Source organism: Streptomyces sp. TE5632, assembly GCF_054061295.1.
Map to the genome: position 1 here is coordinate 2,418,751 of NZ_JBSSEA010000003.1, position 56,692 is coordinate 2,475,442.

Genomic DNA, 56,692 nt, shown 5'->3' on the forward strand with positions numbered 1-56,692 from the left:
CAGTCGCCGAGACGGGTGGGCAGGGCGAGGTGGAGCGCGTCCAGGGTGCGTACCGCCTGCCGTACGTTCCCGAACTGGGCCAGGACGGCGGTGCGGGTCTTGGCGGGGTCGTAGGAGCGGGTGCGCTTCTTGGCCGGGGGCATGGGGGCAGCCTAGGAGGTGCGCTGCGAGGTCGCGGCGGGCACCTCGAACACCTCGCCGCCCCGGGGGACGCCGATGCCGCGCCAGGTGAACGGGACACCGCGCGCGGTGTCCGGGTCGGGGCCGTCCATCAGCTGGAAGTGCAGGTGCGGCTCCGAGGAGTTGCCCGAGTTGCCGCAGCGGGCGAGCACCTGTCCGGCCCGCACCCGGTCGCCCTCGCGGACGGCGAACGAACCGCGCCGCCCGTGCGCGTAGGCGGCGAAGGTGCCGTCCCCGAGGTCCAGCACGAGATGGTTGCCCAGGATGCGGTGGACTCCGGCCATCTCGCGCACCGAGCCCTCGACGAGCATCAGGTACAGCAGCCCGGGCAGCGAGGCACGGCTGAGGTGGTCGCGCTGCCCGTCGGACACGCGGACGACCGTGGCGTCGGCGACCGCGCGCAGGGGAGCGCCGAACGCGGGGAAGGCGCCGGGACGTCGGGCGAGCGGCCACAGCGGGGAGAAGGCGGGACGGGCGCCCGGCGCGGGTTCGGCGACGATGTCGATGGCGAACGTCTGACCGTAGGCGTGGGTGCCGTGGCTCGGGGTGCGGTCGGCGGGGCTGTTCAGCGCGGACCAGCGGCCGGTCACGGGCGGGTCGACCTCGACCGGTTCACGCGCGAGGCGCGGGTGGTCCGGGGCGCCGCCGCCCCACCGGTTGACCACGGTGATCAGGACGTAGGCCAGGGCCAGCGGCAGCAGGTTCCACAGGATCGGGTAGTCCCAGCCGAGGCAGATGTGGGCGGTCACCAGGGTGATGAAGCCCAGTTGCAGCCCTCGGAAGGTGATCATGGCGAGCTTGCGTGCGGACATGGTTCCCCCTGGTCGTCTCGGGTGCGGCACAGGCCCGGTCAGGGCCGCGCCGCGGACAGCAGCACCAGCAGCGGTACGACCCGGCCCGCCGGTACCTCGTGGCGGCCCCGGCCTGCGGTGTGGAGCCAGCCGGCGCCGGTGAGCTGGCGCAGGTGGTGGTAGATCTGACCGGTCGTGCCGACCCCGTCCAGCTCGGCGAGTTCGGCGGCGGTGCGGCGGCCGCCGAGGATCTCGCGGAGCAGCCGCAGCCGTACCGGGTGACCGAGGGCGGCGAGCGACTCGGCGGCGGCGGGCCAGTCGTCGTTCAGCAGTCCCTCGGTGAGCGCGCCGTGCTGCCACTCGTACTGCTCGCCGGTCGGCAGCCGGACCGCGCCGGTGAACAGCACGCCTCCGTCGGCCGCCGTCAGCTCGGCCAGCTGGTTCTTCAGGCCGTCCAGGGCCCAGAAGTCGCCCTCGCCCAGACGGGGAGCGCCGCGGCGCTCCGCCTCCAGTTCCGTCAGCCGGCGTTCGAGGTCGGCGACGCGCTCTTCGAGTTCCACGGCTTTGAGATTACGTAACTACGTAATTCCGTGCAAGCCCCGGTCGGCCTCCGCGAACGACGAAGCCCCCGACCGGTGGACCGGGCGGGGGCTTCGTACGGGAGACCCGAAGGCGAAGGCCGAAGATCAGGCCAGCAGGGCCGGGATCGTCTCCTCGTGGACCGTGCGCAGTTCCTCGAGGGTGAGCGCGAACTCGCCCTGGAGGTCCACCGTGTCCCCGTCGACGACTCCGATGCGGGTCGCCGGGAGGCCGCGTACGCCGCACATGTCGGTGAAGCGGACCTCCTCCGAACGCGGCACGGCGACGACGGCGCGGCCGGCCGACTCGGAGAACAGGAAGGTGAACGCGTCGAGCCCGTCCGGTACGACCAGACGCGCGCCCTTGCCGCCGAGCAGCGCCGACTCGACCACGGCCTGGATCAGACCGCCGTCGGACAGGTCGTGCGCGGAGTCGATCATGCCGTCGCGGGAGGCGGAGATCAGGATCTCGCCGAGCAGGCGCTCCCGGTCGAGGTCGACCTGCGGGGGCAGGCCGCCGAGGTGGTCGTGGACGACCTGGGACCAGGCCGAGCCGCCGAACTCCTCACGGGTGTCGCCGAGGAGGTAGATCAGCTGCCCCTCCTCCTGGAAGGCGACCGGCGTACGCCGCGCCACGTCGTCGATGACGCCGAGGACCGCGACCACCGGGGTCGGGTGGATGGCGGCCTCGCCGGTCTGGTTGTAGAGCGAGACGTTGCCGCCGGTCACCGGGGTGCCGAGCTGCAGACAACCGTCGGCCAGACCGCGCACGGCCTCCGCGAACTGCCACATGACCGCGGGGTCCTCCGGCGAGCCGAAGTTCAGGCAGTCGGAGACGGCGAGCGGCTTGGCACCGGTCGTCGCCACGTTGCGGTAGGCCTCCGCCAGGGCCAGCTGCGCCCCCGCGTACGGGTCGAGCTTGGCGTACCGGCCGTTGCCGTCGGTGGCGATGGCGACGCCGAGGCCGGTCTTCTCGTCGACGCGGATCATGCCGGCGTCCTCGGGCTGGGCGAGGACCGTGTTGCCCTGTACGAAGTGGTCGTACTGCCGGGTGATCCACTCCTTGGAGGCCTGGTTGGGCGAGCCCACCAGCTTCAGGACCTGGTCCTTCAGCTCGTCGGACGTCTGCGGCCGGGGCAGCTTGTTCGCGTCGTCGGCCTGGAGCGCGTCCTGCCAGTCGGGGCGGGCGTAGGGGCGCTCGTAGACCGGGCCGTCGTGGGCGACGGTGCGCGGGTCGACGTCGACGATCTTGCCGCCGTGCCAGAAGATCTCCAGCCGGTCGCCGTCGGTCACCTCACCGATGACGGTGGCGATGACGTCCCACTTCTCGCAGATCTCGAGGAAGCGGTCGACCTTCTCCGGTTCGACGACCGCGCACATGCGCTCCTGCGACTCGCTCATGAGGATCTCCTCGGGCGAGAGCGTGGAGTCGCGCAGCGGTACGTCGTCGAGGACGACGCGCATGCCGCCGGAGCCGTTGGAGGCCAGCTCGGACGTGGCACAGGACAGACCGGCCGCGCCGAGGTCCTGGATGCCGACGACCAGCTTCTCCTTGAAGGCCTCCAGGGTGCACTCGATGAGGAGCTTCTCCTGGAAGGGGTCGCCGACCTGGACGGCGGGACGCTTCGACGGCTTGGCGTCGTCGAAGGTCTCGGAGGCGAGGATCGAGGCGCCGCCGATGCCGTCGCCGCCGGTCCTGGCGCCGTACAGGATGACCTTGTTGCCGGGCCCGGAGGCCTTGGCGAGGTGGATGTCCTCGTGCCGCATGACGCCGATGGCACCGGCGTTGACCAGCGGGTTGCCCTGGTAGCAGGCGTCGAAGACGACCTCGCCGCCGATGTTGGGCAGGCCGAGGCAGTTGCCGTAGCCGCCGATGCCGGCGACGACGCCGGGCAGCACGCGCTTGGTGTCGGGGTGGTCGGCGGCGCCGAAGCGCAGCGGGTCCACGACGGCGACCGGGCGGGCGCCCATCGCGATGATGTCGCGGACGATGCCGCCCACGCCGGTGGCCGCGCCCTGGTAGGGCTCGACGTACGACGGGTGGTTGTGCGACTCGACCTTGAAGGTGACCGCGTAGCCCTGGCCGACGTCGACGACCCCGGCGTTCTCGCCGATGCCGACGAGCATCACGTCGGACTCGGGGGCCTTCTCGCCGAACTGGCGGAGGTGGACCTTGGAGGACTTGTACGAGCAGTGCTCGGACCACATCACCGAGTACATGGCGAGCTCGGCGCCGGTCGGGCGGCGGCCGAGGATCTCCACCACCCGCTCGTACTCGTCCTTCTTGAGGCCGAGTTCGGCCCAGGGCAGCTCGACGTCGGGGGTCTTCGCCGCGTGCTCGACCGTGTCCAGAGGCGTCCGGCTCATGCGTTGACCAGCTTCTTGAGGATCGAGGTGAAGAACGGGAGGCCGTCGGTGCGACCGGTGCCGATCAGTGACTCGACGGCGTGCTCGGGGTGCGGCATCAGACCGACGACGTTGCCCGCCGCGTTGGTGATGCCGGCGATGTCGTTGAGCGAGCCGTTGGGGTTGAAGTCGAGGTACCGGAAGGCGACGCGGCCCTCGGCCTCCAGCTCGTCCAGCGTGTACTGGTCGGCGACGTAGCGGCCGTCCATGTTCTTCAGCGGGATGTGGATCTCCTGGCCGGCCGTGTAGTCGGTGGTCCAGGCGGTCTCCGCGTTCTCCACCCGCAGCTTCTGGTCACGGCAGATGAAGTGCAGGTGGTCGTTGCCCAGCATGCCGCCGGGGAGCAGGTGCGCCTCGGTGAGGATCTGGAAGCCGTTGCAGATGCCGAGGACCGGCAGTCCCGCCTTCGCCTGCTCGATGACGGTGTCCATCACCGGCGAGAAACGGGCGATGGCCCCGGCGCGCAGGTAGTCGCCGTAGGAGAATCCGCCGCACAGCACGACCGCGTCGACCTGCTTGAGGTCCTTGTCCTTGTGCCAGAGCGCCACGGGTTCGGCGCCCGCGAGCCGGATCGCGCGCTGCGAGTCCCGGTCGTCGAGGCTGCCGGGGAAAGTGACGACGCCAATACGAGCGGTCACTTCACGGCCTCCGAGACTTCCTCGACCCTGACGGTGAAGTCCTCGATCACGGTGTTGGCGAGGAAGGATTCCGCAAGATCATGAATGCGGGCGAGCGCGGCCTCGTCGACCGGCCCGTCAACTTCCAGTTCGAATCGCTTTCCCTGACGGACGTCCGAGATCCCCTCGAAACCCAGCCGCGGCAGTGCGCGCTGCACCGCCTGGCCCTGGGGGTCGAGGATCTCCGGCTTGAGCATGACGTCGACTACGACGCGTGCCACTGGCACTCCCGGTGTGTGGTGCTGAGCAGGTCCCTTCAGACTACCCGCACAAAATTTCTACGCGAGTAGAGTTGGAGGAATCTACGTGACCCCGATCACGATTCGGCGTCGCGGGGAGGTGCCCGGGAAAAGATCCGGGAAAGATCCGCGATCTGTCACGTATCGCTATTGCGCACCGGACACGCGGGAAGATTTAGTCGAGCTTCACAATGCATTGCCGAGCACTGTACAAATGAATTGTCATTAGCAGATGGTTTGCCCGTTTACAGGCGGACGCCGACATCTCCGCGACACCCGGGGCGTCCTCACCGACGTCACCACAGAGGCGTCGCACGAAGGGACCGATTATTCGTGGCGCAGAAGGTCGTGGTCACTCTCTTTGACGACATCGACGGCTCGGAAGCGGCGGAAACGATCGCCTTCGGACTCGACGGCAAGTCGTACGAGATCGATCTGAACGAAGCCAACGCCGGCGACCTGCGGAAGGCGCTCGCACCCTACGTGCAGGCCGGCCGCAAGCGCTCCCGCTCGGGCCGGACGTACCGGCAGACGGAGGTCGCCCCCGCTCCGGCGGCCGTGCGCGCCTGGGCGCTGTCGAACCAGATGGACGTCCCCGCGCGCGGACGGATCCCCAAGCGGATCTACGAGGCGTTCGCCGCGGCGCAGTGAGGCGGGCACGGCGGGACGGGTGTGACGGGGCGCGCGGTGCGGCGGGGTGCGCCCCGATCATCCGGGTCCCGGCCATCCGGGTCCCGGCCATCCGGCCCCCGAGGCAGCCGACTTGCACAACACCCCCGTTGATCAGCTAGAGTCTGGAGCACACCGCGAGGCCAGGCCGAAAGGCCCAGCTCACGGAGTACATGCGGGTGTAGTTCAGTAGTAGAACATCCCCCTTCCAGGGGGAAGGCGCAGTGTGCAATTCCTGTCACCCGCTCTGCGTAGTCGTACCGATCGGCGCATTCGATCAGGTAGGCTGGTGCTCGCACCGATCGGTGAAAGCCGGTCGGGGGCAATGCGGACGTAGCTCAGCTGGTAGAGCGCAACCTTGCCAAGGTTGAGGTCGCGAGTTCGAACCTCGTCGTCCGCTCGGGAATCAGACCCCGGTCCATCGGACCGGGGTCTTTTCGTGCTGCCGTGACCCTCTCGGTGCCCGTGCGAGACGGCCCGGCGGCGTTCTGACATTTGTCACGCCCAGTGGTGACAGCCCGCACGGCCGCCTGGCCGATTGATCCTGAATGATCAAAGCATGCAAGGAAACGAACATGAACACGTGATCGAGGTCACTGACCTGCGCCGTGTGTACGGGGGCGGGTTCGAGGCCGTACGCGGGATCGACTTCTCCGTACGGCGCGGGGAGGTCTTCGCGCTGCTGGGCACCAACGGCGCGGGCAAGACCTCCACCGTCGAACTGCTGGAGGGCCTCGCGGTGCCGACCGGCGGTCAGGTCAGGATCTTCGGTCACGACCCGTACACCGACCGCGCCGTGGTGCGGCCTCGCACCGGTGTGATGCTCCAGGAAGGCGGCTTCCCCTCCGACCTGACCGTCATGGAGACCGCGCGGATGTGGGCCGGCACCGTGAGCGGGGCCCGTCCTCCGCAGGAGGTGCTGCCGCTGGTCGGACTGGCCGGGAAGGACGACGTACGGGTCAAGCAGTTGTCCGGGGGTGAGCGGCGCCGCCTCGACCTGGCCCTCGCGCTGCTCGGCGACCCCGAGGTGCTGTTCCTCGACGAGCCGACGACCGGCCTGGACGCCGAAGGGCGCCGCGACACCTGGCGTTTGGTGCGGGCCCTGCGCGACAACGGCACGACCGTGCTGCTGACCACCCACTACCTCGAGGAGGCCGAGGCACTGGCCGACCGTCTCGCGATCATGCACAAGGGGCGCATCGCCACCACCGGCACCCCCGCCGAGGTGACCGCCGCGCAGCCGTCGCGGATCACCTTCGAACTGCCCCACGGCTACTTCCCCGGTGACCTGCCGCCGCTCGACGGCCTGGGCGTGACCGGGCACGAACTGGACGGACGGATCATCCGGCTGCACACCCGTGAGCTGCAACGGGCGGCCACGGGTCTGCTGGTGTGGGCCGAGCGGACCGGTGTGGAACTGAAGGGGCTGGATGTGCGCTCGGCGTCGCTGGAGGAGGCGTTCCTGGGCATAGCCCGGGAAGCCTCCGCGCGCGAAACCCTCGAGCAGGGGGAGAGCAACACCACGGGAAAGGAGTACGCGGCATGAGCGGGACGGTCAGCACGACCAAGGAGTCGGCCAAGGAGTCGACCGGGGGGACGGCCGAGGGGGCGAGCGGCGGGAACACCGCGGTCAGCACCCCCGTGGGACGCATGCGGGCCCTCGCCCGAGCCGAGTTGGCGCTGTTCGGACGCAGCAGGGGCACGCTCTTCGCCGCGCTCTTCGTGCCGCTGGTGCTTCCGCTCAGCCTGTACTCGGCGGCCGACGGGATGGACCTCGACAAGGTGGGTCTCAGTATCGGCGCGGTGATCCTGCCCGGCGCGATCGGCTTCTCCCTGCTGTTCGCCGTCTACACGGCGCTCGTCGGCGTCTTCGTCACCCGGCGCGAGGAACTGGTGCTGAAGCGGCTGCGCACCGGGGAGCTGCGGGACGCCGAGATCCTGTGCGGGGCCTCGCTCCCGGCCGTCGTCACCGGGCTGGTGCAGTCGCTGCTGCTGGCGGTGGGCTGCGCACTGCTCCTGGACGTGGCCGCGCCGCAGGCCGTCCATCTGTCCGTACTGGGGCTGCTGCTGGGCCTGGGGCTGTGCGCGGCGCTCGCCGCCGTCACCGCGGGCTTCACCCGGACCACCGAGAGCGCGCAGGTCACCGCGATGCCGGTGACCATAGTGTCGATGCTCGGCTCCGGGATGGTGGTCCCGCTGGAGGTGCTGCCCGACCGGCTGGCCTCCTTCTGCGAACTGCTGCCCCTCACCCCCGTCATGACCCTGCTGCGCGGCGGCTTCACCGGCAACCTGTCCGGCTCCGAGACACTGTTCGCCGTGGCGACCGGCGCGGCCTGGGCGCTGCTGTCGGTGTTCGCCGTCCGCCGCTGGTTCCGCTGGGAACCGAGGCGCTGACGTGCCGGCGCCGGGAGGCGGGGACATGGGCGGGCCGGGCGGCTGGTGGGGGAGCAAGAGCACCCCGGCCAAGGTGGAGACGTACACCCGGTGGTCGTTCCACTCCTTCGCCCTGGTCGAGTTCATGGCGGCCGGCGGACCGGTGATCGGGCGGTTCGGGCACCTCGGGCCGAGGCTCGCCGCTCCCCTGCTGCTCGTGATCGCCGTGCACTGCGCGCTGTGCGCCGTGACCGCCTCGCGGGCGCTGGACTGGCTGCGCGGGCAGCGGGAGCAGCCGCTCCGGCTGCTGTGGGCGCTCGGTGTCGTCTCCGCGGTCGTCACGGTGACCGCCGTGGCGCTCGCCGAGCACGGGTCGGCGAACCGCGACGTCGCCGAAACGGTCGCCGGGGTCCTGATGCTCGTCCCGTCCTTCGGCGCCGGGATCGTCGCGCTCGGGGTGCGCAGCCGGCCGCGGGTGTTCGGCTGGGTGGTGGGCTTCGCGGTCGGCACGGGACTGGTGTCCCTGCCCTTCGGTGTGTCCGCCCCGGACGCGCTGCTCTTCGCGGTGGTGATGCTGATCGGCGGCGGGTTCATGGCCTTCACCTCGGTGATCTCGGCCTGGCTGCTCAACACCGTGTACGAACTCGACGAGGCCCGGGAGACCCGTACCCGGCTCGCCGTCGCGGAGGAGCGGCTGCGGTTCGGACGGGATCTGCACGACGTCATGGGCCGCAACCTCGCCGTGATCGCGCTGAAGAGCGAGCTGGCCGTCCAACTGGCCCAGCGGGAGCGGCCGGAGGCGGTGACGCAGATGGTCGAGGTGCAGCGGCTGGCGCACGAGGCGCAGCGGGAGGTGCGCGAGGTCGTCCGCGGCTACCGTGAGGCCGACCTGGGCAGCGAACTCGCGGGCGCCAAGGGCGTCCTGGACGCGGCCGGCATCGACTGCACGGTCACCGGTTCGACGGCCGGGCTCCCGGCACAGGTGCAGTCCGCGCTGGGCTGGGTCGTACGGGAAGCGGTGACCAATGTGCTGCGGCACGGGGACGCACGGCGGTGTGCGGTGGGGATACGGGTGCTGAAGGGGCGGACGGTACTGACGGTGGAGAACGACGGTGTGCCGGAGAACGGCGGCTCGGGCCGGGGGTCCGGGCTGGTCGGGCTGTGTGAGCGGCTGGCCGAGATCGGCGGGACCCTGCGGGCCGGCCCGACCGGGGACGGGCGGTTCCTGCTGACGGCCGAGGTCCCGTTGCCGTCGGCCGCCGGTTCTGGAACGTTCCCCTCGGGGGAGTCCACCTCGTCACCCGCGCCCCGCACGAACGTGAGCGAGGTCATGCGATGACGACACCCCGGGACGCGCGTCCCGTCCGGCTGCTGCTCGCCGACGACGAGCATCTGATCCGGGGCGCGCTCGCCGCGCTGCTGTCCCTGGAGGACGACCTCCTGGTCGTCGCCGAGGCGGCCTCCGGTCCGGAGGCACTGGCGATGGCTCGGGCGCACGCCCCCGATGTCGCCGTACTGGATCTGCAGATGCCCGGCGCCGACGGCGTGAACGTCGCCACATCGCTGCGGGCGGAACTCCCCGGCTGCCGGGTGCTGATCGTGACCAGCCACGGGCGGCCCGGACACCTGAAGCGGGCGCTCGCGGCGGGTGTGCGCGGCTTCGTCCCCAAGACCGTCAGCGCACAGCGCCTCGCGGAGATCATCCGCGCGGTGCACGCGGGAAACCGTTACGTGGATCCCGAGTTGGCCGCCGACGCGATCGCCGCGGGTGACTCACCGCTGACCGCGCGCGAGGCCGAGGTGCTGGAACTCGCGGCCGACGGGGCGCCCGTGGCGGAGATCGCGGAGCGGGCCGCGCTGTCCCAGGGGACCGTGCGCAACTATCTGTCGTCGGCCGCGTCGAAACTCGGTGCGGAGAACCGTCATGCCGCGGTACGCCTCGCCCGCGAGCGAGGTTGGGTATAGTTGGCCTCGCGCCACGGCGCAACGCGGACGTAGCTCAGCTGGTAGAGCGCAACCTTGCCAAGGTTGAGGTCGCGAGTTCGAACCTCGTCGTCCGCTCCACACCGAGGCCCCGGTCATCGACCGGGGCCTTCGCCGTTCCCTCAGCTCCAGCTCATGCCCGTCAAACGCTCGTACGCCTCCACGTACTTCGCCCGGGTCGCGTCGACGACGGGCTGCGGCAGCGCCGGCGGGGGCTGCTCGCTCGCGCGGTCCCAGCCCGACTCGGCGGAGGTCAGCCAGTCCCGCACGTACTGCTTGTCGTACGACGGCTGCGCGTGGCCCGGCTCCCACTGCTCGGCCGGCCAGAAGCGGGAGGAGTCCGGGGTGAGCACCTCGTCCGCGACGACCAGGGTGTCGCCGTCGAAGCCGAACTCGAACTTGGTGTCCGCGAGGATGATCCCCCGGTCGCGGGCGATGTCCCGGGCACGGGTGTACGCGGCGAGGGTGGCCTGCCGCAGCTGCGCCGCGACGTCGGCGCCGACCTGGCGGGCGACCTCCTCGTAGGAGACGTTCTCGTCGTGCTCGCCGACGGCGGCCTTGGTGGCCGGGGTGAAGATCGGGGCCGGCAGTTCCGATCCGTCCACCAGGCCCTCGGGCAGGGCGAGGCCGCAGACCGTGCGGGACTCCCGGTACTCGGCGAGGCCCGAACCGGTGAGGTAGCCACGGGCCACACACTCCACGGGGGCCATCCGCAGGGACTTGCAGACGAGTGTGCGGCCCGCCCAGTCGGCGGGGGCTCCCGCGGGGAGTTCGGTGCTCAGGACGTGGTGCGGGACCAGGTCGGCGAGCTGGTCGAACCACCAGAGGGAGAGCTGGGTGAGGACCCTGCCCTTGTCCGGGATCTCGGTCGGCAGCACCCAGTCGTAGGCGGAGATGCGGTCACTGGCGACCATGACGAGGTCGCCGGCCTCGTTCCGGTACAACTCGCGCACCTTTCCGGTGTGCAGATGCACCAGGCCCGGAACCTGGATCGGCTCGGGCTTCTCGACGAATCCGGACACGGTTCCTCCGCGTGGCTCGGAACAGCAGGACACCCCGCGGGGCTCGCTCCGCTCGCGCACGGTGGCGGTGGGAGACGGCGGGACAGTGACGCCAATTGTCCCGTACGAACAGCCGTCCCCGCCGCTCGGGGGCGGCCGCGGGGGCCCACGGGCCGGAGCCGGTCAGGTCAGGCGTGTTTGCAGATGCGGTCGAGGAGGTTGGCCGTGGCGCGCTGGATGCGGGGGTCGCTCCGGCCGGGGCCGTCCAGGGCCGGGGACCAGGCGAGCGTCCCCGACGCGAAGACCCACGCGCCGGAGGGCGCCCGGTAGAGGGAGGTCTCCTGGTGCCGTCCGCCGTCCGCCCGGTCGGTGTACGGGGAGTGCGCGAGCAGGACCCGCTCCTCGTGCTCGGGCAGTGGGGTGCGCGGGAAGTAACGGTCGGCCCCGACCGCGACCAGCCCCTCGATCCCGTCGCCCTCGAACGCCCCCGTCCCCTCCCACAGCCAGTGGTCGGCGTTGCGCACGATCAGCGGATGCGGTGCGGGGACCTGACCGGCGTACTGGATGCCGAGCAGCTGCTGCTCGGCGCGGTCCGTCTCCCGCCACAGCGACGGTCTGCCCGGAGTCCTGCGTTCCGGCGCTCGGCGTTCCGGGGTCCGGCGTCTGCGGCGGGTCAGCAGGCGGTCGGGGGCTCCGGACGGGGAGGGGGCGAGCTCCACCTGCCCGTGCATGGTGCGGGCGGAGAGGAAGACGAGGGAGGTGCCGTGCCCACGGGCGTGTTCCACGGTGTCGCGCATGGCCTGGGACCAGTACACGTCGGGACCGGGGAAGACCATCCCTCGGTAGCGGGTGGGATCGACCCGGCCGGCGTGCAGGTCGCCGGCGTCGGCGTAGGCGAGGTCGTAGCCGTAGCGTTCGGCCCAGCGGATGACGTCGTAGGTGTGACCGGCGTACGACGGCAGGCCGGTGCCCGCGTAAGGGCGGTCGAAGGAGACGGTGGTCGCCGCCGCGTCGGCCTCGTCGAGCGGCTGCCCCTCCTCGTCCCACGGGTAGCGGTTGTGGGCCTGCCAGGTGATGTCGGGCAGCACCAGGAGCAGGTCCGCCGGGCGGTCGTCGCGCACCGTGAAGGGGATGTGGGACCGGTGGCGGCCGTCGGCGGTGGTCAGGACGGCCACGTAGGCGCCGACGCTCCAGTCCGACGGGACCCGTAACCGCCAGGACAGCCACCAGTGGTGGCAGGAGACCGTGCGGTCTGCGGTGAGCGGCGGCGGCTGCGCGATGCCTGCCAGGCGGGGACCGGACGTGATCCGGGCGGCGCGCTGCCCGTCGTGGTGGCCGACGCGGTGGACGTCGACGCCGAACTCCTGGGGCGGGTCGACGGAGACGTGGAAGTCGATCGTCCCTCCGGGTGCCACCCCGCCGGTGGAACTGAACCCCTCGATCCGGCGGCGGCCCTGCTCCGGTCCCATGGTCGCTCCCCTCCCCGGCCCCGTCGGCCCCGTTGCCGGCGGTCGCCGGTGTGCTTGTCGTATGTCGCAAGCCCTGGTCACGGAGCACGAGCAGGGCAAGCACATCACATGGGGCACACGTTCCATCACCCTTCGCCGTAAACCGGTCAAAAACGGAAGATGGAACTCCGGTTGATGTCGATGGGGCGGGAGTTGCGGGGAGACCGGCTCAGACGAGCCGTACGGGCTTCTCCGGGCGTATGCCCTGCCGGGTCAGCCACAGGCGCAGGGCCACAGGATCGCCGTTCTCGATCAGCGTCATGACCTGGGCGGGGAGGTCCGTGGCACGTACACCGCCGATGAGGAGGGCCGGGCCGTCGAGCCAGTCGAGCCCGGGGGCCGCGCCCGCGGTGTCCATGGCCGCGCAGCAGACCATCGCCATGATGTGGTCGGCGAGCAGTTCGCGGCCGGTGCGCGGGGGCTGGAGGGGGAGCAGGGGCAGCGCCCTGTCGTCCCAGAGGGAGGCGGGGTCGGCCGGTGCGGGGGGAGCGGTCGGGGCGCTCTCGGCCGAGGTGAGTGCGGAGACGGGTATGGATGCGGCCGCGGCCGCGGCCCGCTCGGTGGCCGCGGCGCCCTCGCGGGCCACTTCGGCGCTGATCCGGGCGGCCAGGGCGGCACTGCGCGGGGTGGTTCCGGCGAGGTCCTCGTCGTCGGGGTCCGCGTCGTAGTCGGCGGCGGCGTTTCCCGGTCCCGTGTGTACGGGCGGTTCCGCGCGCGGGACCGGCACCGGGTCCGTCAGGTGGTCGAGGACGCGGGAGAGGGTCGGGCCGTCGGAGCCCAGGCCCTCCCCGCCGACGGCGGGGCGTACGCCGAGGGCGTCCAGAACGCGGTGGAGCCGGGCCGCGTCCGTACGCCATTTGCGGTCGACGACCTCCTCCGGGTAGTCGCCCCAGCGGACCGGCGACCACTCGGGCCCGCTCCCGGCGGGGCCGCCGTGGAAGAGGCGGGCGGCGAGGAGGGAGGTGGCCTCGTCCACCGCGCCGGGCTCTTCGAGCAGGTCGCAGGCGGGACGCTCACCGAGGCGGGAGGCGAACCCCTCGGCCAGCCGGTCCCGGCGGGACAGCTCGGTGAGCGCGGCCACCACCCCGGCGTTGAGCCGTGAGGGCCAGCGGCCCATCCGCCAGGCGGGCAGCGCCACCCGGGTGAGCAGCCGGTCCCAGCCCGCGTACGCCAGCCCCACCTGTTCCTGGGCGACGATCCTCAGCCCGTAATCCACGGCCTGGGCGCGGTCGGCCGCCGCCGCGGCGACCCCGCGCTCCATCTCTGCGGTGTGCACCCGACAGCCGCGCAGCAACGACCGCGCGACCCAGCCGACACCCGCGAACACCGCCCGGAACACCGGCCCGCGCCGAGGCTCCGAGGTCACGGCCACCGCCGCGTCGAGACCCCGGACGAAACGCCGGGCGGCGGCTATGTCCGGGTGCGCCGAGGGTCCCGTACCGGCGACGACCGGGGCGAGGACCGCGCGCAACTCGCCGACACGCATCCACCACAGGAACGGGGAGCCGATCACCAGCACGGGTGCGGCGACGGTCGTCCGGCGGTGCGGAGGCCGTCCCGAGCCCGTTGTGTCACCGTGTTCCTCGACGGGCGGGGGGCCGTGCGCCGGGTGGGTGCGGTCCTCCAGCCAGCTGTCGCAGTCCGGGGTGAGCGCTATCGCGGACGGAACGGGAACGTCGAGCCGGTCGGCGAGGTCGCGCACCATCCGGTACAGGTCCGGGGCCGCCCTCTCGGCGATCGGGACCGTCGGGCTCATGGCGGGCCGGGCACGGGAGACGACCAGGGCGACTCCGGCGGCGGCGAGCAGGACCAGTACCGCGAGCGGCGTGAGCGTCCAGCGGACGACGTCCCAGCCGGTGCCGACGAAATGGCCGGTGGAGCCGCCGACGAGCAGGATCACGGCGACGGCCGCGGGCAGCAGGGCGACGGCCAGTGCCCTGCTGCGCAGGCGGAGTACCGCGAGCGCCCGTGAACGCGCCGACTGCGCACCCGCGTCCCTGCCCATGCCGCCTCCGCTCATGCTCATGCCCCTGCCTCACCCCCTCCCGACGGTCCTGACGCTCTCCTGGCACGCTCTCCTGGCGTTGCCCACTCCCCCACTGTGACACCCGTCACTGACATCGCAATGCCGGTGAGCCAAGTGCCGGAGCATGCCGGAACACTTGCGCGGCACCCTAGTTGGGGCCCCGGCCCTCGTCAGCCGGATGGCATATCGGTCACTCGATGGAATGGCTCAGGGCAAAGGTGAGTGACGGACGGCAAAGTTCGGGCCCCGGATCCTGAGGCGGATCGGGGCCCGTGGGGTTCATCGGTGCCTGCGAGGGCTCATGCGCCCTTGGCCGCCTCCGCCGCGATGTCCGTGCGGTGCTGGGAGCCGTCGAGGCGGATACGGGAGACCGCGCGGTAGGCACGGTCGCGGGCCTCGGTGAGGTCCGCGCCGGTCGCCGTGACGGACAGCACCCGGCCGCCCGCGCTGACGATCTCGTCGCCCACCTGCTTCGTCCCCGCGTGCAGCACGTACGCGTGCGGGCCGTCCTGGGCGGCGACCTCGTCCAGGCCGGTGATCGGGTCGCCGGTGCGCGGGGGGCCGGGGTAGTTGTGCGAGGCGACGACGACCGTGACGGCGGCGTCGTCGCTCCAGCGCAGCGGCTCCAGGTCGGCGAGGTTGCCGGTGGCGGCGGCCATCAGCAGCTCGGCCAGCGGGGTCTTCAGACGGGCCAGCACGACCTGCGTCTCGGGGTCGCCGAACCGGGCGTTGAACTCGATCACGCGCACGCCGCGCGAGGTGATCGCGAGACCGGCGTAGAGCAGGCCGGAGAAGGGGGTGCCGCGTCGCCGCAACTCGTCGACGGTCGGCTGCAGGACCGACCGCGTGACCTCGTCGACCAGCTTCGGGTCGGCCCACGGCAGCGGGGAGTACGCCCCCATGCCGCCGGTGTTGGGACCCGCGTCGCCGTCCAGCGCGCGCTTGAAGTCCTGGGCGGGCTGGAGGGGCAGCACGGTCTCGCCGTCGGTCACGGCGAAGAGGGACACCTCGGGACCGTCCAGGTACTCCTCGATGACCACCTGCTTGCAGGCCTCGGCGTGCGCCCTGGCGACCTCGAGGTCGTCGGTGACGACCACGCCCTTGCCCGCGGCGAGCCCGTCGTCCTTGACGACGTGGGGAGCGCCGAAGGCGTCGAGGGCGGCGGCGGCCTCGACGGGGGTGGTGCAGACGTACGACCGTGCCGTGGGCACGCCCGCACCCGCCATGACGTCCTTCGCGAAGGCCTTGGAGCCCTCCAGCCGGGCGGCCTCCCTGGAGGGGCCGAAGGCGGCGATGCCCGCTTCGCGCACGGCGTCGGCGACACCGGCGACGAGGGGGGCTTCCGGGCCGACCACCACGAGGTCCACGCCGAGCCGTGTGGCCAGCGCGGACACGGCCGCGCCGTCCAGGGCGTCGACCTGGTGCAGCTCGGCCACCTCGGCGATACCGGCGTTGCCGGGGGCGCAGTGGAGCGCGGTGACGTCGGGATCGAGGGACAGAGAACGGCACAGGGCGTGTTCGCGGGCACCGCTGCCGATGACGAGGACCTTCACGGGGCCAGCCTAACGGGACCGGAGGCGTTCGCCTTGTGCGGGCTTCCGAAGGACCGGGGCGGACGGGTTCGTGCGTTCCTCCAATCCGCCCGGCCGCTCCACTCGTTCGGGTCTGCTCGTTCGGGTCTACTCGTTCGTGAGTTCCTCGATCACGGTCGCACCCAGCTCCCGGACGATCAGCTCCTTGCCGGAGAGGGCGGACTCGTCCAGGTCGGGGTCGTCCTCCTCGGGGACGTCGTCCTCGGGGGAGACGGGGGGCGGGGGTTCCGGAGCGGAGGGCCGAGGCGCCGGTGCCGGGGCGGGCACGGGGGGCGCCTGCTGCGCGGAGGCATACCCGGACGGACCCGACGGCTGGGCGGCCCCGGAGCGCTGACCGGCGCCGGCACCCCCGTAACCACCGCCACCGCCGCCCGAGCCGCCACCACCGTCGCCACCGGCGCCGTAACCCGCAGCGCCCCCGCCGCTCCGGCCGCCCCCGGGGGCCGGAGCCGCCGCACCGCCCCCGGACGGGTCGACGACGGCCTCGATCTTCCACTGCACGTTGAACTGCTCACCCAGGGCCTGCCGCAGCACGTCCTCGCTGCCACTGCTCAGGAAGTTGTCCCGCGCGCCGGAGTTCACGAAGCCGATCTGGAGGGTCGTACCGTCGAAACCGGTCACCTGGGCGTTCTGGCTGAGCAGGATCCAGGTGAATCGACGGCGGTTCTTGACCACCTCGAGGATGTTCGGCCAGAGCGTGCGGGGATCGAGCCCGCCGCCACCGCCCCCAAAGGGCCCGGGGCCCGCCTGGGGCGTCTGGGGCGTCTGGGGCACAGACGCGGGGGTGGAGGCGGGAGCGGGGGCGGGTGCGCCCGGAGCGGCGGCCTGGGGCCGCCCGCCGCCCGCCGCTGCGGCCGTGGGCCAGCCCCCGGGCCGGCGACCGCCCCCGGCGGGGGCCGCGGTGGGCCAGGCCCCCGGGGCGGGCGCACCGGGCACGGGCTCGCTCGGCCCCGCAACGGGCGGAGCCGCCGAAGCTGCAGCCGGAGGCTGAACGGGAGCCGGAGCCGGAGGCGCGGCAACCGGAGGCACCGGAGCCGGAGGCTGCACCGGCGAAGGCGGGAGCGAGGGCGAGGGCGGGACCTGCCCCCGCGCCGCGGCCCGAGCCGCGGCCGGACCGCCCCCCGGCGGAACCGGGGCGCCCTCGGCTTCCCCATGGACACCGCCCCCCGGCACGTACCCCATGGTCGGCATGCCGGCGGCTGGACCGCCCGCCGAGAAGTTCACGCCCCGCTCGATCCGGTCCAGGCGGGCCATGACCGACCGCTCGTCGCCGTACGCGGCGGGCAGCAGCACGCGGGCGCAGATCAGCTCGAGCTGGAGCCGGGGCGAGGTGGCGCCCCGCATCTCGGTGAGCCCCTCGTTGACGAGGTCGGCGGCGCGGCTGAGCTCGGCGGCGCCGAAGACACCGGCCTGGGCCTGCATCCGCTCGATGACATCGGCGGGGAAGTCGATGAGCCCCTTCTCCGCGGCGTCCGGGACCGCGGCGAGGATCACCAGGTCCCGGAGCCGCTCGAGCAGATCGGTGACGAACCGCCGCGGGTCGTTGCCCCCCTCGATCACGCGGTCGACGACCTCGAAGGCCGCGGCACCGTCGCCCGTGGCGAAGGCCTCGACCACGGAGTCGAGGAGCGAGCCGTCCGTGTACCCGAGCAGGGAGGTGGCCATGGCGTACGTCACACCGTCGGGACCGGCGCTCGCGAGCAACTGGTCCATGACGGACATCGAGTCACGCACGGACCCGGCACCGGCCCGCACGACGAGCGGCAGCACGCCGTCCTCGACGGGGCTGCTCTCCTTGTCGCACACCTCGCCGAGGTAGTCCCGGAGGACCCCGGGCGGCACCAGCCGGAACGGATAGTGGTGCGTACGCGACCGGATCGTCCCGAGGACCTTCTCGGGTTCGGTGGTCGCGAAGATGAACTTCAGATGCTCCGGAGGCTCCTCGACGACCTTGAGCAGGGCGTTGAAGCCCTGCGAGGAGACCATGTGGGCCTCGTCGATGATGTAGATCTTGTACCGGCTGTGGGCGGGCCCGAAGAACGCCTTCTCGCGCAGGTCACGGGCGTCGTCCACACCACCGTGGGACGCGGCGTCGATCTCGATGACGTCGATCGATCCCGGCCCGTTGCGCGCGAGGTCCTGACAGGACCGGCACTCGCCGCACGGCGTCGGCGTGGGGCCCTTCTCGCAGTTCAGGCACCGGGCCAGGATGCGCGCGCTGGTCGTCTTGCCGCAGCCTCGCGGACCGCTGAACAGGTACGCGTGATTGACCCGGTTGTTCCGCAGCGCCTGCTGCAGCGGGTCGGTGACATGTTCCTGCCCGATGACCTCGGCGAACGACTCCGGGCGATAGCGGCGGTACAGCGCGAGAGACGACACACCTACGAGGTTATAGGCGCCCACCGACATCGGGCCCCGCCCTCGGGCACGCCCCGCGCGTACGGGGGCCGGAAACGCGAACGCCCCCCACGCACCCGCCAGAGCCGACCTACCCTTGCTGCCTTCCGGCCCTGGGGGAGTTCAGTCAGATAGCGCCGCGTGAGGGGCTGCGCAAAGGCTACCTCATCTCGCGGGGGCGGAACGAGTTCGCAAGCACTCCCCTCGGTCATGTAATGTTCCTGCCGGAGGATTCGCCTAGTGGCCTAGGGCGCACGCTTGGAAAGCGTGTTGGGGGCAACCCCTCAAGGGTTCGAATCCCTTATCCTCCGCCAGTGCCTCACCGGGCACGAAGTCGAAGGGCCCCACCGCTCGCGGTGGGGCCCTTCGACGTGTTCCGGCCCTCCCTGCGGACACCTCGCCCGCACCCGTGCTCCTCAGTCGCGAAGCCGCGCCCCCTCCCGCACCGGCTGCGGCAGGAGACTCGCCGTGAGCGGCCCGACCGGGCGCGAGGTGGTCCGGGCCGCTCTTTCGAAGCGGCTCGGGAACGGGTACTTCCGCTCCAGGAAGGCGCGGATGGCGGTCTGGGCCGCCGCCCTGTCCGCCGGGGCGGTGTCCACGTCGTTGAGGCAGAAGAAGTCGATGTCCTCACCGGCCGCGAGGCGGGCCAGGCGCCGCCGCATGTCCGGTGTGCCCAGTTGCACGTAACGGAAGCGGTAGTCGGCCGGGACCGCCCGGCCGGTCGCGATCGCCCAGTGGTGGTGGAGCGTGGACGCCGGTGCGACGTCGGAGGTGGAGCGGAAGCGCGAGTAGGAGGTCCGCTCGAGCTCCTCGATTCCGAGGCTCTCCATCTCCCGCAGGACCGACAGCAGCTGGGGATGCGGAGTGTGCAGCGACTTGTGGGTGATGTGTCTGCCGTGGAAGCGCCTGATCACCTCGCGGGTGTTCTTGCCCGCGGAGTTCGGGGCCGGCTCCAGTGGGTGCGGGGCACCGACGCCGAGTTTCAGCGGGGACAGTGGGATCCGGGCGATGCCGTTGCCGTGGAAGAAGTGCTCGGCCCGTACCGGGCGATTGATGAAGACGTCGTCGTTGAAGTAGAGGTAGTGCTCCGACAGACCCGGGATGTGATGCAGCCGACTCTCTATCGCGTGCGAGTTGAAGACGGGAAGCGCGTCGGCCGGGAGGATGTCCCGGTGGTCGATCACGGTCAGACCCTCCGCTTCCGGGTCCAGCCAGGCGGGGATCTGGGAGTCGGTCACGAGGTAGACGTGCCGGACGAACCCGGCGTACATCCGCAGCGAGCGCAGCGAGTACCTCAGCTCGTCATGGCTGGTGTAGCGGGAGGCGCCGGTCTCGCGCGGAGCGATGACACCGTCGGAGAGCTCCTGATGGGCGCGGCGCTTCGCGGCCATCGCCGGCTCGTCCCCGTCGACCCAGGTGTACACGGCGTCGACGGGGAAGCGCACCTCGTCGATGCCCGGCTCGGCGAACGGGGCGAACGTCGGCACGCTGCGGTGGCGGCACGCCACCGCAGCGTGCCGCTGCGCCGCCACCGGGAGCACTTCCGACACGGGGTTGCGGCGCGGGGCGACGAGCGCCGGGCCGAAGACGTCCGGCAACCGGCTGCCGGGCACGGTGAGCCAGGAGGGGTCCGTGCCCGGGGCTGCGGCGAGGTCCCGGCCGTGACACCAGAACTCGATGTCGCACCCCGTCTCGAGACCGGTGAGCACCTGCCCTCCCGGGCCGAGGCGCACCATGCCGGTGCGGAGCACCGCGGCCCGCCTCAGCGCCCGCGGCAGCTTTCCGTCGGCCCACAGCGCCGCCTTCGTCACGGCACCGTCCGGCCCGACGGTGCCGACGTACCCGGCGGTGCCGGCGAAGTGCTGAGCGGCCTGCGAGAGGATCACGCCGCGGTACGTCTCCTCGACGCCGATGACCTGTCGCGGCGCACCGTGCCCGTGGTCGGCGGGGACCAGGAAGTACGGGACGTCGAGTCCTTCCAGGAGGGCGCACACCTGCTCGAGATCGGCTTCGGCGGCGTCCGCGGCGGTGTAGTCGGCGACCGTGCGGCCGTACAGCCGCATCGGTCCGAAGGCGACCCGGCGCAGTCCGGGGACGGTGGCCCGCAGGCGCCGTCGGGACCGCGCCGCACGCAGCGCCCAGAGCCGGGTCGACGGCCAGAGCCTCAGGCGTACCAGCGAGCCCTGGGCGGCCCGCACGCCCCCGAGCGCTCCGAGGCGGTGACGGATGTCCGTGCGGTCCATGCCGTGCATGCTCCCGCCCCCCGTCACTTCTGCTTCTCGAAGGGGCTCGCGAAGGGGAAGTAGTGCTCCAGGAACTCGTTCATCCGGACACCGACCTGCTCCCGCTCCTCGGGCAGCACGTCGACGTCGTTGAGGCAGAAGAAGTCGAAGCGGCGGTTGCGGCGCAGATCGGCCAGGCGTCGTTCGGCGTCCGGGCGGCTGATGTTCACATACCGGAAGCTGTACTTGCCCGGCATGCCGCGGCCGGTCATCAGCGCGTACTGGTAGAGCAGCGGGGCCGTCATGGCGATGTCCTGCGGCGAGCGGAAGCGGGACGCCGTGGTGCGGCTGATGTCCTCCGGGAAGAGCTCCTCGAGCGCTTCCAGCGTCTTGCGCTGCTGCGGCAGTGGGGTGTGCATGAAGTTGTTCGTCGTCATCCGCCCGAACTTCTCCAACAGCAGCCGCCGGACGTTCTTGCTCGCGGAGTTGGTGGCCGTCTCCTCGGCGTGCGGCTTGCCGACGCCTATCTTGAGCGGGGAGACCGGGATCTTCATCAGACCGCTGCCGTGGAAGAACTGCGCCGCGGTGACCCGGCGACCGACGAACACGTCGTCGTTGAAGTACAGATAGTGCTCCGACAGGCCCGGGATGTGGTGCAGCCGCGTCTCGATCGCGTGTGAGTTGAACACCGGCAGGACGCCCTGCGGGAAGATGTCGCGGTGGTCGACGACCGTGATCCCCGGGGCCCCGTCGTCGAGCCAGTGCGGCTTCTGGCCGTCGGTCACGATGTAGATGTGCCGGACGAAGTCGGCGTACATCGCGAGCGAGCGCAGCGAGTACTTCAGCTCGTCATGGCTGGTGTACCGGGAGGCGTTGGTCTCCTTGTCCAGGATCTCGGCGATGCCGCGCTCCTGGTACCGGGCCCGCTTGACCCGCATCTCCGGCTCCTCGCCGTCCACCCAGGTGTAGACGACGTCGACCGGGAAGGTCACGTCGTTCACGGTCGGCAGGGTGAGCGGGACGAAGCTCGGCAGCTCCCGGTCGCCGACCCGCACCGTGGCCGGCTTCTGCTCGGACGCCGGCAGCACGTCCGTGATGCCGTTGTTCCGCGGCGCGACGAGGGACTCGGCGAAGATGTCCTCGGACGCCTGCGGCTGCACCTTGGCCAGTCGGCGAGGCCCGTCGTCGGAGGCGAGGAGCTGTGCCCCGTCCTCCCAGAACTCGATGTCGCAGGCGAGTTCCGGCCCGGCGAGCAGCTGGCCCGCGGGCCCCAGGTGGTTCTCCCCGACCCGCAGTACGGGGGCCGTACGCAAGGCGCTCGGCAGTACGCCGTCCATGAACAGGGCGGGGTGCTTGAGTTTCGCGCCGGGCAGCGGCCTGCCGATGAACACCGCCTTCCCCGCGTTCTGCGCCTCGAGGGCGGTGAGGAAACGCTCCCGGTCGACCGCGTTCACGCCGACCGTGTGGCGCGTGCGCGAGGCCGGCACCAGGAAGTAGGGAATACCTTCCTGCTCCAGCGCGGCGACGACCAGGTCGAGGTTGGCGGCGGCCGCGTCGGCAGCGCTGAACCGCGTCACGACCCGTCCGTAGAGCTGCTGGCCGCGCACCGCCACCGGGCGGAGCACCGGGTCCGTGGTCGCCGCCAGGCGGCGCCGCCGCATGGTGCGCAGCTGCCACACCCTTTCGGCGGCCTTCCGCTCGACTCGCGGTCGCATACGCCTGGCGAAGGAACGCACCGTCACGTTCTGAACTCCTCTACATGGACCCTCATGAACCTTTGAACATCTCTGCGCTAACCAGACAGATACATGCGACGAAAGGTTGTAGAAGGGTTCCCCAAGAGTTCACAAATGACGGCCTGTGTGCACAACTGGCCCACAGTCGGGCATCGCAGGGAGCCGTTGCCCGATCGGGCGGGTCGCAAGGCACCGGGCGCACACGGACACGTGCGACCGCCCGGCTCACCGGATGCGTGCGCGCCTTCGACGATCACACCCTGGGCCCCGACGGGCCCACAGGCCCATACTGGTGGCGATGACAAAGCCAGCTGCACCGAAGCGCATTCTGCCCACCAGCCCCTTCAAAGCCCCGGTCGCGCCACCTCCCAAGCACTTCGCGGTGGGCGACCAGGTCACACACGACATGTACGGTCTCGGCCGCGTGATCGGCATCGAGGACGGAATCGCGGCACTCGTGGATTTCGGTTCGGCGCAGGAACGGATCCTGAGCCCGTACGCCAAGATGAGCAAGCTCTGACCGGCTCCCCGGGCTGAAGCCCGGGGACTCCCGGCTTCCTCGCCGGTGCCGTGCGGGTCCGTTCCCGCACCGGTGCGTCCCGGTGCGGGCGCCTCAGGGGTCGATGCGGAGGGAGTGGGATTCGGTCACCTGGTCCACGTCCGAGACCCTGATGGTCGCCTTCATCGTCCAGGTGCCGGGAAGGGGGAGGGTGAGATCGCTGGTGGCCCAGTAGCCGCCGCGGTCGGTCAGGCCCGCGTCGATGGGGCCGACGTCCTTCTCCTCGAGGGTGAAGGACAGGCGGAGCTCCGGGATCGAGTCCAGGGCGCCGTTGGGGGCGAACGCCACCGCCTGGATGCCGTTCTCCCCGACCCGGCCCGGGTCCAGGGTGATCTGCACGCTGCCCCTCCCGCCGGGGGTGCCGACGGCGTAGGGGATGGTGACCACCGTCGCCGCGGGCAGTCCGGCGATCGGGGCGCTCTCGGCCGCCTTTGCCGCCTCGGCCTCGGCACGGGCCGGGAGGGTGCTGGTCAGCACCGACGTGATCAGCAGCACCACGACCGCCACGGCCGCCTCCGCCAGGACGGAGACGCGCAGACCTCTCCGGTAGCGGTCAGGGGCGGACGCCTCGGGGGCGGGCGCGGGGGCATCCGGTTCGGGTGACGTCCGGGCGTCGGGGGGCAGGTGTGCGGGGGGCGCCGGGGGTGTCTCGCCCGGGGCGGGGGCGGTCACGAGTTCCGGGACCCGTTGCCGCATCGCCGCCGGTGCCTTCTCCACAACCTCTGCCGGTGTCCCCGCCGTCTCCGCCGTCTCCCCGTCCGCCGCGTCCGTCGGCGTTTCCGTCACCGGCGCCGCGTCCGTCGCCGCCGTCGCCAGGCGGGTGGTCCAGCGGCGGGACAGGGCCGCTGCCAGGAGCAGTACGGCCGTCATCACGAGCTTGGCGGTCAGGACCCTCCCGTACGCCGAGTCCCCGAGCGCCGTCCAGGAGCCGAGACCCCGCCAGGACTGGTAGACGCCGGTGACGACGAGCACCGTCACGGAGAGGAAGGCGAGGCGGGAGAAGCGGACGACCGTGGCGACGGGCAGCGGGGTCCCGGCGCGGAACAGGGTGGTGAGCAGGGCCACGAGGCCGCCGAGCCAGCAGGCCGTCGCCAGTAGGTGCAGCACGGACGACGTCATCGCCAGCGGGACCTGGATACCGGCCGAGGCGTGCTCGGCGGCCGCCCAGGTCAACGCCAGCGCGACGGCCAGGACGCCGCCCACGGCGAGCTGGGCGGGCGGTGTCCGGTCGCCGGCGCCCGGCTCACGGCGGTGCGTGGGGCGGGACAGCCGCAGGAGAACGGCCGCCGTCAGCACCAGCAGCGCCACCCGGGCCAGCAGGGCGGTGCCCGGCCGCCCGGTGAGGATGCCGGTGAGGGCCGAGAGGTCGAACGCCGTCGTGGGTGACGTGCCCTTCTCGTACGGGGCCCGCAGAACGAGGAGGAGCACGGTGGCCGTCAGCAGCGTCCACCAGCCCGTGACCAGCGGCGTCCGCAGCGGGGCGGTGTCCGGCGGGCGGCACAGGGCCGCGAACGCCACCGTGCCGATGAGCAGGGCGGCGGCGACGTACGCGAGGTAGCGGCCGGTGTCGTAGAGACTCGAGGTGACCGGGTGCTCCGCCGGGGCCTCGGGTGCGGCGGGCGCGGAGGGCGAGGGCTTGCCGATGGAGAACGTGAAGGCGCCGGAGACGGGGTGGCTGTCCGCGGAGACCACCCGCCAGGCGACCGTGTAGGTGCCCTCGTCGAGCCCGTCGGGCAGGTCGACACGCGCGGTGTCGGACCTGCCGTCGGCGTGCTGCGGCTCGCCCAGCTTCACCCGGTGGTTGTCGGGGCTGTAGACCCGGAACGAGTCGTCGAGCAGGGCGACGGACTCCGTGAAGGTCACGGTGACGTGCTGCGGGGCGGACTTGACGACGCTTCCGTCCTCGGGGACGGCCTCGCGGACGGCCGCGTGCGCGCTCGCCGGTCCGGCGCTGCCGAGGAGGAGCAGGACCAGCACGGTGCCCAGCAGCACCAGCCCTTGGAGTCGCCGGGCTCCGCGGACCGTTCCTCCGTCGCGTCCGCCATCGCCCGCCGCCCCACCGCGCCGTCGCTGCACGTCGTTTTCCCGCCTTCCGGCAATCCCGCTTCAGACTGAGTACGGAGGGGAGGCGCCGAACACTCACCTCCCCGGCGGAAACCATCACGGTACGGGCAAAGCCGTCACCCGCCGAAGGCCGCCTCCCGGGTGAGGAAAGCGAGTTGGGCCCTCTTCTCCGGCAGGTACACGTCCGGCAGGTCGATCTCGGGCAGGACGACCGCGGGGCCGGCCGTGAAGCCCTGCCGCAGGAAGCGGGCGATCGCCTTCTCGTTGGCCACGTCCGGGTCGACCACCACGCGCTCGCGGGCCGGGCCCAGCAGCACGAACCTGACGACGGCGGCGATCAGCGCGGCCGTCCACCCGGGGCGCGCGCCTCCCGGTGCGGCGGGGGCGAGCAGCAGATGGAGGCCGATGTCGCCGGCTTCGACGGGGTAGCACTCACCGACCCGGTCGGCCTCCGGTTCGTAGGTCTGGAACAGGGCGGCCGGCTCACCGTCCTTGACGAGGAGGTACGCGTGGTGGGTGTCGAGCGTTTCCATGTGGGCGTAGACCTCGGCCACCTGTCGCTCGGTGAGGCCGTTCATGCCCCAGAAGACGGCGCGTTCCCCACTCACCCAGCGGTGCAGCAGGGGTGCGTCGGCCGACGGGTCGAGCGGCAGGACACGCAGGGAGCCGAAGCCGTCGACCACCTGCTCGTGGACGGCCGCGCGGGAGTCGTACGGGTCAGACATCGGTCTCCTTCCGCAACCGCGCCCAGTCGGTGACGACCGGGACGAGATCTCCCGCGAGCCACAGGGCCAGTTGGTCTCGGTGATGGGGCGATTCCGGGACGCCCGAGGCGCCGAGCGGCACCACCCAGCGGCTGTCCTCACGGCGGGCCAGGTCCCAGACGTACCGGGCGGCCGGGCCGCGCGCCGCGAGGTCGGTGAGGCCGGGCACGGAGGAGGTGCACAGCACGCAGTCGTGGTCGCCCGACAGACCGGGTTCGTCGTACGGCGTCGTGGGCGGCAACGCCCGCCAGGGCGCCGACCGGTGGGTGTCGCCCCAGGTGCCGGCAGGCGGCCGGACGGCCACCTCCTCCAGTGCCGCGCGGACCGCGGCCGGGCGGTCGATGCCGTACAACTCCTCTGCGGTCAGGAGGTGTTCGAGCGCGAAGCCGATGCGCGGGAGCAGCGCCAGCCAGGGCAGGAAAACCTCCGGCCAGGCCGGGGACGTGGTCAGTGCGGCGAACGCGGGGTGCTCCGCGAGCCGCCGTACGACCGCGCCGCGCACCGCGGCGAAGACAGCCGCGTCGGCGCTGTCCGCGTCCATGCGCCGGTCCCAGCGCAGCAGCCGGTCGCGCAGACCGGCCGCCGGTCCGGTCAGGCCGTCGAGGGCGGCGAGGTGGTCCAGCAGGGCGGCGGCGGAGGCGAGGTGGGTGTCCATGTGGAGGGCGGGCATGTCGGCCGCGGACCAGCGCTCCTTCCGCGCGAGCAGGGCGGCGATGCGGTCGGCGCGGTGCGGCGGCGCGAACTCGACCCCGAGGGGGGAGGCCGGGCCGCGCTGGTTCGCCATCACGGCGACACCGTCGGTCAGTCCGGCGCGCGGTGGCTCGTGCCATCCCCGCCAGTCGTGGCCGGGCTCCCACGCGGGCACCGGACGGATCCCGTTGGCCTCGGCCCGGACCGGCACCCGCCCGGCCACCCGGTGCAGCGTGCCGCCTTCGGTGTCGGCGGCCTGGATCACGTTGACGGGCTCGGCCCACAGGTCGACGGCCCGGTCCACGTCGGCGACCCGACGGGCCCGCAGCAGCGGCAGCAGGGCGCCGAAGCCGAGGTCCCCGGTGACGCGCGGCGGATAGCGCAGGGCGAGAGCGACCGGGGGCACGCCGGGCTCGGGCACGCCGTCGTCGAGGCCCTCGGGGCCACCGATGATCACCGGCCCGCGGTCGGTCTCGATCACCTCGACCCCGACCGGTTCCTCACCGGCGACCTCGACGGTCTCGGTGTGCCGGGCGGCCCGCCGCCAGACCCCGTCCGGACCGAGCGCCTCCACCCCGACGCCGGTACGCCGCAACTGCTCCCGGTAGAGGTCCTGGTAGTCGGCCATGGCGTTGGTGATCGCCCAGGCGACCGTGCCGGTGTGACCGAAGTGGGCGATGCCGGGGACACCGGGCACGGCGAGGCCGACGACGTCGAACTCCGGGCAGGACAGGTGGATCTGCTGGTAGACGCCGGGGTCCTCGATGAAGCGGTGCGGGTCCCCGGCGATGACGGCCCGCCCGGTCACCGTCCGCTCCCCCGCGACCAGCCAGCCGTTGCTGCCGGAGGTGTTGGGGCCGTCGGCGGCGAACAGCCCGACGGCGTCCGCGCCGAGGTGCGCGGCGACCCGCTCGCGCCAGAGCTTCGCGGGGAAGCCGGCGAACAGGACGTGCGTGGCGATCCAGACCGCGAGCGGTGTCCAGGGCTCCCAGCGGCCGGGCGTGAGGGCGGTGCGGGCGAACTCGGGGGCGGTGGCGGAAGACAGCCCCTCGTTGACGCCCGCCACGTACGCCCGTAGCCAGTGCGCCGTCTCCGCGTCCCGTCGTTCCAGCTCGGTGAAGCAGCGGCGGGCCGTGTCGGCCAGGCGGGCGCGGCGGGCGAAGCGGTCCCAGGGGAGGGCCTCGGGGCCGAGGAAGGACGCCGAGGTGCCCTGCGCCCTGTGCCGCTCGACCTCCAGCTGCCAGGCCCGGTCGAGGGCGGTGACCCGGCCCTGGAGACGGGCGAGTTCGACCGCGTCGTCCGCGCGCAGATGCGGGATTCCCCAGTCGTCCCGAAAGATCTCACCGGTCACTGTGCCCCCATTCCCTTCAGGTTAGGCTCCCCTAAGTAAGCCGTGGGCGGAATCGTACGCGAAGGGTGAATACGCGAGGGGACGGGGCCGGGAGAGCCACGGAGTCCGCGAGGGCGACCGCGGAGTGGTCACGGCGTCAGCCGCGCGTCCCGCCCCGGGTGACGGGCCGCACGGGAGATCGCCCACGGGAGGAACGTGTCGGCAACCCGGCCACCCCCACCCCCTTTTGACGGAAATCGACCATGACTCGCCCGGACTTGCCTCACGTGTCCGAGCCGTGAGGCTGCGCCCGGAACGTCTTGGCCGGTAGGCTTTCCGTGTGATCTTCAAGCGCATCGGAAACGGCCGGCCGTACCCCGACCACGGCCGGGAAAGCACCCGGCAGTGGGCGGACGTCGCGCCGCGCCCGGTCCGCCTCGATCAGCTCGTCACGACGAAGCAGCAACTCGACCTCGAGACCCTCCTCGCCGAGGACTCGACCTTCTACGGCGACCTCTTCGCGCACGTCGTGAAGTGGCAGGGCGATCTCTACCTGGAGGACGGCCTGCACCGCGCGGTGCGGGCGGCGCTCCAGCAGCGCCAGGTGCTGCACGCCCGCGTCCTCGAGCTGAGCTGACCCTCCCCCGGACTCCGTCCGGGGGACCCCCACCCGCCGGTACGTCCGCGCGGAACCGACGCCCGCCCAGGAGCCCGCGGCGTGCCGCCGGGCACCTCCGGCTTCCCCCTGTCGACCCGTCCGCGCCCCGGATGAAACCTGACCGAGCCCGCTTTGGCCCTTTCGGGTTGGACTGTGTGGCATCCGATGATCATCTAGTAGGCATTACCGTCGGAGCGCACTACGCTGCGCCCATGAGCATGCTGACTCCTCCCGGCATGGGCGGCCAATACCGGATCCGGGGTGACAAGTACCCGCGGATGCGCCGGCCCCGTCGCCGCGGCAGGCTCGTCGCCCTGGCCACCGCGTCCGTCGCGGTGCTCGGCGTGGCCGGCTGGGGCACGCTGCAGCTCTTCGACGTCTTCACCGGCGAGAAAAACCCCGCCTCCGCGGTCGGCGTCAAGGCGGGCTGTGTCCCCAAGGCGAGCCCCTCGCCGAGCCCCGGCCCCGCCCGCAGCACCGTGCTCCCCGAACCCGGCCGGATCACGGTCAACGTCCTCAACGCCACGACCCGCAGCGGCCTGGCCCAGAAGACCGCCGACGAGCTGAAGAAGCGCGGCTTCAAGATCGGTGACGTCGGCAACGCGGCCGAGGAGTACGACAAGAAGGTCAAGGGCACCGGTGTGCTGCTCGGGCCCACGTCCGCGCTCAAGTCCTCGCTGCCGGTGCTCGGCGCTCAGCTCGCCGACGCCGAACGCCGTACCGAGGCCTCCCGCAAGGGCGGCGAGCTCGACCTGATCATCGGCGACGGCTTCACCCGGCTGACGGCGAAAGCGGACGCCGACCGGGCCCTGACCGCACTGACCGCCCCCAAGCCGGAGCCCACCGCGAAGAAGAGCTGCTGAAACCGCGGCGGCCGCACGGGAGCACCGGCTCCCGGACGGCCGCGGGACAGGGACCTACGCGCGCACCGCCGCGGGTCGACGCGTACTACCGGGCCACCGCTCGGCCCTGTTCGGGGGCTATTCGGCCGCCCCGTACATCCGGTCCCCCGCGTCGCCGAGGCCCGGCACGATGTAGCCGTGCTCGTTGAGGCGCTCGTCGACCGACGCGGTCACGACGGTCACCGGGGTGCCGGCCAGCTCGCGCTCCATGACCTCGACGCCCTCCGGCGCGGCCAGCAGCACCACGGCGGTCACGTCGTCCGCGCCCCGCTTGATCAGCTCCTGGATCGCGGCGACCAGCGTGCCGCCGGTGGCGAGCATCGGGTCCAGGACGTACACCTGGCGGCCGGACAGGTCCTCCGGCATCCGGGTGGCGTACGTCGCCGCCTGCAACGTCTCCTCGTCACGGATCATGCCGAGGAAACCCACCTCGGCGGTCGGCAGCAGCCGGACCATGCCGTCCAGCATGCCGAGACCGGCCCGCAGGATCGGCACCACCAGCGGGCGCGGGTGGGACAGCTTGACACCGGTGGTCGGCTCCACCGGCGTCCGGATGTCGACCTGTTCGGTGCGCACGTCACGCGTGGCCTCGTAGGCGAGCAGGGTGACCAGCTCGTCGGCGAGGCGACGGAAGGTCGCGGAGTCGGTGCGCCGGTCGCGCAGCGTGGTGAGCTTGTGTGCGACCAGGGGGTGGTCGACGACGTGGAGACGCATGTCCCCACATTAACCGGGCCGAGCCCGGCCCTGCTCCCCCGTGGGTGGCAAGCCTTTCGGCCCGCCACCACTCCTTCGCTGGCGTCAAACCGCCTGTCCGGGGGAAAGTGGGAGGGACGGACTGGGGTGATGAAGCAATGCCTGAGCGGGACTCCCGAGACGAGCCGTCGACACGCAGGACCTCCGGAACACCCGGAATACCCGGGGCGCCCGGGACACGCGGGGCACGCGGAAGACGCGGGGCACCGGGCGGCACGCGCGGCGCGCCCGGCATGTCCGATGCGTCCGGTGCGTCCGGTGCGTCCGGCGGATCGGAGGCGTCCTACGTGTCCGGGGTCTCCGGGGTGCCCGGCATGACCGGCCCGCCCGGGGCGGACGAGACGGAGGCCGAGCGGCGGCAGCGCCGTGCCCGGTTCCTGCGCGAACTCGCCGAGGCCAGGGAGCTGCGCAACCGGGTCCAGCCGCGCCGTGCCAAGGCGGCCCGGCTGCGGCACGCGATGCGCATGCGGACCTTTCGCTGGTAGGGCTTCGCAAGGACTCCCCCCGGCAGGACCCCCGATGGGCGCGGCGCCGAAAGAGTGAGCCGGGCGCGGGAAGCTCACGATGCATGCGGGTGTTTGCCGAAGTGGCCCTACGGGCTGGACGGGCAGAGCCGCGTACGATCCGCGTATGGCGAGGGCGAGCACGCCGACGGGCTCCTACGGGAACACTCGGCGGCGTGGGTGCAAAACTGCCGGACACAGGGGGCCGAAGACGTCCCCTGACGGCCTTGTTTCTGCCACGATTCCGAGTGGGCGGGGGCGGGGCTCGAAGAGCGCTCCCCGTCCGTAACCTCCGCCGGGGGGATCCCCGACCGGCACACCTAAGACCAGTGGGAGAGTCACGGTGTACTTCGCCGCACTGCTCGCGCGCACCGAAGACGGGTGGGAAGCGAGCGACACGGAACTCGACGATGTGGAGACCCTGTCGGATCTGGCCGACCTGGCCCGGGAGGCCGCACCCGACGAGGACACGGTGCTCGTACTGATCGAGCAGGAGGACGGCTGGTTCGGTGTCGTCCGCGTGGACGGCGAGGAGGACCCTCGTATCTACGTGTCCGACGCCGCGGCCGCCGCCCGCAGCAGTTACGGCGAGATCCTGCTCACCGACGAACTGCTCGGCCGGCAGCCCGGCGACGACGGCGCCGACCTGGACGCCCTCGACCTCGACGGCACGGAGGACGGGGAACCGGACGACGACAGCGCCGACGAGGTCGCCGCGGACGCCGGCTCCGGCGAGTCCGTGCCGCACGGGCCGGTCGGCGACGCCCGGGTCCTGGACGACCTGGGCGTGAGCGAGAAGGAACTGCGCTCGCTGTCCGGGGACGCGCTCGGCGAGATCGCCGAGGTCCTGGGCGCCTCGGAGGTCCTGGAGACCGTCCGCTGACCGGGGACACCCGCCCGACCGACCCGGTGCGCGACCCCTGGCGGGCCGCGATGCGGCTCGCCCTGGACGAGGCCGAGCTGGCCGTCCGGGGCGGGGACGTGCCCGTCGGCGCGGTCGTGCTGGCTCCGGACGGCAGCACCGTGCTGGCCTCCGGGCACAACGAACGCGAGGCCGGTCCCGACCCCACGGCCCACGCGGAACTGCTCGCCCTGAGGCGGGCCGCCGCGAAGCTGGGGGAGTGGCGGCTGGCCGGCTGCACCCTCGTGGTGACGCTGGAGCCGTGCACGATGTGCGCGGGCGCGATCCAGCAGTCCCGGGTGGACCGGGTCGTCTACGGCGCCCGGGACGAGAAGGCGGGCGCGGTCGGCTCCCTCTGGGACGTCGTCCGCGACCGGCGGCTCAATCACCGGCCGGAAGTCGTCGAGGGAGTGCTCGCCGAGGAGTGCGCCGATCTGCTCACGGCGTTCTTCCGGAACCGCTGAATACCGATTTCAAACCATCGAGCCCCTTGCTGTAAGGTCTCCCTCGGTAGCGTGTCCGAGCGGCCGAAGGAGCTCGCCTCGAAAGCGAGTGTGGCGCAAGTCACCGTGGGTTCAAATCCCACCGCTACCGCTGGTGAAGGGCCCCGTCGTCAGACGGGGCCCTTCGTGCGATCATGGGCCCGCTCGGCACGTACGGGTGACGCCGGTGCACCACAGTGACAGGGGGGCCGCGATGGCGGTGAACGCGAAAAGGGTCGCCGTCTATGTCCTCGCGGTCTTCGCGCTGTATGTGATCATCACGGATCCCGACAAGGCGACCACCTACGTCAAGATAGCGTTCGAGGGCATCTCCGACGCCGCGAACGCCGTCGGCGACTTCATGACCTGGCTCGCGAACGGAGGAGGCTGATGATCCGCCACCTGGTCCTCTTCAGGCTGAACGAAGGCGTCGAGCGCGACGATCCGCGCGTCGTGCGGGGCGTGGAGGCGTTCCGTTCGCTCGACGGCGAGATCCCGGAGATCCGTTTCTGGGAGTGCGCCTGGAACATCAGCGACCGGCCCATCGCCTACGACTTCGCCATCAACTCGGCGTTCGAGGACGCCGAGGCGCTGCGCCGGTACGTGGAACACCCGAAGCATCAGGCCGGTGTCGGGCTGTGGCGCGAGTTCGCCACGTGGGTGATCGCCGACTACGAGTTCTGAGCCTCCGCCCCGGAAGCCCTCCACCATGACGGTGGAGGGCTTTTGCGCACCCTTGGGAAGGGGCCGCCCCTCAACACGGAATATGCGGTGCTTGCACACACTGAGCATGTCTTGTGATGCTATGACCGCTTTTGACGGATGAGTCGACCGATGAAGAGGTGGCGTTGACCGTGTCGGCCAGTACTGCGCCGCCCCAGGACCAGGTGTCCGCCCTGACCCCGGCTCCGGCTCAGTCTCCGGACTCGACAGCCCCGGACCCGGCCCCGACCCCGGCTCACCCCTCGACGCAGCCCCCCGCACCCCCGCCGACGTCCGAGCAGCCGCCGACCCCGCAGCCCGCCCCGTCACCGGCCAAGCGACGCGGCGCCGACACCCGGGCCCTGACCCAGGTGCTGTTCGCCCAGCTCAAGGACCTCGAGCCGGGCACGCCGGAGCACACCCGGGTGCGCACGGCGCTCATCGAGGCCAACCTGCCGCTCGTGCGCTACGCCGCCGCCCGCTTCCGCTCCCGCAACGAGCCGATGGAGGACGTGGTCCAGGTCGGCACCATCGGGCTCATCAACGCCATCGACCGCTTCGACCCGGAGCGGGGCGTCCAGTTCCCGACGTTCGCGATGCCCACGGTGATCGGCGAGATCAAGCGGTACTTCCGCGACAACGTCCGCACCGTCCACGTACCGCGCCGGCTGCACGAGTTGTGGGTGCAGGTCAACAGCGCCACCGAGGACCTCACGACCGCCTTCGGGCGCTCCCCGACGACCGCCGAGATCGCCGAACGGCTGCGCATCAGCGAGGAGGACGTGCTCTCCTGCATCGAGGCCGGGCGGTCGTACCACGCCGCCTCCCTCGAGGCCGCACAGGAGGGCGACGGGCTCCCCGGCCTGCTGGACCGGCTCGGCTACGAGGATCCGGCGCTGGACGGCGTCGAGCACCGCGACCTCGTCCGGCACCTGCTCGTCCAACTGCCCGAGCGGGAGCAGCGGATCCTGCTACTGCGGTACTACAGTAATCTCACCCAGTCGCAGATCAGCGTGGAGCTCGGCGTCTCGCAGATGCACGTGTCCCGGCTGCTCGCGCGCAGCTTCCAGCGGCTGCGGTCCGCGAACAGGATCGACGCGTAACCCGAAAGGGGCAATCGCTCACTAGTGCCCATCTTGGCGCTTCTGGGCTGAAACACCGCCAGTTCCCTTGTTTCCAGGGCCGGTTCGTCACTCGGATGTCGACATGTCACTACAGCGCGTTGCCGACATGTGACATTCTGCGGGAAGCGCGTTTGCCGAGGCTCCGGCTCCGGTATTCAGGTGAGGGCTGCGTTCCTCGGACGGGAACGTTCGCCCCGACCGTCCCGCGACCCAAAGGGGGTGGCATGTCCGCAGACCAGGGCAGCTCGAAGGTGCTCACGCTCGCGGAGAGCGAGACAGCTCCCAATGCTCTCGACGCACTCGGCCCCATCGATGACGTCCCGGCCCTCGCGGCCGCGCCCGCTCCAGAGCTTCCGGAAACGGCGGCCATCGACACCCGCACCCTGTCCCGCTCCCTGTTCCTGCGGCTCGCCGCACTCGACGAGGACAGCCCGGAGCGCGGCTACGTCCGGGACACCCTGATCGAACTCAACCTCCCGCTGGTGCGGTACGCCGCGGCGCGCTTCCGCTCGCGCAACGAGCCGATGGAGGACATCGTCCAGGTCGGCACCATCGGGCTGATCAAGGCGATCGACCGCTTCGACTGCGAACGGGGCGTGGAGTTCCCGACGTTCGCGATGCCGACGGTGGTCGGCGAGATCAAGCGGTTCTTCCGCGACACGTCATGGTCGGTGCGGGTGCCGCGCCGGCTGCAGGAGCTGCGCCTGGCGCTCACGAAGGCCGGCGACGAACTCTCCCAGAAGCTCGACCGCTCCCCGACGGTTCCCGAACTCGCCGCGGTGCTGGGCGTGTCGGAGGAGGACGTCGTCGACGGACTAGCGGTCGGCAACGCGTACACGGCGTCCTCGCTGGACTCCCCGGCCCCCGAGGACGACGGCGGCGAGGGCTCCCTCGCGGACCGCCTCGGCTACGAGGACACGGCGCTGGAGGGCGTGGAGTACCGGGAGTCGCTCAAGCCGCTGCTCGCCAAGCTGCCGCCCCGCGAGCGGCGGATCATCATGCTGCGGTTCTTCGCCAACATGACCCAGTCACAGATCGGCGAGGAGGTCGGCATCTCCCAGATGCACGTCTCCCGGCTGCTCACCCGGACCCTGGCCCAGCTGCGTGAGGGCCTCATCTCGGACTGAGCACGGCTGAGCCACCGGTCGGCGGAGCGTCGGCGACCGCCGCCGCTCCGTCCCTGGAACCCCGTCCCGGAACCTCAGCCCCGGGACGCGCAAAGGCCGCCGGAACGCCCCTCGTGGGTGTGACGGCGGCCTTTGCGCGTCCGGTCGTCAGGCCAGTGCCAGCCAGGCCACCGCCGCGACGATCGCCACGGCGACGACGACACCGATGATCAGGCCGATACGCGGACCGCCACCGCTCGTCGCGGCGGCCTGCTGCCCCTGAGGGGCGTCGTCGACGAACGCGCGGAACATCTGAGTGCTGCCGGCGGGGTCGTGGTTGCCCTGGGGGGCCTGGGAGTTAGCCATGGCCCGAGACACTAGCGAATTGCCGACGCGGGCCCCAAGTGGGGGCGTGCGTAACGCGCCTGACCGCGTCCACCGTCGGCCCGGCCCGGCCTCGGGCGCGGGGCGCCCGGCCCTGAGCACGGGATGTCGGGGGACTCACCTGCGGGTTTACGATTCACCATACTTGCCTTTGCCAAGTTTTAAGGCGCCCGACCCTCATTTTGCTTGCCTGTGGCAACCATCGACTTTTATCGTTGCCCTAAGCAACAAATGGGAGGTGTGATGGTCGGGCAGGCTCAGTACGAGGAGCTCGTACGGCAGCTCAGCGCTTTCAGCGCGGTGAAGCGGGAGCTCCGCCGGAACATGCCGGCCGACTGGCACAGCGGCTCCGCCGCCGTGCTGACGGCACTCGGCCGCCACGGCGACATGCACATGAGCAGGCTCGCCGAGCTGCTCGTCCTCGACCTGTCGGTCACCAGCCGCCACGTCGCCCATCTGGCCGAGCGCGGATGGATCGAGCGCTCCCCCGACCCGGCCGACAAGCGCTCCCGCATCCTGCGCGTCACCCCGGCGGGCCACGCCCGGCTCGCCGAGCTGTTCCGGCGGACCACGCACCTGCTCGCCGAGCGCCTGGACGACTGGTCCGACGAGGAGATCGAACAGCTCACCCAGCTCATGGCCCGGCTCAGGGACAGCTTCGGCGACTGCCGCCCCACGCCCCGCGCGACGCCGCCGCCCAGCCCCGCGGAGACCACGTACACGCCCGCACACGCTTAAGAAAAGGAAGCCCATGGCAACGACCACACCGACCGGTGTGCGAGATCATGCCAAGCACGGGGGAGGCTCCACGGAAAGCACTGCCCCGATGACCCACCGGCAGATCCTGGAGGCACTGTCGGGCCTGCTGCTCGGCATGTTCGCCGCGATCCTGTCCTCCACCATCGTCTCCAACGCCCTGCCCGAGATCATCACCGACCTCGGCGGCGGCCAGAGCGCCTACACCTGGGTCGTGACGGCCGCGCTGCTGTCGATGACGGCGTCCACCCCCCTGTGGGGCAAGCTCGCCGACCTGGTCAGCAAGAAGGCCCTGGTCCAGCTGGCCCTGATCGTCTTCCTCCTGGGCTCCGTGTTCGCCGGCATGGCGCAGAACTCCGGCATGCTGATCGGGGCCCGGGTCGTCCAGGGGCTGGGCGCCGGCGGGCTGACCGCACTGGCCCAGATCATCATGGCCGCGATGATCTCCCCCCGGGAACGCGGCCGTTACTCCGGCTACCTGGGCGCGACCTTCGCGGTCGCGACCGTGGGCGGCCCGCTGGTCGGCGGCGTGATCACCGACACCTCCTGGCTCGGCTGGCGCTGGTGCCTGTACGTCGGTGTGCCGTTCGCGCTGATCGCCCTGGTCGTCCTGCAGAAGACGCTGCACCTGCCGGAGACCAGGCGCAAGGTGAAGGTCGACTGGGCCGGCGCCTTCTTCATCACCGCGGCCGTCAGCCTGCTGCTGATCTGGGTCACCTTCGCGGACGACAGGTTCGCCTGGCTGTCCTGGCAGACGTACGTGATGCTCGGGGGCGCGCTCCTGCTCACCCTGGTCTTCCTCTTCACCGAGACGAAGGCCTCCGAGCCGATCATCCCGCTGCGGCTGTTCCGCAACAGCACCATCACGCTGGCCTCGGTCGCCTCGCTGTTCGTCGGTATCGGGATGTTCGCCGGCACCATCTTCTTCAGCCAGTACTTCCAGCTGGCGCGGAACGAGTCCCCGACCATGTCGGGTGTCCTGACCATCCCGATGATCGCCGGCCTGTTCGTGTCGTCGACCGTCTCAGGTCTGATCATCACCCGGACCGGCAGGTGGAAGGCCTGGCTGGTCTCCGGCGGTGCGCTGCTGACCGCCGGCCTGGCACTGCTGGGCACCATGCGCTACGACACCCCGTACTGGCACATCGGCGTCTTCATGGCGCTCATGGGCCTCGGCGTCGGCATGATGATGCAGAACCTGGTGCTGTGCACCCAGAACCAGGTCGCCCCGAGCGACCTCGGCGCCGCCAGTTCGGTCGTCACCTTCTTCCGGTCGCTCGGCGGCGCGGTGGGCGTCTCGGTGCTCGGCTCCGTGATGGCGACCCGGATCAGCCACTACGCCGAGGACACCGTCGGCACGCTGAGCCCGCAGGAGCAGGCCGGTGCCGCCGAGGCGCTCGGCTCCGGTGAACTGCCGGACATGGACCTGCTGCCCGCGGGCATCCGCACCTGGCTGGAGAGCGCCTACGGACACGGCATCGCCGACATCTTCCTGTACGTCGCCCCGGTCGCGTTCCTCGCCTTCCTGGTGACCCTGTTCATCAAGGAGGTCCCGCTGCGGACCACGGGCGCGCTGACCCAGGCCGCCGAGGCACCGGTCGACACCCGGGTACCGGCGACGGCCGCGGCGGCGGCGACGGCGACGGCGACGGCGGCGACGACGGCGACGGCGACGGCGACGGCGGCGACGACGGCGACGGGGACAGCGACAGCGACGGTCGAGACCTCCGGGTCGGAGTCGCGCCGCTCTCCGGACGCCGAGTCCACCTAGGCTGCCCCCATGGCACCGAACATCGCGACGAACACCCGTGTCTCACTCGACGAGTTGCTGGACTTCGTACGCCCCCGGCACCGCGCGATCCTGCTGACCCGGCGGGCCGACGGCAGCCCCCAGGGCTCCCCACTGACCTGCGGGGTCGACGACTCGGGCCGGATCGTGGTCTCCACCTACCCGGAACGCGCCAAGACGCGCAACGCCAAGAGGGACAGCCGGGTGAGCCTGATCGTCCTCAGCGACGAGTGGAACGGGCCCTGGGTGCAGGTCGACGGCACGGCCGAGGTCGTCGACCTGCCCGAGTCGGTGGAGCCGCTGGTGGAGTACTACCGGAACATCGCCGGGGAACACCCCGACTGGGACGAGTACCGGGCGGCCATGGTCAAGCAGGGCAAGTCGGTCATCCGGATCACCCCCAAGCGGTGGGGGCCGGTGGCGACGGGCGGATTCCCGGCGCGGCTGGTCGAAGGGGAGCAGGGGGAGTAGAAGGAGCCGGGAACACGCGGGGAGAGCGCGGGGGCGGGTCAGCCCCGGCTTCGGGCCACCATCACCTCGATACCCGCCACCAGCAGGTCCAGGGCGAAGGCGAAGTCCCGCTCCATCATCTCCTCGACCGTGTCGCCGCCCCGGGCCTCCATGACCTTCGTCGACTCCTCGATGACCCCGGCGGCACCCGGCCACCGCGCCACCTCGGTCATGGCGTGCCGGTGGTATTCGTCGGGGGTCATCCCGGTCGCGGCGACCCGGGCGTGGAAGTGGCTCTCGATCGTGCCGTATCCGTACACGAACTGGAAGACTGCCGAGATGGCACCGGTGATGCCCTGCGCCGGCAACCCCGTCCTGCGGATGACCTGCTGCACGGCCCCGGAGAACGACAGCGACCGGGGCCCGATGTTGAGGAACCTCCCGGCCAGCGGCGACAGCCAGGGGTGACGCACGAGCATGGCCCGGTACTCCCCGGCCAGCGCGCGCAACTGGTCGCGCCAGTCCTCGTCGGCGTCCGGGCCGGGCAGGGTGAGACCGTCGTAGGCCGTGTCCAGGGCGAGTTCGAGCAGGTCGTCCTTGGTGTCGACGTACCAGTAGACGGACATCGCCGTGACGTTCAACTCGGCCGCGAGCCGTCGCATGGAGAACTTGTCCAGGCCCTCGGCGTCCAGCAGCCGCACGGCGGCATCCGTGATCCGCTCACGGTCCAGTCCCGGCGGCTGTCCGCCGCCGCGCCCACCGCGCCGGGCCCTGTCCGCCAGCCAGACGCTGGGGCGCGCCGAGCCCCCGGACCGCTGGGCTGCCCTCGCCATGGCACACCTTCCTCGACTTTCCGACGCCGTTTCATGCTAGGGCCTGCCCGGGTCCCCGCAGGGACGCGGACGTGCGGGGTCTACCCGGCCTGCGTCCCCGCGTCCGCCCTGCCCGCCCGGTGCAGCAGTGCCGCCGCCAGCAGCCCGCCGAGCAGCACGGCCGACGCCCCCACCAGCTGACTGGTCTCCAGTCCGGAGGAGAACGCGTCGGTGATACGGCCCCGTTCGCCCGCCGAGTCCGCCGCGGCCAGCGCCGCCGGGAGCGAGCCGGCCTCCACCGGGATCAGCGCGGCGAAACGGGCGCCCAGCACCGCGCCCAGTACGGCGACCCCCAGACCGTTGCCGAACTCGGCGAGCGTGCCGTTGATCCCGGCCCCGACGCCCGCCTTCTCCCGGGGGATGGAACTCATGATCGCGTGGGCCATCACCGGGTTGGCGACCGCGGTGCCCACCCCGATCAGGACCAGGCCCAGCAGGGTGCCCGGATAGCCGTACGCGGTGAGGGTGGCGATGGACACCAGCCCGCCGGACATCAGCGTCATGCCCAGGGCGATGGAGACCGGCACGCCCATTCTCGCCGTCGCCCTCGCGGCCAGTCCGGTGAAGTTGAGCGCGACGACGGCCAGGGCCAGCGGCGCCGTACGCAGGCCGGCCTCCAGAGGGCCGTAGCCGAGCACGAACTGCAGGTGCTGGGTGAGCAGGAACAGCGCGCCGCCCATGCCGAAGGTGATCAGCGTCGCCCCGGCGACCGCACCCGTGAACCGGCGGTTCCTGAAGAAGTTCAGGTCGAGCATGGGGTACGGGATCCGGCTCTCCCAGTAGGCGAAGACGCCGAGAACGGCGACGGCGGTGAGCGCGGTCACCAGGACGCGGGCCGAGGTCCAGCCGTGCTCGGGTCCGGAGATGATCGCGTACACCAGGGCCGCCATGCCGACGGTGGAGAGCAGTGCGCCGAGCAGGTCGGGCCGCTCGCCCTCCGGGTTCTTCGACTCCGGGACGAGCACCACGACGGCGACCAGGCCGAGCGCCGCGATCGGCAGGTTGATCAGGAAGATCGCGCCCCACCAGAAGTGGTTCAGCATGAAGCCGCCGAGGAGCGGGCCGGTGGCGAAGCCGAGCGCGTTGACCGCGCTCCAGATGCCGATGGCCCTGGTCTGCTCCTCGGGCGGGAAGATCTGCATCGCCACGGCCAGCGTGGTGGTCAGCAACAGGGCGCCGCCGATACCCATTCCGGCCCGCGCCGCGATCAACTGGCCCGACGAATCGGCCAGTCCGGCCACCAGCGAACCGGCGCCGAACAGGGCCAGGCCCGCGGCCAGCATCTTCTTCCGGCCGTAGCGGTCTGCGGCGTTGCCCGCGCTGAGCAGCAGACCCGACTGCACGAGCGAGTACGCGTTGATCATCCACTGGATGTCGGCGGTCGACGCGTCCATCTCGCGGGTGAGCGAGGGGATCGCCACGTTCAGGACGGTGTTGTCGAGCAGAACGGTGAGCTGCGCGAGACAGATGACACCGAGGATCAGCCAGCGCCGGGGGTGCCCCCGGGGCCGCGGCACCCGGTTGTCCGAGACCCGGTCGGGGGCCTGCTCCTGGGGAGACGGGGACGTCGTCATGCTGTACACCGTAAAATATTTCTTATACGGCGTACAGTCGACCGGTCCGGGTCCGACCGATACACGCGGGGCGACCTCGTCCGGCCGATTGTCGGGCCGCTCGTACGGGAGTGACCGCGACACGAGCGGGGTCACGGCGCCGCTCACCGCGCACACCACCGCGTTCACCACTGCGCACACCACCGCGATCAGTACACGGAAACGACTGCACGGAAACGACGACGAGCCGCGTCCGCAGGGTGCGCGGGCGCGGTCGTCTCCGTCCGCTCACACGACCGCGGGCTTGATCACGTACCCGGCACCGCGCCGGGTGTGGATCATCGGCTCCCGACCGGCGTCGATCTTCCGGCGCAGATACGAGATGTACAGCTCGACGACGTTGGCCTTTCCGCCGAAGTCGTAGGACCAGACCCGGTCGAGGATCTGCGCCTTGCTGAGCACGCGCCGCGGGTTGCGCATCAGGAAGCGCAGCAGTTCGAACTCGGTGGCGGTGAGGTGGATGTGTTCCCCGCCCCGGGTGACGTCGCGGCTGTCCTCGTCGAGGGTGAGGTCGCCGACCACCAGCACGGACTCCGGCCGGCGGTCGGCCGCGCCGGAGCGCCGGATCAGCCCGCGCAGCCGCGCGACGACCTCCTCCAGGCCGAACGGCTTGGTCACACAGTCGTCGCCGCCCGCGGTCAGGCCCACGACACGGTCCTCGGCGGCGTCCTTGGCGGTGAGGAAGAGGACGGGGACGTCCGGCTGCTCGCGGCGCAGCCGCCCGAGAGTGGACAGCCCGTCCATGTCCGGAAGCGTCATGTCCAGGATGACGGCGTCGGGCCGGAACTCGCGCGCGGCACGGATGGCGCCCTGGCCGTCCCCCGCGCTGCGGATCTGCCAGCCCTCGTAGCGCAGGGCCATGGACAGCAGTTCGGTGATCGACTGCTCGTCGTCCACCACAAGCACCCGGACGGGCCTCCCGTCCGGCCTCAGCAGTTCGGTGCGCCCCTGGGGCGAGGTCGTGGTCATGCTCCACACCGTCGCGGGAACCTCTGAGAGCTCCCTTGCGGAAGTCTGTGATTTCCCTGAGAAAGATCCGGCCCCGGCCCCGGGGGTTCGGATTCTCAGGAGACCGTCGACTCCCCGCTCGCGCCCAGGCCGAAGAGGCGGGCACCGTTGTCGTGGCACACCGCCCGCAGCCAGGCCTGCCCGAGCCCGAGCCGCTCCAGCGCGTGGAGCTGGTGGACGTACGGATACGGGATGTTGGGGAAATCCGTGCCGAGCAGGATCCGGTCGCCGAGGTCGGCCAGCCGGGGCAGGGCCCGCCGGGGGAACGGCACCATGCGCTCGGCGAAGTCGGTGAACGCCATGGTGGTGTCCAGCCGCACCTCCGCATAGCGCGTGGCGAGGTCGAGGAAGTCCTCGTACTCGGGCATCCCGAGGTGCGCCACGATCAGCCGCAGCCGGGGGTGCCGGGCCAGTACCCGCGCGATCGGCTCGGGTCCGGTGTACTTGCCGGGCGCCGGCCCGGAACCGCAGTGGATCACCACCGGGACACCCGCCTCGGCGAGCACGCCCCAGGCCCCGTCCAGCAACGGGTCGGCCGGGTCGTACGCCCCCACCTGCACATGCGCCTTGAAGACCCGTGCCCCCGCTTCGACGGCCTCCCGGACCTGCGCCTCGGCCCCGGGCTCGGGGAAGAGCGTGGAGGTGTGCAGGCAGTCGGGCGTACGGCGGGCGAAGTCGACCGCCCAGCCGTTCAGCCACCGCGCCATGCCGGGCTTGTGCGGATAGAGCATGGCCGTGAAGGCGCGGACCCCGAACTCCCGCAGCAGCCCGGCCCGTTCGCTCTCCTCCTGCCGGTAGGTGATCGGCCACTCGACCCCGCCGGTCAGCGGCCCGAGCGCGTCGAAGTAGGCCCACACCTTGTGCAGCACCCGCTCCGGCATGAAGTGCGTGTGCACGTCGACGAGTCCGGGAAGCCCGAGCCCCTCCCAGAACCGCCGCACCTCGGCGGCTTCCGCTACGGATTCCGAAGCCGGTGCCGGTTCCGGTGCCGGTTCCGGTGCTGATGCCGGTGCCGTGAGGTGATCACTCATCCTGACACGATCACCCCTGACCGCATCCCGGGTCCACTCCCCTGCAAGGAGAACGAACCGGAGACCGAACAGCACCGAACAGTCCGGCCGAGCCCGCAGGCCCGGTACGAAGCCGGGCCGGGATCAGAACAGCCCGTCCTGCACCCCCGCCCCCTCACCGGCCCCCTTCAGCGCCTTCACCGGCAGGTCGAACCCCCGCCCCGAGCCCGGCACCAGCCCCCAACCGGCCAGCAACCTCGTATCCAGCACCACGACCCCGCTCCCGCCGACGCTCCCGCTGCCACCCTCCGTCGCCAGATGCAGATCCGGCCCGGCGGCGGCCACCAGCTCCCCGCTCGCCGTACCCCCGGCGACCAGCTCGCTCACCTCCCCCGCGGCGGCCGGCACCCCTGCCGACCCGAACACCCGCACATGGTCGACGGGACGGAAGGGCGCACGGTCGAGCGACTCGGGCCACCCGGTCAGGGCGAGAGCCCGCGCATGCAGCTCCGCTAGCTCCGCCGCCCGCTCCGCCTCCGTGTCCCAAAGCACCGCCCGCACCGCCCGCTTGTCGGCGTACGGAATCCGGTCGGGCACGCGGAGCGCGGCACGCAGCAGCTCCTCGGTGCGCCGTGCCGCCATCAGCGGCCCGGTCCCCAGCCAGCTGAAGCAGACCGCCCCCTGCTCCAGCAGCCGCGCCGACCCCCGCTCCACCGCGGTGATCCCGACCTTGACCATCCCCGGCCCGAACCACGCCAGGTATACGCGGTACGGCCGCGGATCGTCCGCGACGGTGTCGGCGGCCACGGAATGCGCCCGGTCCAGCCGCGCGCACTCCTCGCAGCGCGCCCCCGTACTCCGCCCCGGCACCACCACGCCGAGCGGGCACGCATGTCCCCGCGCCCCCACGCATGTCCGCACGCCCCCTTCCTCGACCCCGAAGGCCACCCGTTTCCCCCAGGTCAGCGCAGTACGCCGACCGCCCTCCCACACCAGCACGGGACCGTCCACCGACCAGCGCAGCCCCGAGCACTTCCATGTCCGTGCCATCTCTCACGAGCGTAGAGGCGACCACTGACATCGACCGGCGTGAACGGGGGCAGGCGGCTCACCGCCCACCGAGGTGCCGCCCGCCCTGCCCGGTGCAAACCTGGAGAAGGGGCCGTACCGCTCGGGGACGACCGAAAGGGCGAACACATGGCCAGCAACGTCGGCGGAACGCAACACCGGACCGAATGGGCACCGCGGAGCACCTGGGCGATGGGCTGGACCGCGGCCGCGGCAGTGCTGATGACCTTCGGCGGGATCATGGCGATCTTCGAGGGAATCTCCGCCATCGCCAAGGACGACGTCTTCGTCAACACCCCCAACTTCACCTACGCGTTCAGCCTGACCGGCTGGGGCTGGATCCATCTGATCCTCGGCGCCCTCGCACTGGCCGCAGGGCTCGCCCTGTTCAGCGGGGCGACCTGGGCCCGCGTCACGGGTGTCGTACTGGCCGGACTGGGCATGATCGCCAACTTCGTGTGGCTGCCCTACGCGCCGGTCTGGTCGATCACCCTCATGGTCGTCTACGGATTCGTCATCTGGGCCCTGTGCTCACCACGCGGCGAATCGAGCCGCACCTAGAACACCGGCCACCGGAACCCTGCACTCCTGCCGACCTCCGGCACCCCCATGGACAGCGGCCGCAAGCCCCTCACGCCATGGAACGCCCTGTGGCCCTGGTTCGTCCAGGCAGGCGGCGCGACCATCATGGTCACCGCCTACTTCCTGCTCCCCCTCGACGGCCTGGGCCCACAGCGCCCCGCCCTGAGCTGGACCTTCTTCGTCATGGCCCTGGCGCTCATAGCCGCCCTGCTGCTCCAGCAGATCGCCCACGTCCTCCTCAACCATCCGCACGCCCGGCCCGGACTGGTCATCCCCCTGCTGATGTGCCTGGCCATCCTGGTCTTCGCGACGGCCTACCAGGCCCTGGCCCAACACCCCGGCGAACTCATCGGCCTCAGCACCCGCCTGGACGCCCTCTACTTCACGCTGGTCACCCTCGCCACCATCGGCTACGGCGACATCACCCCGCACGGCCAGACGGCCCGCCTGGTCGCCATACTCCAGATCCTCTACACCTTCATCTTCCTCACCGCGGCGGCCACAGCCCTGAGCCGCCAGCTCCGCACGGTGTTCCTGCACCGCGAAAACAGCCGCCGCGACAGCCCCTGACGCCGATCGTCGGCATTGCCGATCAACTGGCCGGACACTCGCGCCGACAGCCGAACACCGAGCGCCGAGCACTGAACACTGACGTGTCGCGCGTCACAGTCACTGGCATCACACTGGGCACAGCGGCGGATTCGATTCCCGGGCCCCTGGACGAACGCCGGCCGAACCGGCGACTTCGTGCGGCCTCGGCCATCCGGCTCCGCGTTCCTTCCGAACCCAAGGGGTGTCCGACCATGAGTGGCATCGACGCACCTGCTCTCGACAGCCTGCGCGCGGCCTTGCGGGGACGTGTCGTCACGCCGCAGGACGCGGAGTACGACGAGACCCGCAGCCTCTACAACGCCATGATCGACCGGCGTCCGGCCGTCATCGCCCAGTGCGTCGGGACGGCGGACGTGCGGGCCGGCATCGCCTTCGCTCAGGAGACGGGCGTCGACGTCGCGGTACGCGGTGGCGGGCACAGCGGGCCGGGGCTGTGCCTGATCGACGACGGGCTGACTCTCGACCTGTCCCCGATGCGCTGGGTGCGGGTCGACCCGAACACCGAAACCGTGCAGGTGGGCGGCGGCAGTCTGCTGGGCGACGTGGACCACGAGACACACGCCTTCGGCCTCGGCATGCCGGCCGGGATCGTGTCGACCACGGGGGTGGGCGGTCTCACACTGGGCGGCGGGCACGGCCACCTGACGCGTAAGTACGGCCTGACGATCGACAGCTTGATCGCCGCGGATGTCGTCCTGGCCGACGGCAGCGTCGTCACCGCCTCCGAGAAGGAGAACCCGGACCTGTTCTGGGGGCTGCGGGGCGGCGGTGGCAACTTCGGCGTGGTCACATCGTTCACCTACCGGCTGCACCCGGTGCACACGGTCGGCGTCGCGGTGACCGTGTGGCCGATCGACCGCGCGGCGGAGGTGCTGCGGTGGTACCGGGATTTCCTGCCCGCCGCGCCGGAGGACCTCAGCGGGTTCTTCGCGGTCCTGGTCGTCCCGCCCGGTCCGCCCTTCCCGGAGCCGATCCACGGGCAGAAGATGTGCGCCGTGGTCTGGTGCTACACCGGCGACCTGGAGGCCGATCGCCTGGAGGAGACGCTGTCCGTGGTCAACGACCCGGCACCACCGGCCTTCCATTTCACCACCCCCATGCCCTACCCCGCCCTGCAGAGCATGTTCGACGAGCTGCTGCCCAAGGGGCTGCAGTGGTACTGGCGCGGCGACTTCTTCGACGGCATATCCGACGACGCCGTCGCGGTGCACGAGAGGTACGGCCAGGGCATCCCCACCGGCCTGTCGACGATGCACCTGTATCCCGTGGACGGGGCGGCCCACCGAGTCGGCCCCGAGGACACCTCCTGGGCCTACCGGGACGCCGTGTGGTCCGGCATCATCGGCGGCATCGACCCCGATCCGGCCAACGCCGATCTGATCCGGCAGTGGTGCGTCGACTACTGGACCGACCTGCACCCGCACTCCATGGGCGGCTCGTACGTCAACTTCCTCGGAGAAGCGGAGGGCCCGGAGCGCGTCCGGTCCACGTATCGCGGCAACTACGACCGGCTGGCCACGATCAAGCGCGCCTACGACCCGGACAACTTCTTCCACTCCAACCAGAACATCCCGCCGTCCACCGCATGAGACGGGCCCCGGCTCCCGTACTCGGGCGCCGGGACGCGGTGCCGGTCAGTGGCCCTCGGGGTCCTCGACCGTACCGAGGGAGCACACACCGGGCTGGTCCGCCGGCAGCCGCCCCCCGAGACGGTCACGGTGCGGCCGAGCACTGCCGTCAAAGGCAAAACCAAAGGCCCCGGATCTCTCCGGGGCCTTTGATCTACTGTGCACTCGGCAGGATTCGAACCTGCAACCTTCTGATCCGTAGTCAGATGCTCTATCCGTTAAGCTACGAGTGCGCGTGTCTTCAGTTTTCTCGCCGCTCCCGGGCCCGATGGGCTCGCTCGCGGCGACAGGAAGAACATTACATGACCGCCGCCGTCATGTGAAATCCGTTTGGCTCACCCCTTGTGACCTGCGAAAACAAGGGATGCGACAGGGATGAAGGAGCCGGGGATACGACGAAGCCCCGGTCGGGTGGACCGGGGCTTCGAATCGGTGCGGAGGCGGAGGGATTTGAACCCTCGATGGGCTTTAAGGCCCAAACCGCATTAGCAGTGCGGCGCCATAGACCGGACTAGGCGACGCCTCCGTGCACCACCTTCCGCGCGCGAGCGCGGATCAAGTGGTGCGTGCCGATGATGACACAGTCACGCGTGCCCTCACCAATCGCCCCCCACGGTACTAGGCAGGGTGGCCACAGAGCAAAGCTCTTCCGACCGGCGAGTGGCAGGCGCGTCGCCGGCGCGGTGGGGGCCGGATCGGCACACCGGGGAAAGGCGTGGAGGTCCCGCAACGGTTCGGTCGGTGTCGGTGCAGGCCGTTGCCGGTGCGCGGCGATGCGGGCGCCACATCCCCGTCACGTTACGTGCGACCTCGGTCTCATCCGGCATCGCGAGCGCAATCCCAACCCTTAGACTCCCTCGGGTGACACGTTGCGGGCCGGTTGGCAAGATGGCCCGCGCGGTCGGCACGTAGCGGAACAGGGAGGAAGCGTCTCGTGAGCAGCAGGCCATCCCGAGGCACTGCTCGCCTCGCAGCCATACTGGACGCGCTTCCCGACGCCTTGGTGCTGGTCAACGCCAACGGGACGGTCGTCAACGCCAACACCATCGCCCTCGAGGCGTTCGAGACGCCGGGCACGGCGCTGGTGGGGCGCGGGCTGCTCGATCTGCTGCCGCAGTTCGACTCCAAGCTCATCCCCGGTTCCATGCGCCGGCCGGACCACATCGACCCGCGGGCCCGTACCAAGCCGACGCGCATGGTCGCCCGGCGGACCGACGGGACCGAGTTCCCGGTCGAGGTCACCAGTGCGAATCTGGAGACCGGCCAACAGGCCTACGACAATTACGGCTACACCGGCGACGAACTGCTGATGCTCGTCGTACGCGATCTGTCCGGCACGGTCGACACCGAGGCCGAGCTGGCGCGTTCGCAGCGACAGACCGAGATGATCCTGCGGGCCGCCTCGGAAGGCGTCGTCGGGACGGACACCGACGGACGGATCGTCCTGGTCAACCCGGCCGCCGCCCAGATACTGGGGCACCGGGCCAGTGACCTCGGCGGGCGCGAGCTGCACACCCTCGTCCTCCACTCGCGCGCCGACGGCTCGCCCTTCCCGTACGGCGAGTCCCCGCTCGCGGACACCCTGCGCTCCGGGCGCAAGCACCGGGTGCGCGGGCAGGTGCTGTACTCCAAGAGCGGCGACAAGGTGCCGGTCGACCTGACGACCGCGCCGGTGCGCGACGGCGACCAGCTCGTCGGCGCCGTCATGACCTTCACCGACCGGCGGCCCTACGACGCGGTCGTCAAGGAGAAGGAGGAGGCCGAGCGGCAGCACGCCGAGGAGCTGGAGCGGCTCGCCGAGGAACACGCCTCCGAGCTCACCGCCCTGCGCCAGAAGCACGTCGGCGAGCTGGAGGAGCTGCGCGAGGCGCACACCGAGGAACTCGCCGCGAACGAGGAGCGGTACGCCGCGCTCGGCGAGCGGGAGAAGGACCGCTACGAGGCCCTCTCCGGCCGGCACGAACAGCTCCTCACCCTGCTCGGGCAGTCGCTCAGGAGTCCGCTGGAGGAACTGCGCCGCGAACTGACCGCGCTCGCCTCGGACGACGCCGGCCAGCTGTGGCCCGAGGCCAACCAGGTGCTCCACCATCTGTCGGCCGGCTACTCCCGGATCACCACCCTCATCGACAACGTCCTCGGCTACCAGCGGCTCGACGCCGGGACGGAGGGGATCACCCGTACGAAGGTGATGCTCGACGCCGTCGTCGCCGCCGGTGTCGACGGGGCCGTGGAGCTCATCGGGCCGGGCCGGGTGCAGTTCGCCGTGCACGCGCCGCCCATCGAGGCCGAGGTCGACTCACGGCTGCTCGCCACCGCCCTCGCGCATCTCGTCGCGGACGTCGCGGGCGTCGACGCCACCGGCAACACCCCCGTGTCGGCGGGCGGTTACCTGGACAACACGGTCGTGGTCGCGGCGGCACAGCGCGGTGAGGTCGTACGCCTCGAGGTGCGCGGGCCGTACAGCGGCGGCGACCCGGTGCACGAGCCGATCGTGCGCGGGATCGTACGGGCGCACGGAGGTGTGCTGCAGACGCACGAGGTGCCGGGGATGAGCGGCAGCGCGTTCGTCCTCGAGGTGCCCATCGGGGGCGGAGCCGGTGCCGTCGCCGCAGGTCAGGCGCAGCTCGCGCTGACTTCCGGGGGACCTGCGGAGGTTCCGGAGGAAGCGCCGGTGCCGGTGTCGGTGTCGGTGCCTTCGCAGGGATCGGGGCCGGGATCGGCGTCGGCGGAGGCCTCGGCCGAGGAGGCCGGTTCGGCCGCGGGCGGTCAGCGGGGTTCCGGTGGCGGGCGGCGGAGGGCCCGGCGGGCCTCGGTGGACGCGTTCCTGGAGAGCGGGGTGCCGGGGGCCGAGGACGGTTCCGGTTCCGGTACGGAAGCCGCTGCGCCCCCCACCGGTCGGCGCAGGCGCCGGGCGGCGGCCGCGGCGGAGCCCGCGCAGCTTCCGGCTCAGGCGTCCGGCGAGGGCGCGGTGGTGGTGTCCGGCGGGACCGGACGGCGTCGTGGGCGACCGGCCGAGGGCGCGGAGGCCGCTGTCGCCGTACCGGATGCGAGTGTGGTCGGTGCGGTCGGTGGGGCCGTCGTCACGGCCGCCGAGTCCGCGGCGGGGTCCGCCGCCTCGAACACGGGGCTGGGCGGGACCGTACCGCCGCAGGGAGTACCCGTCCCCTCCGGAGGGTTGCGCGCCGGGCAGGCCTCCGGTGAGCAGCACGCCCTGCCGCCCGCGTTGCCCGCTGCGGGCAGTGCGGACGGAACGGCGCAGGCCGCTCAGGGCCGGGGCCAGGCGCAGGGGCAGGAAGAGCAGCCTCAGTCGACCGGGCGGCGTCGGCGGGCTCTGGCGGCGGCCACCGAGCGGGCGGCGGCGCAGGAGGCCGCGCCCCGCACGGTGTTCGCGTTGCCGCCCGCCGAAGCAGACCAGGCGGACCAGGGGGAGCAAGCCGGGGTGGTCGAGGGCCCGCAGGAGGGCCCGGTGTCGGTGCCACTTCCCGGACCGGCCGCTTCCGGTGACGCCCTGCTCGACGGGCGCCATGACGCCGTCCCGCAGGACCAGTCCGACGATCACACCCCGCCGCAGCCGCATCCCACCAGCGCCCCGACGGGCCGACGCCGCCGCGCCGTCGCCCAGCCGGCCGAGCAGGGCGCGGGCCCTGCGCCGGTGCCGGCCCAGGCGCAGGCACCGGCACCGGCACCGGTGCCGGCTCAACCGGTGGCGCCCGCGCAGGGTGCCCCGATTCCCCCGCAGGGCATGCCCGTTCCGCCGCAGGGTGCGGCCCTTCCGTCGGCCGTTCCGCCGCAGGGCGGGCCTGTGCAGGGCCCGGGCACCGCCGTCCCCGGGCAGATGCCTCAGGTCCAGCCGCCGGCATTGGCACCGGCACAGGCGGTACAGCCACCGGCGCCGGCACCCCTCGATCAGCCGCCGGTGGCTTCCGGCGGTCAGCCGATGCCCCAGCCCGCCGCGCCGATCCCGGTACAGCCCGCCGCCCCGGCACAGCCCGCCGCTCCGGCCGTGGAGCAGCCCGCTTCCGTCGCCCAGCCGCTGCCCGCCGAGGCCGCGCCGGGTCAGGGAACTCCGCCCGACGGCGCCCCGGCCGCGCAGCCTCCGTGGCCCGCCGCCGGTGCCCCCGTACCGCCGCAGGGTGCTCCCGTGCCGCCGAGCGGTGCGGCGGCACCGGGCACCCCGCTGCCTCCCGAGGCCGCGCCCGTGCAGCGGGCTGCTCAGCCGTTGCCTCAGCCGCTGCCGGTAGAGGCGCCGGCGCCGGCACCGACGGCACCGGTGGACCCGAACTCGACGCAGGGGCGTGCGTTCAGCGTGCGCACTCTGGGGCAGGGCGTGCCGTTCACCCGGCAGGCCGTCCAGGTCCAGCAGCCGCTGCCGGCGGCCACGCCTCCCCCGCATCAGCCGGGTGGCTCGGGCCGTCGCCGCAAGCTCGGCACGCGTACCGACCCGGCCGCGGACCACGAACAGGGCGCCCGCCCGCAGGCGACGGCCGACTTCGCCCCCGCCCAGCGGCAGGCGCAGGCAGCGCCCCAGGCGCCCGCGCGCGCACAGACACCGGCACAGGCGCAGCCCCAGCAGCCCCAGCAGCCCCAGCCGCAGCCCCCGTCGCCCCCGCCGTCCCCGTCACTGTCGCAGCCTCAGCCGCAGCACTCGCTCGCCGGGCAGTCGCGGCTCGCGCCGACGACCGAGGGCACGGGACGCTCGTACGCGATAGGGGCGCCGGACGCGGACGCGGCCGAGGGCCCCGAACCGCTGGACGGTCCGGGCGGGGCCGTCGAGGTGGCGGACCCCCCGCGTCCGCAGCCGATGGACGACGAACTGCCGCCGGAGCCGTTGGACAACCCGCGTCGGCTGCTGGTGTGGCCCGCACCGGACGTCGCCACGCAGCAGGCGCTGAGCGACCGCGGCTACCGGCCGGTGATCGTGCACTCGCGCGAGGAGGTCGACGCCCAGATCGCGGCGTTCCCCGCCGCGCTGTTCGTGGACCCGCTGACCGGGCCGATCACCCGGACGGCGCTCCAGTCGCTGCGGAAGGCGGCGGTGGCCGCCGAGGTTCCGGTGCTCGTCACGGCCGGGCTGGGGCAGGCGTCGCGCGATGCCGCCTACGGCGCCGACCCCGCCGTACTGCTGAAGGCCCTCGCGCCGCGTGACAGCGAGCAGCATCCGCCGCGGGTGCTGCTGATCGAGGAGCACGCGGAGATCGCGCTGGCGCTGACCGCGACGCTGGAGCGGCGCGGTATGCAGGTCGCGCGGGCCGCGGGCGATGCGGACGCGGTGACGCTGGCGGGGCAGTTCCGGCCGAACCTGGTGGTGATGGACCTGATGCAGGTGCGTCGGCAGCAGGCCGGGGCCGCCGGGATCATCGACTGGCTGCGGGCGAACGGGCAGCTCAACCGCACCCCGCTCGTCGTCTACACCGCCGCCGTCGGACAGGCCGACCTGCCGCGGCTGGCCTCCGGCGAGACGGTGCTGTTCCTCGCGGAGCGGTCCACGAGCGACGAGGTGCAGGACAGGATCGTCGACCTGCTCGCCCGTATCGGCACCAACTGAGCGACGGCATACGCCGGGTGGGAACGGACCGAGGTTCGTCCGTCCCCACCCGGCGCGGCTGTGGTGCGTAACGGCGTCAGAGGGCAGGGGCGTTGAGCGTCAGAGTCGGGTGACGTCCAGCGTGCCCTCGGCGTACTGCCTGCGCAGCACCTTCTTGTCGAACTTGCCGACGCTCGTCTTCGGCACCGACTCGATCACCGTCCAGCGCTCGGGCAGCTGCCACTTGGCGACGCCCCCGTCGGCGAGGAAGGCGCGCAGGGTGGTGAAGTCGGCGGTGGACCCATCCTTGAGGACGACCGTGGCCAGCGGGCGCTCCCCCCACTTGTCGTCCGGGACGGCGACGACGGCGGCCTCCGCGACATCGGGGTGGGACATCAGCGCGTTCTCCAGCTCGACGGAGGAGATCCACTCGCCGCCGGACTTGATGACGTCCTTGGCCCGGTCGGTCAGGGTGAGGAAGCCGTCGCGGCTGATGATGCCGACGTCCCCCGTCTTCAGCCAGCCGTCCTCGCTGAACTTGTCGGCGGGGCGCAGCGGTTCGGCGTCGACGCCGTTGTAGTAGGCGCCGGCGATCCAGGGACCGCGCACCTCCAGCTCACCCGCGGACTCGCCGTCCCAGGGGAGCCGTTCGCCGCCGGGGCCGGTGAGCCGGGCCTCGACACCGGTCGGGAAACGGCCCTGGGTCAGGCGGTAGCCGAACTCCGCCTCGGTGCCCACGGCCTCGGCCGGCGGGCGGGCGATGGTGCCGAGCGGGGAGGTCTCCGTCATGCCCCAGGCGTGGCAGACCCGCATGCCCAGCTCGTCGAAGGCCTTCATCAGCGAAGGCGGACAGGCCGAGCCGCCGATGGTGACCTGGGTGAGGGAGGAGACGTCCCGGGGCTTGGCCAGCAGCTCGGCCAGCAGGCCCTGCCAGATGGTGGGGACGGCGGCGGCGTGCGTCGGCCGCTCCCCCTCGATCATCTCGGCGAGCGGGGCGGGCTGCAGGAAGCGGTCCGGCATCAGCATGTTGACGCCGGTCATGAAGGTGGCGTGCGGCAGGCCCCAGGCGTTGACGTGGAACTGGGGGACCACGACCAGGGAGGTGTCCCGGTCGGTCAGGCCCATCGACTGGGCCATGTTGACCTGCATCGAGTGCAGGTAGATCGAACGGTGGCTGTAGACCACGCCCTTGGGGTCCCCGGTGGTGCCCGATGTGTAGCACATGGCGGCGGCGGCGCGTTCGTCCAGCTCCGGCCAGTCGTAGGCGATGGGCTTTCCGGCGAGCAGGTCCTCGTACTCGTGCACCTGGGCGTCGGCGTCCGCCAGCGCGGAACGGTCTCCGGGCCCGGTCACGACGACATGTTGAACGGTCTTCAGGTGCGGCAGCAGCGGAGCGAGCAGCGGGATCAGCGAACCGTTGACGATGATCACCCGGTCTGCGGCGTGGTTGACGATCCACGCGAGCTGCTCGGCCGGAAGGCGGAGGTTCAGGGTGTGGAGCACCGCGCCCATGCAGGGGATGGCGAAGTACGCCTCCACATGCTCGGCGTTGTTCCACATGAGCGTGGCCACCCGGTCGTCGCCGGTCACCCCGAGGTCTTCGCGCAGGGCGTGGGCCAGCTGGGCCGAGCGGGCGCCGATCTCCGCGTAGGAACGGCGGTGCGGGTCGCCCTCGCCGGTCCAGGTGGTCACCTGTGACGTGCCGTGGATCGTCGACCCGTGGGTCAGGATCCTTGAGATCAGCAGCGGTACGTCCTGCATGGTGCTGAGCACGGCGTCCTCCTGGGCGACATTGCCTACGCGGCGGTAACGGTTGTGCTGATTCTGCGCACATACCGCTCGGTATGTCACTAGGTGAACGGATGATCGATCACGTTCCGCGGAACTTCGCTCTCGGTCAGGACCGGACAAGCCCCAGCTCGACGTCGTCCCGCAACTTCCCGAGCGCCCGCGAAACGGCCGACTTCACCGTGCCCACCGATACGCCGAGCACCTCGGCCGTCTGGGCCTCGCTGAGGTCCTCGTAGTACCGCAGGACGACCATGGCACGCTGTCGCGCGGGCAGCCGCATGATCGCCCGCCACATCGCGTCGCGCAGCGCCTGCTGCTCGGCCGGGTCGTCGCCACCGGGGACCGGGTCCGGCTCGGGCAACTCGTCGCAGGCGAACTCGTCCACCTTGCGCTTGCGCCACTGCGACGTCCGCGTGTTCAGCAGCGCCCGGCGCACATAGCCGTCGAGCGCACGATGGTCCTCGATACGCTCCCAGGCGACGTACGTCTTGGCGAGCGCGGTCTGCAGCAGGTCCTCCGCGTCGCTCGGGTTCCCGGTCAAGGACCGGGCGGTACGCAGGAGCACCGGATGCCGGGCCCTCATGTACGACGAGAACGACGGGTACGGGAGGGTCTGCGTCGCCGGAGCAGCGGCGTTCGAAGCGCTGGTGCAGACGGGTCTGGTCATGACTCAACGCTATGAGCGGGGCACGTTCGGCAAATCGGCCGCAGGTCCCGAAGCCGCGTCCCCCTCAGGTTGTAGGGGTGGGGCCTGCCGCACCTCCTGAAGGTGGACGAGCGGGGGAGGCTCCGTGCGGGTTCCCCCTTGGGGGAAGCACCGCGGAAACCCGAAAACGCCTGCGCGACGGTACCGGAGTACCGCCGAGCAGACGCCTCGCACCCCACGGACCGCACCCCACACGGCGTCAGAGGGCCGTCGGCCCTCTCACCTCATCACCACAGCGGGGTGAAGTTGACCACCACGTTGTCGTTGCCCTGGACGACGGACGTGAGCGCGGAGCCGTTGACCTGGGCGGTGTTGCTCTGGTTCGAGGCACCGGAACCGACGGCCTGCTGTTGCGTGGTGGCCGCGTTGCCGTAGTTGTCGCCGCCGACGCCGCTGCCGAGCACTCCCGCCTCGGCGCTTGTGGCCGTGGCGTTCGATCCGTCGTCCGCGAGAGCGCCGGTGTCCGCCATCGCGACGCCGGCGAAGAGGGCCGCCGCGAGCGGAAGAGCGGAGACGGCGGCGATGACTCGGGCGGTACGGATGCTTGCCATGTTGTGTTCCCTCCAGAACCAAGGACGCACCGGCGCATGAGCGTGTGTGCGTGATGTACGGCTGCCACCAGGGGAGTTGGCCGACCACCCCGGCACTGTGCACGACGTCGCGAGATCAGGATTGCCCACCGGATCCCGGTGAACCACCTCGGAAGCCGTCATTAGCACGCAAGTGTGAGCACAAGTCGATAAACCTCCCCCTTCCCCCCTGAGCCACCTCTCCGCCCGACACGGCCCTCTGCTCGCCAACCCCCGCAAGAGGGGAAGCGTTTCGGCACTTTTTCCGCAAACTGCGCGAACCCCGGCGCGTCACACCCAGCCCTCTTCCCCTCCTCGAACGCGCGTACGAAAATGGATCCATGGCCACCACCGACCGGCAGGCCACCACGCTGGCCCTCGCACACGCCCTGTCAGCCGCCGAACGCGGACTGGCCGTCATCCCGCTGTCCCGGACCAAACTCCCCGCCCTGCGCTCCCCGCACCGCGACGAACCCGGCCGCCGTCCCGGCCGAACCACTCCCTGCCACGGCGAGTGCGGCCGCTTCGGGCACGGTTTCCACGACGCCTCCACCGACCCCGCCCGCATCCGCTTACTCTTCGCCGCAGCGCCCGGGGCCACCGGCTACGGCATCGCCTGCGGACTGCCCCCGCACCACCTCATCGGTGTCGACCTCGACACGAAGACCGGTACGGACTCCTCCGCCGCCCTGCGCGAACTGGCCCTGCGTCACCTGTTCACGATCCCCGCCACGGTGACCGTCCTGACCCCCAGCGGCGGCCGTCACCTGTGGCTCAGCGGCCCGCCGGACGTCGCCGTCCCCAACTCCGCGAGCCGGCTCGCCCCCGGCATCGACATCCGCGGCGCCGGGGGCTATCTCGTCGGCCCCGGCTCCCGCACGGACCACGGCACCTACACGACCGCCCCGGGAACCGCCCGCTTATCCCCCGCCGCCTGCCCGCCCGCCCTCCTGCGGCTCCTCCTGCCACCGCCCCGCGCCCACCACCCCACACCCCCGTCGACCGGCGGTCACGGTCGGGGACTCGTCCAGTTCGTCCTCGCGGCACACGAGGGCCAGCGCAACACCCGCCTGTTCTGGGCGGCCTGCCGCGCCTACGAGGACGGCATCGGCCCCGCCCTGGTGAACCCCTTGGTCGACGCGGCCCTCACCACGGGCCTGTCCGAACGCGAGGCCCGCGCGACCATCGCCTCGGCGGCCCGCATGACGGGCCACCATCCCTGACCCACAACCCGGGATCCACCGGTCGCCTCCTCCCCTCGCCCCACGAAAACCGAAGGCCCCGGACACACCACCGCCCTAGAGTGCCGACCATGTCACTCGCCCGCGCCGCCTCCGCTTCCGGCCGCGCAGTCGCCGCCGCAGCGCGAACCCCGCACCGCGGGACGCACCCCGGGAGCAACCGGTCGAGGACG

General features: G+C 71.7%; 47 protein-coding genes, 7 tRNA genes, 1 other RNA gene and 2 pseudogenes (1 of these 57 cut by a window edge). 28 read left to right on the forward strand and 29 right to left on the reverse strand.

Annotation, left to right across the window (positions count from 1 at the left end; translation table 11 throughout):
- From ACVW19_RS16180 to purS, 6 genes are all read right to left on the reverse strand, one after another.
- Positions 1–143, reverse strand: partial view of a sterol carrier family protein gene (locus ACVW19_RS16180; protein WP_457460087.1) — the beginning only. It extends 655 nt beyond the left edge of the window; 143 of the gene's 798 nt are visible here — the first part of the coding sequence; it begins with the start codon at positions 141–143; its stop codon lies beyond the left edge, outside the window.
- A 9-nt stretch (positions 144–152) separates the two neighbouring features.
- Positions 153–992 carry a M23 family metallopeptidase gene (locus ACVW19_RS16185; RefSeq protein ID WP_457460088.1) on the reverse strand — a complete coding sequence of 280 codons (840 nt, stop codon included), beginning with the start codon at positions 990–992 and terminating at the stop codon, positions 153–155.
- Between the two features lie 38 nt (positions 993–1,030).
- Complete coding sequence (locus ACVW19_RS16190; protein WP_457460089.1) at positions 1,031–1,531, reverse strand: ArsR/SmtB family transcription factor; 501 nt, start codon at positions 1,529–1,531, stop codon at positions 1,031–1,033.
- A 126-nt stretch (positions 1,532–1,657) separates the two neighbouring features.
- Positions 1,658–3,916: a phosphoribosylformylglycinamidine synthase subunit PurL gene (gene purL / locus ACVW19_RS16195; protein ID WP_457460090.1), complete on the reverse strand. Its 2,259-nt coding sequence runs from the start codon at positions 3,914–3,916 to the stop codon at positions 1,658–1,660.
- Positions 3,913–4,593: a phosphoribosylformylglycinamidine synthase subunit PurQ gene (purQ, locus tag ACVW19_RS16200; protein WP_109376449.1), complete on the reverse strand. Its 681-nt coding sequence runs from the start codon at positions 4,591–4,593 to the stop codon at positions 3,913–3,915. The genes purL and purQ overlap by 4 nt, the downstream gene beginning before the upstream one ends.
- Positions 4,590–4,853, reverse strand: a complete 264-nt coding sequence (purS, locus tag ACVW19_RS16205) for a phosphoribosylformylglycinamidine synthase subunit PurS (RefSeq protein WP_202275301.1) — start codon at positions 4,851–4,853, stop codon at positions 4,590–4,592. The genes purQ and purS overlap by 4 nt, the downstream gene beginning before the upstream one ends.
- Positions 4,854–5,204: 351 nt before the next feature.
- On the opposite strand from purS, the gene ACVW19_RS16210 reads away from it, so the two are divergent.
- The 8 genes from ACVW19_RS16210 (at position 5,205) to ACVW19_RS16245 (ending at position 9,977) form a co-directional block, all read left to right on the forward strand.
- Positions 5,205–5,522 carry a histone-like nucleoid-structuring protein Lsr2 gene (locus ACVW19_RS16210; RefSeq protein WP_457460091.1) on the forward strand — a complete coding sequence of 106 codons (318 nt, stop codon included), beginning with the start codon at positions 5,205–5,207 and terminating at the stop codon, positions 5,520–5,522.
- Positions 5,523–5,715: 193 nt separating this feature from the next.
- Positions 5,716–5,787 (forward strand) — tRNA-Gly (locus tag ACVW19_RS16215).
- Between the two features lie 80 nt (positions 5,788–5,867).
- Positions 5,868–5,940, forward strand: a tRNA-Gly gene (locus tag ACVW19_RS16220).
- 159 nt (positions 5,941–6,099) lie between these two features.
- Positions 6,100–7,086, forward strand: coding sequence for an ABC transporter ATP-binding protein (locus tag ACVW19_RS16225; protein WP_457460092.1), 987 nt, complete (start codon positions 6,100–6,102; stop codon positions 7,084–7,086).
- 104 nt (positions 7,087–7,190) lie between these two features.
- Positions 7,191–7,934 (forward strand): ABC transporter permease, encoded by a 744-nt coding sequence (locus tag ACVW19_RS16230; protein WP_457464630.1) that lies wholly within the window; start codon positions 7,191–7,193, stop codon positions 7,932–7,934.
- Between the two features lie 25 nt (positions 7,935–7,959).
- Entirely contained in the window at positions 7,960–9,252 is a 1,293-nt protein-coding gene (locus ACVW19_RS16235; RefSeq protein WP_457460093.1) for a sensor histidine kinase, read from the forward strand.
- Complete coding sequence (locus tag ACVW19_RS16240; RefSeq protein WP_457460094.1) at positions 9,249–9,878, forward strand: response regulator; 630 nt, start codon at positions 9,249–9,251, stop codon at positions 9,876–9,878. Before ACVW19_RS16235 ends, ACVW19_RS16240 begins: the two co-directional genes overlap by 4 nt.
- A 23-nt stretch (positions 9,879–9,901) precedes the next feature.
- Positions 9,902–9,977, forward strand: a tRNA-Gly gene (locus ACVW19_RS16245).
- A gap of 41 nt (positions 9,978–10,018) precedes the next feature.
- On the opposite strand, the gene ACVW19_RS16250 is transcribed toward ACVW19_RS16245, so the two are convergent.
- From ACVW19_RS16250 to ffs, 6 genes and pseudogenes are all read right to left on the reverse strand, one after another.
- Complete coding sequence (locus ACVW19_RS16250) at positions 10,019–10,918, reverse strand: phosphoribosylaminoimidazolesuccinocarboxamide synthase (protein WP_457460095.1); 900 nt, start codon at positions 10,916–10,918, stop codon at positions 10,019–10,021.
- Positions 10,919–11,085: 167 nt separating this feature from the next.
- A pseudogene (locus tag ACVW19_RS16255) lies at positions 11,086–12,423 on the reverse strand (N,N-dimethylformamidase beta subunit family domain-containing protein); the annotation flags it as partial.
- Positions 12,424–12,574: 151 nt separating this feature from the next.
- Positions 12,575–14,425, reverse strand: a complete 1,851-nt coding sequence (locus ACVW19_RS16260; protein WP_457464632.1) for a hypothetical protein — start codon at positions 14,423–14,425, stop codon at positions 12,575–12,577.
- A 305-nt stretch (positions 14,426–14,730) separates the two neighbouring features.
- Positions 14,731–15,984 carry a phosphoribosylamine--glycine ligase gene (purD, locus tag ACVW19_RS16265; RefSeq protein ID WP_457460096.1) on the reverse strand — a complete coding sequence of 418 codons (1,254 nt, stop codon included), beginning with the start codon at positions 15,982–15,984 and terminating at the stop codon, positions 14,731–14,733.
- A 126-nt stretch (positions 15,985–16,110) separates the two neighbouring features.
- Positions 16,111–18,402: a DNA polymerase III subunit gamma and tau gene (locus tag ACVW19_RS16270; protein WP_457460097.1), complete on the reverse strand. Its 2,292-nt coding sequence runs from the start codon at positions 18,400–18,402 to the stop codon at positions 16,111–16,113.
- 73 nt (positions 18,403–18,475) lie between these two features.
- Positions 18,476–18,574: signal recognition particle sRNA small type (gene ffs, locus ACVW19_RS16275), an RNA gene on the reverse strand.
- A 72-nt stretch (positions 18,575–18,646) separates the two neighbouring features.
- On the opposite strand from ffs, the gene ACVW19_RS16280 reads away from it, so the two are divergent.
- Positions 18,647–18,734, forward strand: a tRNA-Ser gene (locus tag ACVW19_RS16280).
- Positions 18,735–18,836: 102 nt separating this feature from the next.
- Here the strand turns inward: ACVW19_RS16280 and ACVW19_RS16285 are convergent.
- Together ACVW19_RS16285 and ACVW19_RS16290 are read right to left on the reverse strand one after the other, a co-directional pair.
- Positions 18,837–20,663, reverse strand: a complete 1,827-nt coding sequence (locus ACVW19_RS16285; protein WP_457460098.1) for a stealth family protein — start codon at positions 20,661–20,663, stop codon at positions 18,837–18,839.
- A gap of 23 nt (positions 20,664–20,686) precedes the next feature.
- A complete protein-coding gene (locus ACVW19_RS16290; protein ID WP_457460099.1) occupies positions 20,687–22,384 on the reverse strand; it encodes a stealth family protein in 1,698 nt (565 codons plus the stop codon).
- Positions 22,385–22,676: 292 nt separating this feature from the next.
- On the opposite strand from ACVW19_RS16290, the gene ACVW19_RS16295 reads away from it, so the two are divergent.
- On the forward strand, positions 22,677–22,898 hold the full coding sequence (locus tag ACVW19_RS16295; protein WP_457460100.1) for a hypothetical protein: 222 nt from the start codon (positions 22,677–22,679) through the stop codon (positions 22,896–22,898).
- A gap of 93 nt (positions 22,899–22,991) precedes the next feature.
- Here the strand turns inward: ACVW19_RS16295 and ACVW19_RS16300 are convergent, their stop codons facing one another.
- From ACVW19_RS16300 to ACVW19_RS16310, 3 genes are all read right to left on the reverse strand, one after another.
- Positions 22,992–24,929 carry a copper resistance CopC/CopD family protein gene (locus ACVW19_RS16300; protein WP_457464634.1) on the reverse strand — a complete coding sequence of 646 codons (1,938 nt, stop codon included), beginning with the start codon at positions 24,927–24,929 and terminating at the stop codon, positions 22,992–22,994.
- Between the two features lie 188 nt (positions 24,930–25,117).
- Entirely contained in the window at positions 25,118–25,726 is a 609-nt protein-coding gene (locus ACVW19_RS16305) for a GNAT family N-acetyltransferase (protein WP_457460101.1), read from the reverse strand.
- Positions 25,719–27,806 carry a penicillin acylase family protein gene (locus tag ACVW19_RS16310; protein WP_457460102.1) on the reverse strand — a complete coding sequence of 696 codons (2,088 nt, stop codon included), beginning with the start codon at positions 27,804–27,806 and terminating at the stop codon, positions 25,719–25,721. Before ACVW19_RS16310 ends, ACVW19_RS16305 begins: the two co-directional genes overlap by 8 nt.
- Positions 27,807–28,125: 319 nt before the next feature.
- On the opposite strand from ACVW19_RS16310, the gene ACVW19_RS16315 reads away from it, so the two are divergent.
- The gene (locus ACVW19_RS16315) at positions 28,126–28,422 is read left to right on the forward strand and encodes a type II toxin-antitoxin system VapB family antitoxin (RefSeq protein WP_202275276.1); all 297 of its coding nucleotides are present in this window, start codon (positions 28,126–28,128) and stop codon (positions 28,420–28,422) included.
- Between the two features lie 257 nt (positions 28,423–28,679).
- On the forward strand, positions 28,680–29,306 hold the full coding sequence (locus tag ACVW19_RS16320) for a LytR C-terminal domain-containing protein (RefSeq protein ID WP_457464636.1): 627 nt from the start codon (positions 28,680–28,682) through the stop codon (positions 29,304–29,306).
- Positions 29,307–29,423: 117 nt separating this feature from the next.
- Here the strand turns inward: ACVW19_RS16320 and upp are convergent, their stop codons facing one another.
- Positions 29,424–30,059, reverse strand: coding sequence for a uracil phosphoribosyltransferase (gene upp, locus ACVW19_RS16325; protein ID WP_109376467.1), 636 nt, complete (start codon positions 30,057–30,059; stop codon positions 29,424–29,426).
- A gap of 272 nt (positions 30,060–30,331) precedes the next feature.
- Here upp and ACVW19_RS16330 point away from each other — a divergent pair, with 272 nt between their 5' ends.
- The 8 genes from ACVW19_RS16330 (at position 30,332) to ACVW19_RS16365 (ending at position 34,937) form a co-directional block, all read left to right on the forward strand.
- On the forward strand, positions 30,332–30,583 hold the full coding sequence (locus ACVW19_RS16330) for a hypothetical protein (protein WP_457460103.1): 252 nt from the start codon (positions 30,332–30,334) through the stop codon (positions 30,581–30,583).
- Between the two features lie 361 nt (positions 30,584–30,944).
- The gene (locus tag ACVW19_RS16335) at positions 30,945–31,484 is read left to right on the forward strand and encodes a tRNA adenosine deaminase-associated protein (RefSeq protein ID WP_457460104.1); all 540 of its coding nucleotides are present in this window, start codon (positions 30,945–30,947) and stop codon (positions 31,482–31,484) included.
- Between the two features lie 50 nt (positions 31,485–31,534).
- Entirely contained in the window at positions 31,535–31,966 is a 432-nt protein-coding gene (tadA, locus tag ACVW19_RS16340) for a tRNA adenosine(34) deaminase TadA (protein ID WP_109376666.1), read from the forward strand.
- Positions 31,967–32,011: 45 nt separating this feature from the next.
- Positions 32,012–32,096 (forward strand) — tRNA-Ser (locus ACVW19_RS16345).
- A gap of 102 nt (positions 32,097–32,198) precedes the next feature.
- Complete coding sequence (locus ACVW19_RS16350; RefSeq protein WP_457460105.1) at positions 32,199–32,375, forward strand: hypothetical protein; 177 nt, start codon at positions 32,199–32,201, stop codon at positions 32,373–32,375.
- Positions 32,375–32,668, forward strand: a complete 294-nt coding sequence (locus tag ACVW19_RS16355; RefSeq protein WP_457460106.1) for a Dabb family protein — start codon at positions 32,375–32,377, stop codon at positions 32,666–32,668. Before ACVW19_RS16350 ends, ACVW19_RS16355 begins: the two co-directional genes overlap by 1 nt.
- 164 nt (positions 32,669–32,832) lie before the next feature.
- Entirely contained in the window at positions 32,833–33,789 is a 957-nt protein-coding gene (locus tag ACVW19_RS16360) for an RNA polymerase sigma factor SigF (RefSeq protein WP_457460107.1), read from the forward strand.
- 245 nt (positions 33,790–34,034) lie between these two features.
- Positions 34,035–34,937, forward strand: a complete 903-nt coding sequence (locus ACVW19_RS16365; protein ID WP_457460108.1) for an RNA polymerase sigma factor SigF — start codon at positions 34,035–34,037, stop codon at positions 34,935–34,937.
- Between the two features lie 147 nt (positions 34,938–35,084).
- Here the strand turns inward: ACVW19_RS16365 and ACVW19_RS16370 are convergent, their stop codons facing one another.
- Entirely contained in the window at positions 35,085–35,282 is a 198-nt protein-coding gene (locus ACVW19_RS16370) for a hypothetical protein (RefSeq protein WP_109376474.1), read from the reverse strand.
- A 261-nt stretch (positions 35,283–35,543) separates the two neighbouring features.
- Between ACVW19_RS16370 and ACVW19_RS16375 the strand changes: the two genes are divergently transcribed.
- The 3 genes and pseudogenes from ACVW19_RS16375 to ACVW19_RS16385 all read left to right on the forward strand — a co-directional run bounded on the left by ACVW19_RS16375 (position 35,544) and on the right by ACVW19_RS16385 (position 38,316).
- Entirely contained in the window at positions 35,544–36,038 is a 495-nt protein-coding gene (locus ACVW19_RS16375; protein ID WP_457460109.1) for a MarR family winged helix-turn-helix transcriptional regulator, read from the forward strand.
- A 13-nt stretch (positions 36,039–36,051) separates the two neighbouring features.
- Positions 36,052–37,699, forward strand: a pseudogene (locus tag ACVW19_RS16380) (MDR family MFS transporter); the annotation flags it as partial.
- A gap of 137 nt (positions 37,700–37,836) precedes the next feature.
- A complete protein-coding gene (locus tag ACVW19_RS16385; RefSeq protein ID WP_457460110.1) occupies positions 37,837–38,316 on the forward strand; it encodes a PPOX class F420-dependent oxidoreductase in 480 nt (159 codons plus the stop codon).
- Between the two features lie 38 nt (positions 38,317–38,354).
- On the opposite strand, the gene ACVW19_RS16390 is transcribed toward ACVW19_RS16385, so the two are convergent.
- From ACVW19_RS16390 to ACVW19_RS16410, 5 genes are all read right to left on the reverse strand, one after another.
- Positions 38,355–39,128: a TetR/AcrR family transcriptional regulator gene (locus ACVW19_RS16390; protein ID WP_457460111.1), complete on the reverse strand. Its 774-nt coding sequence runs from the start codon at positions 39,126–39,128 to the stop codon at positions 38,355–38,357.
- Positions 39,129–39,208: 80 nt separating this feature from the next.
- Positions 39,209–40,741, reverse strand: a complete 1,533-nt coding sequence (locus ACVW19_RS16395; protein ID WP_457460112.1) for an MFS transporter — start codon at positions 40,739–40,741, stop codon at positions 39,209–39,211.
- A gap of 267 nt (positions 40,742–41,008) precedes the next feature.
- On the reverse strand, positions 41,009–41,749 hold the full coding sequence (locus ACVW19_RS16400) for a response regulator transcription factor (protein WP_457460113.1): 741 nt from the start codon (positions 41,747–41,749) through the stop codon (positions 41,009–41,011).
- A gap of 95 nt (positions 41,750–41,844) precedes the next feature.
- Positions 41,845–42,819, reverse strand: coding sequence for an amidohydrolase family protein (locus ACVW19_RS16405; RefSeq protein WP_457460114.1), 975 nt, complete (start codon positions 42,817–42,819; stop codon positions 41,845–41,847).
- Between the two features lie 123 nt (positions 42,820–42,942).
- Positions 42,943–43,848 (reverse strand): DUF2797 domain-containing protein, encoded by a 906-nt coding sequence (locus tag ACVW19_RS16410; RefSeq protein WP_457460115.1) that lies wholly within the window; start codon positions 43,846–43,848, stop codon positions 42,943–42,945.
- Between the two features lie 147 nt (positions 43,849–43,995).
- Here ACVW19_RS16410 and ACVW19_RS16415 point away from each other — a divergent pair, with 147 nt between their 5' ends.
- From ACVW19_RS16415 to ACVW19_RS16425, 3 genes are all read left to right on the forward strand, one after another.
- Complete coding sequence (locus ACVW19_RS16415) at positions 43,996–44,427, forward strand: DUF7144 family membrane protein (protein WP_457460116.1); 432 nt, start codon at positions 43,996–43,998, stop codon at positions 44,425–44,427.
- A gap of 48 nt (positions 44,428–44,475) precedes the next feature.
- A complete protein-coding gene (locus tag ACVW19_RS16420; RefSeq protein ID WP_457460117.1) occupies positions 44,476–45,018 on the forward strand; it encodes a potassium channel family protein in 543 nt (180 codons plus the stop codon).
- Positions 45,019–45,251: 233 nt separating this feature from the next.
- Positions 45,252–46,649 (forward strand): FAD-binding oxidoreductase, encoded by a 1,398-nt coding sequence (locus ACVW19_RS16425; protein ID WP_457460118.1) that lies wholly within the window; start codon positions 45,252–45,254, stop codon positions 46,647–46,649.
- Between the two features lie 199 nt (positions 46,650–46,848).
- On the opposite strand, the gene ACVW19_RS16430 is transcribed toward ACVW19_RS16425, so the two are convergent.
- Positions 46,849–46,921: transfer RNA gene (locus ACVW19_RS16430), tRNA-Arg, on the reverse strand.
- Positions 46,922–47,123: 202 nt separating this feature from the next.
- Positions 47,124–47,214: transfer RNA gene (locus ACVW19_RS16435), tRNA-Ser, on the reverse strand.
- A gap of 408 nt (positions 47,215–47,622) precedes the next feature.
- On the opposite strand from ACVW19_RS16435, the gene ACVW19_RS16440 reads away from it, so the two are divergent.
- Complete coding sequence (locus tag ACVW19_RS16440) at positions 47,623–52,233, forward strand: PAS domain-containing protein (RefSeq protein ID WP_457460119.1); 4,611 nt, start codon at positions 47,623–47,625, stop codon at positions 52,231–52,233.
- A 99-nt stretch (positions 52,234–52,332) separates the two neighbouring features.
- Here ACVW19_RS16440 and ACVW19_RS16445 read toward each other — a convergent pair whose 3' ends face one another.
- From ACVW19_RS16445 to ACVW19_RS16455, 3 genes are all read right to left on the reverse strand, one after another.
- Complete coding sequence (locus ACVW19_RS16445) at positions 52,333–53,985, reverse strand: long-chain fatty acid--CoA ligase (RefSeq protein WP_457460120.1); 1,653 nt, start codon at positions 53,983–53,985, stop codon at positions 52,333–52,335.
- A gap of 124 nt (positions 53,986–54,109) precedes the next feature.
- A complete protein-coding gene (locus ACVW19_RS16450; protein WP_457460121.1) occupies positions 54,110–54,670 on the reverse strand; it encodes a SigE family RNA polymerase sigma factor in 561 nt (186 codons plus the stop codon).
- Positions 54,671–54,936: 266 nt separating this feature from the next.
- Complete coding sequence (locus ACVW19_RS16455; RefSeq protein WP_457460122.1) at positions 54,937–55,260, reverse strand: hypothetical protein; 324 nt, start codon at positions 55,258–55,260, stop codon at positions 54,937–54,939.
- Between the two features lie 359 nt (positions 55,261–55,619).
- Here ACVW19_RS16455 and ACVW19_RS16460 point away from each other — a divergent pair, with 359 nt between their 5' ends.
- Positions 55,620–56,501, forward strand: a complete 882-nt coding sequence (locus tag ACVW19_RS16460; RefSeq protein WP_457460123.1) for a bifunctional DNA primase/polymerase — start codon at positions 55,620–55,622, stop codon at positions 56,499–56,501.
- The last annotated feature ends 191 nt before the right edge of the window (positions 56,502–56,692 follow it).

Excerpts from the sequence above, each read along its gene's own strand:
- tadA (WP_109376666.1), top strand. The coding sequence starts at position 31,535 with ATGCGGCTCGCCCTGGACGAGGCCGAGCTGGCCGTCCGGGGCGGGGAC.
- ACVW19_RS16395 (WP_457460112.1), bottom strand. The coding sequence starts at position 40,741 with ATGACGACGTCCCCGTCTCCCCAGGAGCAGGCCCCCGACCGGGTCTCG.
- ACVW19_RS16320 (WP_457464636.1), top strand. The coding sequence starts at position 28,680 with ATGGGCGGCCAATACCGGATCCGGGGTGACAAGTACCCGCGGATGCGC.
- ACVW19_RS16230 (WP_457464630.1), top strand. The coding sequence starts at position 7,191 with ATGCGGGCCCTCGCCCGAGCCGAGTTGGCGCTGTTCGGACGCAGCAGG.
- purL (WP_457460090.1), bottom strand. The coding sequence starts at position 3,916 with ATGAGCCGGACGCCTCTGGACACGGTCGAGCACGCGGCGAAGACCCCC.
- upp (WP_109376467.1), bottom strand. The coding sequence starts at position 30,059 with ATGCGTCTCCACGTCGTCGACCACCCCCTGGTCGCACACAAGCTCACC.
- ACVW19_RS16460 (WP_457460123.1), top strand. The coding sequence starts at position 55,620 with ATGGCCACCACCGACCGGCAGGCCACCACGCTGGCCCTCGCACACGCC.
- ACVW19_RS16415 (WP_457460116.1), top strand. The coding sequence starts at position 43,996 with ATGGCCAGCAACGTCGGCGGAACGCAACACCGGACCGAATGGGCACCG.
- ACVW19_RS16185 (WP_457460088.1), bottom strand. The coding sequence starts at position 992 with ATGTCCGCACGCAAGCTCGCCATGATCACCTTCCGAGGGCTGCAACTG.
- ACVW19_RS16375 (WP_457460109.1), top strand. The coding sequence starts at position 35,544 with ATGGTCGGGCAGGCTCAGTACGAGGAGCTCGTACGGCAGCTCAGCGCT.
- ACVW19_RS16390 (WP_457460111.1), bottom strand. The coding sequence starts at position 39,128 with ATGGCGAGGGCAGCCCAGCGGTCCGGGGGCTCGGCGCGCCCCAGCGTC.
- ACVW19_RS16305 (WP_457460101.1), bottom strand. The coding sequence starts at position 25,726 with ATGTCTGACCCGTACGACTCCCGCGCGGCCGTCCACGAGCAGGTGGTC.
- ACVW19_RS16425 (WP_457460118.1), top strand. The coding sequence starts at position 45,252 with ATGAGTGGCATCGACGCACCTGCTCTCGACAGCCTGCGCGCGGCCTTG.
- ACVW19_RS16225 (WP_457460092.1), top strand. The coding sequence starts at position 6,100 with ATGCAAGGAAACGAACATGAACACGTGATCGAGGTCACTGACCTGCGC.
- ACVW19_RS16355 (WP_457460106.1), top strand. The coding sequence starts at position 32,375 with ATGATCCGCCACCTGGTCCTCTTCAGGCTGAACGAAGGCGTCGAGCGC.
- ACVW19_RS16365 (WP_457460108.1), top strand. The coding sequence starts at position 34,035 with ATGTCCGCAGACCAGGGCAGCTCGAAGGTGCTCACGCTCGCGGAGAGC.
- ACVW19_RS16295 (WP_457460100.1), top strand. The coding sequence starts at position 22,677 with ATGACAAAGCCAGCTGCACCGAAGCGCATTCTGCCCACCAGCCCCTTC.
- ACVW19_RS16405 (WP_457460114.1), bottom strand. The coding sequence starts at position 42,819 with ATGAGTGATCACCTCACGGCACCGGCATCAGCACCGGAACCGGCACCG.
- ACVW19_RS16285 (WP_457460098.1), bottom strand. The coding sequence starts at position 20,663 with ATGGACCGCACGGACATCCGTCACCGCCTCGGAGCGCTCGGGGGCGTG.
- ACVW19_RS16260 (WP_457464632.1), bottom strand. The coding sequence starts at position 14,425 with ATGAGCGGAGGCGGCATGGGCAGGGACGCGGGTGCGCAGTCGGCGCGT.
- ACVW19_RS16350 (WP_457460105.1), top strand. The coding sequence starts at position 32,199 with ATGGCGGTGAACGCGAAAAGGGTCGCCGTCTATGTCCTCGCGGTCTTC.
- ACVW19_RS16370 (WP_109376474.1), bottom strand. The coding sequence starts at position 35,282 with ATGGCTAACTCCCAGGCCCCCCAGGGCAACCACGACCCCGCCGGCAGC.
- ACVW19_RS16420 (WP_457460117.1), top strand. The coding sequence starts at position 44,476 with ATGGACAGCGGCCGCAAGCCCCTCACGCCATGGAACGCCCTGTGGCCC.
- ACVW19_RS16385 (WP_457460110.1), top strand. The coding sequence starts at position 37,837 with ATGGCACCGAACATCGCGACGAACACCCGTGTCTCACTCGACGAGTTG.
- ACVW19_RS16235 (WP_457460093.1), top strand. The coding sequence starts at position 7,960 with ATGGGCGGGCCGGGCGGCTGGTGGGGGAGCAAGAGCACCCCGGCCAAG.
- ACVW19_RS16450 (WP_457460121.1), bottom strand. The coding sequence starts at position 54,670 with ATGACCAGACCCGTCTGCACCAGCGCTTCGAACGCCGCTGCTCCGGCG.
- ACVW19_RS16410 (WP_457460115.1), bottom strand. The coding sequence starts at position 43,848 with ATGGCACGGACATGGAAGTGCTCGGGGCTGCGCTGGTCGGTGGACGGT.
- ACVW19_RS16400 (WP_457460113.1), bottom strand. The coding sequence starts at position 41,749 with ATGACCACGACCTCGCCCCAGGGGCGCACCGAACTGCTGAGGCCGGAC.
- ACVW19_RS16330 (WP_457460103.1), top strand. The coding sequence starts at position 30,332 with ATGTCCGATGCGTCCGGTGCGTCCGGTGCGTCCGGCGGATCGGAGGCG.
- ACVW19_RS16240 (WP_457460094.1), top strand. The coding sequence starts at position 9,249 with ATGACGACACCCCGGGACGCGCGTCCCGTCCGGCTGCTGCTCGCCGAC.
- ACVW19_RS16455 (WP_457460122.1), bottom strand. The coding sequence starts at position 55,260 with ATGGCAAGCATCCGTACCGCCCGAGTCATCGCCGCCGTCTCCGCTCTT.